A 55,384-nucleotide genomic window follows, 5' to 3' on the forward strand; every position below is an offset into this window, starting at 1 on the left:
GGTAGGTGGCGTTGAGCTGCAGCGCGTCGAACGGCTTCGCCCCGATCGTGCGGGCGTACGCCCGGCCGCGTTCGACCAGCCACGCCGGGTGGTTGGAGACGCCGAACCGGTCGGCGGGCAGCTCGGCCAGCGCACCGACGGTGTCCTCAATGGACACGGAGCGGTCTTCCTGATGCAGCCAAAGGAGGTCGACGCGGTCGATCCCGAGCCGGTCCAGCGAACCCGCGAACGCCGTCTTCACCGCTGCGGGTGACAGTCCTTGGCGGCCTTCGGGCCAGGAACCGGGGGAAAGAGGTTCCGCGCCGAGCTTCGTCGCGATGCGCACCCGATCGCGTACGCCGGGCCGAGCAGCCAGCCATCGTCCCAGTACGCGTTCGCTGTCGCCGCCGTGGCCGGACTCGCTGGCCCAGAACGCGTAGCAGTCGGCCGTGTCGATCCACACGCCACCGCGCTCGACGAACCGGTCGAGCAGCGCGAACGAGGTCTGCTCGTCGACGGTGGTACCGAACATCATCGCCCCGAGCACCAAGTGCCTTGCGTGAGTCATGCGAACGACCTTCGCACCTAGAGCCCGCTCTAGGTCAAGCCGAAGGCGGGACGAAACAATCGGGGGTTGACGCCCACCGGGGGGTCATTCCTATAGTACTAGGCATCTAGTGAAACGAGGCGTCACGATGATGGAGTTCCACCTTGACGGTCGTTCCGGCGTAGCGCCCTATCTGCAGTTGATCCAGCAGGTGCGGCAGGCGTTGCGGCTCGGCCTCCTGGTGGAGGGCGATCGGCTGCCGACGGTCAAGGAGGTGGTCGCCAAGGTGGCGATCAACCCGAACACGGTCTTCAAGGCGTACCGCGAACTCGAGTACCAAGGGCTCGTGGCGGCCCGGCCGGGCGTGGGCACGTTCGTCGTACGCACCCTGGCCGACGAGTCGCTGGCCGCGCACGAGTCGCTGCGCAAGGAGTTGCGGGCCTGGCTGGAGAAGGCGCGCGCGGCCGGGCTGGACGACGAGAGCATCGAGGCGATCATCGCGACCACTGTCCGCACCCCCACGGAGGAGTCCCCATGACCGAACCCGCGCTCAAGGCAGTGGGTCTGACCAAGCGATATGGGCGGCATCTGGCCCTGTCCGACTGCACTCTCGACATCCCGGCCGGGCGGGTCGTCGGGCTCGTCGGCCCGAACGGCGCCGGCAAGACCACGCTGCTCCAGCTGGCGGCGGGCATGCTGCTCCCCACGGCGGGCTCCATCGAGGTCCTCGGCGGAAAGCCGGCGACTGGTTCAGAGCAACTGGCCAAAGTCGGTTTCGTCGCGCAGGACACGCCGACCTACGCGAACCTCTCCGTCGCCGAGCACCTGAGGTTCGGCGCGTCCACGAATCCGCGGTGGGACCAGGCGACCGCACAGGAGCGCGTCGCCCAGATCGGCCTGAACCCCCAGCAGAAAGCCGGCAAGCTGTCGGGTGGTCAGCGGGCTCAGCTGGCCCTCACGCTCGCCATCGCGAAGCAGCCGGAGCTGCTGATCCTCGACGAACCGGTGGCCAGTCTCGATCCGATGGCCCGCCGCGAGTTCCTCAAAGGACTGATGAGCTTCACCGCCGAGCACAAGGCGAGCGTCATCATGTCCTCACATCTGGTGTCCGATCTGGAGCGTGTCTGCGACTACCTGATCGTGCTGGTCGCCTCGCAGATCCGGGTCGCCGGCGACGTGGATGACCTGCTCGCGGGCCACTTCCGGCTCGTCGGGCTGCGTACCGACCTCGCCGACCTGCCGCCCGGCGTACAGGTCATCGAGGAAAGTCACGTCGAACGACAGTCCACCCTCATCGTCCGCGCCGACGTCCCGCTCGACGGGCCGTTCGCCGTCGAGCAGCTCAGCCTGGAAGACCTGGTCCTCGCCTATATGGCCCAGGCCACGTCCCGCGTCGCCGAGGAGGCCGTCCGATGATCTGGTTCACCTGGCGGCAGACCCGCACCCAAACCATGATCACCGCGGTGGCCCTGGCCGCGCTCGGCGTCCTGCTGCTGGCCACCATAAGCACGATCACCAGCCTGTACGCCCCGGTGGCGGTCTGCAAAAGTGACTGTGAAGGCGCGATCTCCACCTTCCTGGTCCAGTTCGAAGCCAGCACGGCGTTCCCCGCGTACTTGGCCGCAGTCGGCGCGATGTATCTGCTGCCCCTGTTGCTCGGCATCTTCGGCGGCGCGCCGATGATCGCCCGGGAACTCGAGAGCGGTACCCACCGTCTGGTGTGGAATCAGTCGGTGACCCGCACCCGTTGGCTCGCGATGAAGCTCGCGGCGGGCGCGGCGCTGTCGGTCGGCTCGACGGGCTTGCTCAGCTGGGCGGTCACGATGTGGTCCCAGCGCATCGACTCGGCGTCGCAGGACCGGATGATTCCGCTGCTCTTCGGATCGCGCGGCGTCGTCCCCGTCGCGTACGCGTTGTTCGCCTTCGTGCTCGGCGTGACCGCCGGCATGCTCCTGCGGAAAGTGGTGCCTGCGATCGCGGTGACCCTCGCGGTCTACATAGGCGCAGTGGTGGCCATGCCACTGTGGATTCGGGCGCACCTGATCTCGCCGGTTCACGAGACGATCGCCTTGAACGCCGACAAGATCCAGGGCCTGTCGCTCAGCCCCGACACCGGCCAGATGACGGTCACCGCGGCCGAGACCGAGAACGCCTGGACAGTCGCGAACAAGACGATCCTGAGCGACGGCAGCACCTTCACCGGTCCGGCCGACCTGTCGGTGTGCGGTCCCGAGGCCCCGCTCTCCAAGTGCCAGGCCTGGCTGGGCTCGCTCAATCTGCGGCAGGATCTGCTATATCACCCCACCAGTCACTTCTGGCCGTTGCAGTGGGCCGAGGCCGGCGTCTTCATCGGGCTGTCGGTTCTGCTGGGCGCGTTCTGCTTCTGGTGGGTTCGCCGCCGCATCGTCTAAATAGGACTGTCCCAGCAGGATGATTCACTCGCCGAGGTTCGCCCGGACCTCGGCGAGTCGCCCGTTCAGGAACTCCCGCTCGACCTCGTTGTCGGTCAGCGCCAGCGCCTCGGCGTACGCCGAAAGCGCCTCCGGCCAGCGCTCAAGGCGGCGGAGGAAGTCGCCCCGGGCGGCGCTGAGGTAGCCGTAGGTGGCCAGCGCCGGTTCGGCGAGCAGCGGGTCGAGCGCAGCGAGACCGGCCGCGGCCCCGTCGCGCATCCCGACGGCGACCGCCCGATTCAACTCCACGACCGGGGATGGCCACAGTCTCCGCAGCACGTCGTAAAGTCCGACGATCTCGGTCCAGTCCGTCGCCGCCCAGGTGGGCGCTTCAGCGTGCACGGCCGCGATCGCCGCTTCGACGGCGTACCGGGTCGGCCGACGGCGCAACGACGTGGCCAGCAGCTCGGTCGCCTCGGCGATCTTCGGCCGATCCCAGCGGGTGCGATCCTGATCGGGCAGGGCCACGAATCGGCCGTCGGCGTCGAACCGAGTGTCCCGGCGGGCGTCGATGAGCAGCATCAACGCCAGCAACCCGGCCACCTCGTCGCGGCCGGGCAGCAGCTGCCCGACGAGCCGGGTCAGCCCGATCGCGCTGTCCACCAGATCCTGCCGGACGAGCTGTGCCCCGATCGGCGTCGTATGCCCGGTGGTGAACAGCAGATGCAGCACTTCGAGCACCGCACCGACCCGGGCCGGCAGCTCCCCCACCCCCGGTACGCGATACGGAATTCGCGCGGTCGCGATCTTCTTCTTCGCCCGGGAGACGCGGGTCGCCATCGTCTGCTCCGAGACGAGGAACGCGCGCGCGACCTCGGCCGTCGACAGCCCGCACAGCAGCCGCAACGTGAGCGCCACCTGGGCGTCCTTGGCCAACGCCGGGTGGCAGCAGGTGAAGATCAGCCGCAGCCGGTCGTCGTCGATGGCGTACCGGTCGGGCAGCTCCTCCGGGCCGGGCACGCTCTCGGGCACCACCAACGACGGGAGGACGCGCCGCAGCGTCGACTCACGGCGAAGCAGGTCGACGGCCCGATTTCGGGCGACCGTCGTCAGCCAGGCGCCCGGCCGGGCCGGAATCCCGTCCGCCTGCCACGACTGGAGCGCCTTGGCGAACGCGTCCTGCGTGCACTCCTCGGCCAGGTCCAGGTCACGGGTGACCCGCACCGTAGCGGCGAGCACGGCGGCCCACTCGCTACGGTGCGCCTCGGCCAGCGCCTCGGCCACGGCCGCACCGACCTGGGTGGTCACGTGCCGCTCAGACGATCGGGCGGATCTCGACGCCGCTGTGCCCGGCGGAGACCTCGGGCAGCAGCCGAGCCAGGTCGATCGCCTCGTCCAGGTCGGCCGCCTCGATCAGGTAGTACCCGCCCAGGACCTCCTTGGTCTCCAGGAACGGACCGTCGGTCGGCGTCACCGTGCCGCTGTCGTCCGTCCGCAACGTGGTCGCCGTCTTCGAGTCGGCCAGCTGCTTGCCGCCGAGCGAACGCGCACCGGCGGCGGCTTGGAACTCGCGGTGCCTGGCATGGTGGGCGGTCGTCTCGTCCGGGGTCATCCCCGCCCACTTCTGCTCGTCGCCGTAGATGAGCAGCAGATAGTTCGCCATGGTCTGATCCTGTCGTGTCCGGCCCCCGGCGGGGGCCTCTCATCAAGACGACGAACGACCGCCGCCCGATTTACCGCTGCGGCCAGTATTTCTCGCCGAGCCGGCCCCATATCGACACCTGTTGACGCAGCTGACCGTACGCCGATATATTCGCCGAAACTTTCCGGAAGCATGCCGGAAGTCTTGGGTCAACTTTTCGGAAAATCCGCATCGGCGTCGCCCTGGTCGAGGGCGGCGAAGTCGAAGGATGAGGTCGAAAGCATGAGAATGCGCAACCTGCTGCTCGCGGGGGCCGCCGTGATGGTCACCGTGCTGACCGCCGGGACCGCGACGGCGTCCGGCAGCGAACTGGACCGCACCAGGCCGGCGGCCGACTCGCTGCGGGCCCTCGCCGCCGGGATCAACCTGCGGATCGGCACCGCGGTGACGCCGTTCGAACTCGACGACCCGGCGTACGCGCAGATCACCGGCGACCAGTTCGACTCCGTGACGCCGGGCAACGAGATGAAGTGGGAGACGGTCGAGCGCACGCGGGGGATCTACGACTGGTCGGCCGCCGACCGCCTCGTCGCCTTCGCCCGTGAGCACAAGCAGCTCGTCCGAGGCCACACCCTCGTCTGGCACAACCAGCTGCCCGGCTGGCTGACCAGCGGAGTCGCCGACGGGAGCATCGACGCCGCGGCGCTGCGCGACCTGCTGCACAAGCACGTCGTCGACGAGGTGGCCCACTTCCGCGGCCAGATCTGGCAGTGGGACGTGGCCAACGAGTTCTTCGCCAACTCCTGGGACGCGAACCCGCTGCCCAGCGGCATCAACGGCGACAACTTCTGGGTGAAGAACCTCGGCGAGGGCATCCTGGCCGACGTGTTCCGCTGGGCGCACGAGGCCGACCCGAAGGCGCTGCTGGTCTACAACGACTACAACATCGGCGGCGAGGACGGCACCAACGCCAAGGCCGACGCCGTCTACAACTGGGCGAAGAGCCAGCTCGCGCAGGGTGTGCCGATCGACGTCATCGGCAACCAGGGCCACCTCGACACGCAGTACGGCTTCTCCGGCGAGCGCCTGACCGCCGACCTCGCCCGGTACGCCTCCCTCGGCGTCAAGGTAGCGATCACCGAGGCCGACGTGCGTACCTTCGTCAACAACGCCACCGAGCAGGTGCCGACGTCCAACCTGGCGCTGTTCGCCCAGCCCTACGAGTACGTCCAGATGCTCCGCTCCTGCCTCGAGGTCAAGGCGTGCATCTCGTTCACCGTGTGGGGCTTCGGCGACGCCAACTCCTGGGTGCCCGGCTGGTTCACCGGCGAGGGCTACGCCTGCATCTACGACGTGAACCTGAACCCGAAGCAGGCCTTCACCGACCTACAGCACGAACTGCTCCTCGCGAGCAAGGGCGCGCCCCGGCGACCTGGGCGGTGATACCCGCGGTGCCCGGCGGACTTGCCGGGGAGCCTCTTGGGCGAGCCGCCAGGAGTGCAGTCAGCCGGGCCGGTCGGCCGGGCACCGCTGGACCAGCACTAGGGTGTGGGCGTGACACGCTGGCTGGTGGTCGTCTCCGGGCTGCTGTGGTTCTCCTTCGAGGTCCGGCAGAGTTTCCGGCATCGCGGTGACGCCACCGCCCACGACCGGGGCAGCCGCGTACTCGTCCAGGCAGCCGCGGTGGCGGGCGCGTTCTGCGCCGTCTTCGTGACTCGGCGTACGCCGGGCGCCGTGCTCGCGACGGTCAGCCCGGTGGTGGCCTGGCTCGGCCTGGTCGTGTTCTGGTGCGGAGCCGCGCTGCGGCTGTGGTGCTTCCGCACGCTCGGCCGCTATTTCACCTTCACGGTGCTGACGACCGACACCCAACCGGTGATCGAATCCGGCCCTTATCGGCTGCTCCGGCACCCGAGTTACACGGCCACTCTGCTCGTCCTGCTCGGCCTGGGCACGTTCTTCGCCAACGGCTGGGGCCTGCTGGCGCTGACCGCGATCACGTGGTGCGGGCTGGCGTACCGGATCCACGTCGAGGAACGGGCGCTGGCGAGCGCGATGGGCGATCGCTATCGCGCCTTCGCGGCGGCCCGGAAGCGGATCATCCCGTTCATCTGGTGAGTGCGTCAGTTCTTGCTGATCCGCAGGGCGAGCGCCGGGCACATCGCGACCGCCTTACGCGCGCCCGGACGCAGCCACGGCGGCACCGCGGTGTCGGGGAACGCCGGGAAACCGTTGGCGTCCAAGCGAATCAGCTCGGGCACGACGTGTGCGCACAAGCCGTGGCCGTCGCAGCGGGTCCAGTCGACCATCAACCGGCCGCCGGTCGCGTCGTCGCCGGGGATCGGCAGCACACCCTTGACCGGCTTGCCGCAGCCGTCGCCGTCGATGTGCGCGGCGAGATCCTCGGTGAAGGTCTCCAACGCCGACACCGCGAATCTCGACGTCCCGTCCGGATGACTGCACGCGCCGCGGCCCCGAACTGCTCCAGCCGCGAGGCGTACGGTATCGCGGGCCGACGCTCCCCCGCCGACGGTCAGCGAACTCAGCGCCCGGGCGACGTCGGGCAGGCCCATCCGGCACGGTCCACATTGTCCGGCCGACTCGCCGGCCAGGTATTGCGTGACGCGCGCGGCCTCGCCGAGCGGACAGGTGTCCCCGCTCAGCGGAAGGATGATGCCCGCCCCGAGCACGCCACCCACGGCGGCCAGGCCTTCGCGCGAGATCAGCGCCGACCGCGCGGCCCGCTCGGTGATCCATTTTCCGTGGAACCCCCCGACGAGTACGCCGGGACCGGGGCGGACGCCGCACAGATCCAGCACCTCCGCGAGCGGAGTCCCCAGCGGCACCTCGACGACGTGCGGAGTGGCGACCGCGCCGCCGACGGTGAGCAGGACGGTTCCGGGTTCGGCCGGCGTGCCGAGCCGGCTGTAGCCGTCGGGTCCCAAGCGCGCTGCGATCGCCAGCTGCGCATAGGTCTCGGCGTTCGACAGCAGGGTCGGCAGCCCGCGTACGCCGGAGTCGCTGGCCCGCGTCTTGCGGCCGGGCGGAATCGGCACTTCGCCGTTGATCCCGCGAACCAGCGCGCCGCCTTCGCCGGAGATGAACCGGTGCGGGACGGTCACGACGCTGGTCGCGGTCGGCATACTGCGTTCGGCGAGCGCACTCATCACCGAGCGGCTGCTGGTCCCGTCGTCGGCGACGCCGATCACGATCTCCGTCGCGCGCAGGGCGTACGCGGCCAGGGCGGCGCCGTCGAGGAACAGATGCGGCGCCCGGCTGAGCAGCATCTTGTCCTTCCAACTGGCCGGTTCACCCTCGGTCGCGTTGACCACCACCACCGTGCCCGCCCCGGTACGCCGAGCGGACGCGACCACGGCTCGCAGCTTGCGCGCGAACGGGAACGCCGCTCCGCCCCGACCTCGCAGCTCGATCAGTTCGGCGAGCTCGGCCAGGCTGTCCAGGTGCAGCGGCTGCAGGCTCCCGTGCACCTCGTTGTGCGTACGCAAATCAAGGCGATGGAGCCGGTCGAGCCCGGCGGTGAGCCGCCGAGGGCCGATGACCGCGACCTCGGGCAGGGTTCTCACCGCAGGTCCTCGCCGCGCAGCACGGCCCAGTACTCGTCGTCCGAGACGGCCTCGAAGGTCTTGCGCCGCCGCTGTGGGACGAGGGGTGGAGCGGTCGGCGCGACCGTCCGGGGACTGGCCGGCCGACGCACTGTCGTGAGTGGAGTGGTAGGCGGAACCCGCGGCGGGGCCTCGGCCGGGATGCGTGGCAGTGAGCCGGTGGTCTGGGCCTTGGGCGTCGTCCGAAGTCGGCGGCCCCACCTGACGCTGAGCCGGACCAGCAGCCCGGCCCCGACGAGCAGGACGCAGACCACGTAGCTGACGGTGACCCAGGTGGCGGCGGCCCGGCCGGAGGTGAGCCCGTGCACGATCGCCATCGGCCAGGCCGCGTACGCACCACTGTGGACGGCCCGCCACACCCACGGATGCGCGAAGTCGGCGAACCGCCCCCGGATGACACCGGTCCACGCGGCGATCGACAGCCCGTAGGCGGACAACGTGCCGAGCCCGATCACAGCGGTGTGCCGGGAAGCCAGGAACGGCACCACGACGTCGAGTACGCCCACGTGCGATTCCATGACCTTGACGACGACATGGCAGCCGAGGAAGACGACGGCCGCCGCCGCGGTCGACCGGTGCGCCGCCTGCAGCAGGACGCGGTGGCGGATCAGCAGCACGAGCCGATCGGTCGCGGCCAGCCCGGCCATCACCGTCACCGACAGCGCGACCAGGCAGAACACCCCGGCGTAGAAGTCGAGGAAGTGGTGGCACATGCCCAGCACGTGCTCGCCCGGCGGAGTGAACGCGGCGGCGAGCACGAGGACGACGGCAGCCGCCAAGGCGCGCCGGCCCGACGGCCGGGCGGTCCGGCCTCGAAGTGCGTTCGCCATTGCACCAGTCCCGTGGTGTGTGACGTGCGATCTGCGATGCCTCGGTCAAATGTCTGCGCGGATCCGTCGTACGGGCCGCGACTGTCTCCAACGGACTATCCGGATAGGTCGTCCGGATGACTTTCTATCCCCGTTGAGAGGAGAACTCAAGAGCGCCCGCGTCGTCGATCCGCTACGCAGCGTCGGGACTCGGATCGACGGGCGGGCGCATCCCATTACGCGGTACGGCGGAGGAACGCCTTCACCCGCTCGAACGCGTCGGCGGCCGCCTCTTCGTGTCCCGCTTCACCGAAGTGATCCTTCTCGAAGAATCCGTGCGGCTGACCGGGATAGACGACGATCTCGTAGTCCTTTCCAGCGTCTTCGAGCGCCTTTTCGAAGGCGGCTGCGACGGTCGGTGGCACCGGCTTGTCGTCACCGCCGAACAGGCCCAGCACCGGGACGCGTACGCCGGAAACGAAGTCGTCGGGCAGCGCCGGGTCCTGCCCCATCTCGCCGTGGTAGGGGCAGAACGCGATCGCTCCGGCCAGCCCGAAGTCCTCGGTCGCGGCGACGAGCGCGGTCGCTCCGCCGAGGCAGAAGCCGAGCGCGTACGCCGGACCGTCGCCGCCCAGGTAGTCGAGGGCAGCCCGGGCGTCGGCGAGCACATTGGCCCGCTGCATGACCTCCACGTGCGGGTCGTTGTCGAAGTCGTCGGAACGTGGCCCGGTTCCGGCCGTACGCCCGAAGTAGTCGACGGCGATGACGGCCGCCCCGGTCTCGGTGAACCGGCGGGCCAGGTCGGCGACGGCCGGGCGCAACCCGCCGACGTCGGGAAGCAGGACTATCCGGGCGCCGCTCGGGTTGGCCGGACGCGCCGCGTACGCCCCGAAAGTGCTGCCGTCCGCGCTGGTCAGGACGATCTCGTCGAGCGGGGGGACGGTGGGAGTCTCTTCATAACACACCGGCTATGTCTAGCGCGGCGTACGCAATCGACCAAGTGGATATCCGGGCGGGTCCCGACCACTCGTGCGCTGCGTCACATACGGAACTTTCCGCGTACCAGTCGCCTCTGGAGCGGTGACATCCGAGAACCGTGACCGGAAGGATCGCCGTGACCGAGACGAAGCCGATCGACAGGACGCGCTGGACCAGGCGGATCGCCGCCTGCGTGCTGGGCGCGGACGCCGTGTTCCATGTGTACTGGCTGACCGGGGCGACCTGGCCGGCCGCCGACGAGCGGGCGTTGTCGCTCGCGGTGCTGGGGTTCGTGGTGCCGTTCAGCGCGCGGACGCTGATCCCGCTCGCCCTCGCGCTGTCCGTGTCGGCCGTGGCGCTCTGGCGCGGCACCGGGCGCGTGGCCCGGCTGATCGCCCTCGCGGTCGCGCTGGGCACCGGCGTGCAGGTACCGCTCCGGCTCGCCTGGGCGCTGGGTCTCGGCCGCCCCGACGCAGGCCCGGTCTTCGCCTGGCTCAACGTGGGAGTCTATCTCCCGCTCTGTGGGTTTCTCGCGGTCGTCGCGTTCCAGGTCGCCCGCAGTGGTACGCACAACTGGCTGCCCCGATTCGCGACTCGCAGATGAGAACCTTGCTCTCGTGACGGACTCGCCGACGCCGCTATCGGACGTGGAGCTGGTCCGGCGGGCTCAGGCCGGGGACACCCTGGCCATGGCGAGCCTGCTGGATCGGCTCGCGCCCTATGTCGGGCGCATCTGCGGGGCGATCGCCCTCGGCAGCGGAGCAGATGCCGCCCAGGAGACGCTCATCGCGGTCTTCCGGGGACTGCGCGGTCTCGCCCAGCCTGAGGCGTACCGGGGTTGGGTGCGCGCGATCGCCGTCCGGGAAGCCGTCCGCATCGCTCGGCGTACGCCCACGGTGCCGGCGGATCTCAGCCGGCTCCCCGCGAAGGGCGATCCGCAGTTGGCCGCCGACGTCCAGGACGTGCTGCATCGGCTGTCGCCCGAACACCGGGCGATCCTCGTGCTCCGGGATCTGGAGGACCTCGACGAGCAGACCGTCGCCGAGCTGCTCGAAGTGCCGAAGGGCACGGTGAAATCCCGGCTCGCGCGGGCGCGGGCGAGCTTCCGAAAGGCGTGGACCGCATGAGTGACACTCCACAGTGGCCGGTGGCCCGGCTGGACGAGGTCGGCCGGCTCCGGGCCCTGGCAGCGGGCGTACGCGGAGCGGCAGTCACCGAGCGGATCGTCGCGGCTCCCGTTGCCGACGTGTGGGCGTTGCTGTCGGACTTCGAGGGCTCCTTCGGCCTCATCGAACCCGACATGCGCCGCGTACGCGTCCTGTCCCGCAGCTCCGGGCCGGACGGGGAACACGTCGAACTCCTCGCTCGCAGCCGCTTCGGCTTCCGGGCCCGGCTCGTCGGCGTACACCGGCCGGGCTGGTTCTGGGCGCAGAGCCGGTTCCTGCTCATCGGCATGGCGGCGGCCGAAGCGGCGGACGGGCGGACGCGGGTCGCGTTGACCGGTGGTATTCGCGTACCCGGGCAGGCCGCGCTGGTGCCTTTCGGCGTACGCCGGGCGGCGCGCGGCGCGCTGGACCGGCTCGACCGCCGAATCGGTGACACCTTGGGCACCAGGTGAAACACTTGGCGACCATGGATGAGACGCCGACCGCCCGGCAGAAGCGGGTCTGGGACAAGTCCGCCCCGAGCTACGACCGGCAGATCGCTTTCTTCGAGCGGATCTGGTTCACCGGCAGCCGCGAATGGCTCGGCGACCGCGCCACCGGCCGGGTGCTCGAAGTGGCCATCGGGACCGGCCGCAACCTGCCGTTCTACCGACCCGAGGTGACGGTCACCGGCATCGAGCTGAGCCCACAGATGCTCGCGTACGCCCGCCGCCGGGCAGCCGACCTCGGGCTGTCCGCCGATCTCCGGGAGGGCGACGCGGAGCACCTGCCCTTCGGCGACGCCTCGTTCGACACCGTGGTCTGCGCGTTCTCGCTGTGCACCATCCCGAATCCAGCCGCGGCGATCGCTGAGATGCGGCGCGTCCTCCGACCGGGTGGCGAACTGCTGTTGGTCGACCACATCGGAAGCAGCTGGCCACCCGTCCGGGCCGGGCAATGGCTGCTGGAGCGGATCACCGTCAGCGCAGCCGGCGAGCACTTCACCCGCCGCCAGCTTCCCCTCGTCCGGGCCGCCGGATTCGAGATCGTCGAGACCGAACGGCTCAAGGCCGGCTCGATCGAGCGCATCCGGGCGCAGCGATGACGCCCAACTCGCTCGGCGGCCCTTCGCTCGGCGGTTCGGTCGGCGGTAAGCCGCTCGGTGAGGGGCGGGAAGCCGTCGTGTTCGCTTACGGCGACAATGCCGTGCTCAAGGTCTACCGACCCGGCTTCGGCGGTCACCGCACCGAGGCGGCCGTTCTGCGTACGCTTGACGGCCACGGAGTCGCGCCGAAGCTGCTCGACATGGTCGACCACGACGGCCTGCCGGGGCTGGTTATCGAGCGGCTCGCCGGTCCTGACATGCTCACGTTGCTGCAACGGCAGCCGTGGCGCGTACTCGCCTTCGGCCGCCGCCTCGCCGAAACCCATTTGTCCGTCCACAGTGTTTCGGCGCCGTCCACTTTGGCGGACTTGCGTCCGGCGCTCGCCACTCGGATCGCGGAGGCGGAACTGCCCCGCCACCTGCTGGACTTCGCCACGCATACGCTCGACGGGCTCCCCGACGGCGACCGGCTCTGTCATGGCGACTACCACCCCGGCAACGTCCTGCTCACCGGCGACCAAGCGGCTGTCATCGACTGGGGCGGAGCAACCCGGGGCGTACCCGAAGCCGATTATGCGCGCACGCTGTTGCTCCTGCGGTGGGCCGACCCCCTACCCAGTACGCCGCCGCTGGCCCGAGCCGCGATCGCCGCCGGAAGATCCCTCCTGGCGCGTGCGTACGCCCGCACGTATCGGCGCAGCGCTCCACCGCTGCGGGAGGTACAACCCTGGCTGGCGGTGCAGGTGGCCGCCCGGCTGAGCGAAGGAATCCCCAGCGAACGGGCGATGCTCCTCGCTCGCCTCCAGCGCCTGGCCCACTGACCCTGCTCGGCCGCGCGGCGCTGAGGGCTGGAGGCGCCGGGGCGTGTTATCCGGGGATGACGTCCCTTTGGACGCTCGCTAAGCCGCGTTGTCCGGGGATACGCACAGAACCCCACGTTATGGTGGGCCCGTGAGGGGGTGAGCGGATGGCGGATCGACGCGTACTGCGGCCGCTGCGCCGGGCGACGCCCGGGCCCGCCGACACCGCTCCGCCCGAGGTGGAGCTCGACCCGAAATCGGCCACGCCGGAGCAGCCGGTCGAGGAGAGCCTGATCGACGCCGCGATCTACCGGGGCGGCAACCGGATCGGCAGCCCGTCGACGGTCGCCGAGGCGTACCAGATGGTGCTTGATCAGCCGGGCGTGATGGCCTGGATCGGGCTGTTGCGCCCGAGCGACGCGCAGCTCTGGGCGATCGCCGAGTCGTTCGGGCTGCACGAACTGTCGGTCGAGGACGCGATCGTCGCCCATCAGCGGCCGAAGCTGGAACGCTACGGCGACACCTTGTTTGTGGTCTTGCGCGCGGCCCGTTACCTGGACGATGTCGAGGAGGTCGAGTTCGGCGAGATCCACCTGTTCGTCTCGGCCGACTTCGTCATCACCGTGCGGCACAGCCACACCCCCGACCTCGGTGCGATCCGGACCCGGATGCAGGACGACCCCGAGCTGCTCGCGCGCGGACCCGAAGCCGTCCTGTACGCGATCATGGACAGCGTCGTCGACGGGTACGCGCCGGTCGTCGCGGGTCTCCAGAATGACATCGACGAGATCGAGACCCAGGTGTTCGGCGGCGACCCCAACGTGTCACGCCGCATCTACGAACTGTCCCGCGAGGTCATCGAGTTCCAGCGCGCGACTCGGCCGTTGCTGGCGATGTTGGAGCAGCTCGACCGCGGCATCACGAAGTACGGGCTGGATCAGGAGCTGCGGCAGTACCTGCGGGACGTGGCCGACCACGCGACCGTCGTGGCCGAGCGCGTCGACGGATTCCGCCAGATGCTCTCCGACATCCTGACCGTCAACTCCACTTTGGTCACTCAGCAGCAGAACGCCGAGATGGCCCGCATGGCGGACGTCAGCAACTCGCAGAACGAGGAGGTCAAGCGGATCTCCGCGTGGGCTGCCATCCTGTTCGCGCCCACCCTCATCGGCACCGTCTACGGCATGAACTTCGATCACATGCCGGAATTGCATTGGCTGTTCGGCTATCCGTTCGCCATCGCGCTGATGGGCGTCGTCTGCGTCACGCTGTGGGCCGTCTTCAAACGCCGCGGCTGGCTGTAGCGCCTCCGTCGTAGAGACGCGCCAGCGAAGCCACCGTCGCGGCGATCCGCTCCCGCAGCGTGATCGGCTCGAGCACCTCGATCACCGGGCCGAGCCGCAGGAACTCGCGGGTCGCGTGGCTCTCGGACTCGATCGGCAGCCGGGCCAGCAGCCAGCCGTCCGGTCGCGGCTCGCCGGCCGCCGCCGCGTCCGCGACGCTTTGGCCGAGGAAGTGGCGCAGGTTGTCGATCGCCGCGGGGTCCAGTCGCACCAGCGCCTCGCCTCGGTGCAGGCGTGCGCGGAAATCCTGCACATGCTCCTGCCAGTACGCCGCCAGGTCGAACCCCGTCGGCCAGTCGAAGCGTTCGGACCGCACGGTCAGCTTCCGGATCTGGCTGACCCGGAAGGTACGCACACCGCGCCGGGCGTGCGCGACGAGGTACCACTTGCCCGCCTTGAGGACCAGGCCATACGGCTGCAACTGGTGCTCGGCGACGTCTTTCCAGTTCTCGTATTCGACGTCGAGCAGGTGCTGCTGCCACACGGCGTCGGCGACGTCGGCCAGATAGGGACAGTTGTCGGCGTCCTGATACCAGCCGGGAGTGTCGAGGTGGAACCGTTCGCGCATCCGGGTCGCCCGGTCGCGAAGCGTCTGCGGGAGCGCGGCGGTGAGTTTGAGCTGCGCCGCCGCGACCGCCTCGGCCAGGCCCAACGCGGCGGCCGCCCCGGGCAGGCCGGTCAGCGGCAGGCCCCGCGCCTCGTCGGCGGTCAACCCGGTCAGCTGCGTCTGATACCCGGCGAGGAGCTGATAACCGGACGGGTCGGCATAGATGGGAATTCCGGCTGTGCTCAGGGCGACGGTGTCGCGGTAGACCGTGCGTACGGAGACGCCCAGTTCGGCCGCGAGCTGAGTGGCGCTCATCCGCCCCCGCGACTGGAGCAGGAGCAGCAGGGCGACAAGACGGTCGGCTCGCACGTCTCAAGTCTGCTCCGCACCACTGACAGAACATGTCAGGGGTACGCCCCTAGCGTCGTCGGCATGAGGAATACCGATTTCGACTTCCTGACCGGCGCGTGGACCAGCCACCAGCGGCGCCTGGTCAAGATCCTGGCCGGCGGCAGCGCCGAAGACGCCGAGTGGTACGAGTTCGACGCGACGCTGGACTGCCAGGTGCTCCTGGACGGCAACGGGGTGTTCGACGTGCTGCGCTCGCCCGAGCGCGACCTCGAAGGTCTCACCCTGCGCCTCTACAACCCGGAGGAGCAGACCTGGCGGATCTGGTGGGCGTCGAAGACCTCGGGCGGGATGCTCGACGAGCCGGTCGTCGGCCGGTTCGTCGAGGGCGTCGGCACCTTCGAGTGCGACGACACGTGGAACGGCCAGGCCATCCGGGTGCGCTATCAGTGGACGGCCGTCGACCCGGAACACCCACGCTGGCAGCAGTCGTTCTCGCCGGACGGCGGCGAAACGTGGGAGGTCAACTGGACCGCCGAGTTCACCCGGCGAATCGGCTGACGGCAGCCGGCCCGGCCCCCGGAAGGAGGCCGGGCCGGCCGGGTTCACCAGACGGGCATGACCACCCGACCGCCGACCAATGACAGGTCGAAGGTTCCCGAGTCGAACCAGCCGGCCGGGCCGGTGTAGGACCACCCGCTCAACCAGACGTGATAGCGGAAATCGGAGCCGTAGTCGTACGCCGTGATGATGTCGTCACGGCCGTCGTCGTTGGCGTCGCCGACCGCGATCCGGTTGCCCACCAGGCTGAGCGTGTACCCGGAGGTCACCTCCCAGTCCGGAGTGGCGAGGGTGAAGTGCGCGTTGGCCGTCGTCCAGCGGAAGAGCCGGGAGTGGCTGCCGCCGTAGGAGTAGAACAACGCCGGTTCGTCGTCGCCGTCACCGTCGAAGTCGCCGACGACCATCCGGTCCGCCACGGCGTTCAGGTCGAACCCGCCGGACTGATACCAGCCCTCCGGTCCACTGTAGTCAGTCCCGCTGGTCCACACGTGGAACCGGAAATAGGTGCCATAGGAGTACGCCGCGATCAGGTCGTCGCGACCGTCCTGATCGACGTCGCCAGAGGCGAACCGCCCAGCGACGTTGGTCAGGTCGTAGCCGCTGGCAACGCTCCAGTCGCCGGCCGTCGTCTTGGTCAGCGAGGTGCCGTCGGACAGCAGCCGGTGAATCTTGGCTCCGGTCGTCCCGGCGACCGCCTCGAACAGGGCGATGTCGGTGCAGCCGTTGCCGTCGAAGTCGCCGGCGGTCATCCGGGCTCCCACCGACGCCGGTGCGACGGCGGCGGTCCCCCAGACCTTCGGCCCCGCGGCGATCGCAGTGCCGTCCCAGACGTCGAACCGTAGCGCTCCGCCGGTGTCATAGCCGACGGCGAGGTCGTCCACGCCGTCACAGGTGAAGTCGCCGCTCACCATGCGGTCGCCGACCTTGGCGAGGTCGTATCCGCTGCTCTGCGACCACCCGGTGCCGATCTGGAACGCCGATTCGGTGGAGTTCCACCGGTACGCCGAAGCGCTGCCTCCGCTGCCGTAGAGCATCGCGGCTCCGGCCGGTCGTCCGTACCACTGGCTCATGATGAGGTGGTTCTCGGTGTGGTCGCCGACGGCGACGGACTGAGTCGCGAACTTGCGGCCACTGTTCGAGGCGGCGAACAGCCCGCCCTTCATCCCGGCCGGGGCGCTGTTGACCAGCGTCGTCGGGTCGAGCTTCAGGAACGTGCCGACCGCCGTGCCGTAGAGCTTGCCGTCCCGCTTGTCGAACATGAGGTTGACCGCGCGCGGGTTGAAGCTCGTGCTCCAGGCGTAGTCGACCAGCGTGGCGCTACTGAGCAGCTGACGCGTACTCACGTTGAACCGGAACGCCTTCCCGGCGGTGAGCCCGATGAGGACGTTCGGATCGGTGCCGAAGGCGAGCCCGTTGACGCCCAGCTCACCGGAGAGCGGGGTGGCCTGCCACAGCTTCGTCCCCGTCTCGACGTCGAGCGCGAAGATCTTGCCCGGGCTCTGGCCCGCGATGGTGCAGCAGTTCAGCGTACCGCCGTAGAGGATTCCATTCTGATAGGTCAGCGCGCTGATCTCGCCCGCGCCCGCGATCCCGTTGAACACGCGGATCGCGCCGGTCGCCGGGTCGTACAGCGTGACCGCGCCGTCGGTCTGCGAGTTCTTCGGGCTCGTGCCGATGGCGACGTACTTCCCGGCCGAGATCACCGTCCACGGCCGCTCCTGACCGTAGGTCTGCAGGTCGAACAGCTTGCGAGGATTCGCCGAGTCGAACGGCAGAGTCGGGTCGTACTCGTAGAGCGCGCCGTTGGGGTAGACCCCGAGATAGAGCTTGCGACCGTGGCTCGCCATCCCCTCGACCTGGTGCGCCCAGCGGTACTCGTGCCAAACCTCGGCGTCGGGGTCGTACCCGGCGAAGCCGCCCGCGAAGTAGCCGCCCAGGTACGCCCAGCCGTTGGGCCCGATGCCCAGCGACCGCAACGAGGTCAGCACCGGCTGGAAGCCGACGTCGACCCAGTTCGTGACCGATCCGGTACCGGTCACGAGGTCGTAGCGGACGATCGAGCCGTCGGCCTGCCCGGTCACCACCGTCTCGTGCCCGGTCGCCGGGTCCACCACGCGCTGGATGCCCTTGGGCGCGCCGAGCGAGAACCCGGTATGCGTGACCGCACCGGTGCCGGCGTTGTAGCCGACGAGCTCACCGGACATCGCGAGATAGGTCAGGCCGTCACTGCCCTCGTCGGACACGGTCGGACCGGCGTACCCGGGGATCTCCCGGACCCACTGCTGGGTCACCAGGTTGTAGAGCCACGCCTTGGGCGACGAGGTCCCGCCGACGAAGTAGACGTAGAGATAGTCGCCCGCGTCGTCGAGCTGGTAGGTGTACATGTCGTTCGGTACGCCGGGCGGCAGCGGAATGTCGGTGCTCGTGTCCGTCGCCGGGTTGTACCGCACGAACTTCGTGAACTGGCCGAGCCCGGCGTACACCTGGCCCTTGGCGTACTCGACCGAGCGCACGTACTTGTACGTGTCGCCATAGCTGTCGCGAGTGGACCAGTTGGCCGTCGGCGACCAGCTCGTGAGCAGCCCGGCCGGGGCCGGCTTGGTGAAGCCCTGGAAGGTGCCGACCCACAGGTTTCCCTGGTCGTCGGTGTCGCCTTCCCAGAGGAAGCTCGTCCCCGCCGAAGGCGCGCCCAGGTCGGCGAGTGTACGCCCGGTGTAGGTCAGCCGGAACGCATGGCCCTGGCCGTATGTCGTGACGTACACGTACTTGCCGTCCGCGGTGACCGAGACGCCCCAGGCGCCCTCGGCTCCGCCCAGCGGATACCGGGCGACCATCTTCCCGGCGAACGGGTCGACCTCGGCCAGGTACGCCGGATCACCTTCGGCCGGAGCGCCGCTGATCGCCAGCCACGTCCGGACCTTGCCGTCGGCCATTCGCGCCGTCTCCCCACCGGCAGCCGTCACTCCCTTGACCGGCGGGCGGCCCAGATCGATCGTCTTCGGATACGGTCCCACCGCCTCGGCCGGGCGGGCCGAGCCGAGTCCACCTACGACAGACGCCGTCAGGACCAGCAGTAGTGCCGGTAGCCCGGCAAGAAACGAAAAGCGTCGATGACGAAGCATGGACGGACACTATTCCGGTCTAGACCGGTAGTCAACCGCGTGACACCTGCGGATCACGGATATGCAGGCTTCAACCGCGCCGGGAAGCATGCGCAACCGTGATCTGCAGGGCTCACGCGGCGGCGAGGCGGTCGGCCGCGCCGGGATCATGCGCCGGCAACACGACCAGATCCGGATGGCGGCGGCGCAGCTCGTTCACCATCGACACGGCGTGCCGCATCGTCTTACGGTCGCCGACGCCCGGAATCTCCCCCGCCGCGAGCAGATTCGCGTCGTAGGTGAGGTCGCCGACCATCAGCAACGGCGCTCGCCCCGGTCGGCGTACCAGCAGAGATTGCGACCCCGCGGTGTGACCAGGCGTCGGCAGCACGATCAGCGTGCCGTCGCCGAACAGATCGTGCCCGGTCGTGAAGGGCGCGAGGTCCGCGTCGCCGAGCGGCTCGTAGGCGACTTGCTCCCAGGTCAAGCCCGGAAGATCTATATGGGTACGCAGAAAGCCCCGCAGCTCGCCGAACGGCTTGCGCATGTCCTCCCATTCGGTGGCGCTCACCAGAATCCGGGATCGGGTGAGATCCCGAAGCCCGCCGATGTGGTCCTGGTGCAGATGGGACAAGATCGCCGTATGCACGTCGGCCGGCTCGTGGCCGAGCTGCCGCAACGAAGCCGCGAGCGTCTGTTCGGGCGTGATGGAGAACTTGGCCAGGCGATCGTAGAGAAGGCCGACCGGCCCGCCCGGGAAGTACGCCGAATCGGTGACCGAGGCGATGTCCTGCCCGGTGTCGAAGAGCACCACGCCTTCGGGGTGCTCGATGACGTACGCATTGATCGGCCGCGGCGGAGTCCAGCTGCGCGCGGTCACCATCAGCCAGAGGTAGGTGGGCTGACGAGTGGGGCCGACGTGCTCGGGTCGGATCTGGACGCTGCCGGTGCTGATGACGGATACCTTCATGCTCGATGCCTTCATGTCAAATACATTACGCATCACTAGATGTCGTGTCATGTATTGGTCCGAGGATGAGATGGTCCTCACAATCATGTGTCGTGTAATCTAATGCCGTGACACCCGTCGAAGAGCTCCGTTATCTCATCCTGGCTGCTCAGCGTGAGGGCAACCGACGGCTCGGCCAGGCTCTCCGCCCGCTCGGCATCACTCCGGCGCAGGCCGAAGTGCTGCGCCTGCTGGAAGATCGGCAGCCGCTGACCCTCTCCGGCCTCGGCGAGCTGCTCGTCTGCGAGAGCGGCACCAACCCCAGCCGCCTCGTCGACCGGCTGGTCAGCTCCGGGTTGGTGGATCGCGTACCGGGTGAGCAGGATCGGCGGCAGGTCGAGCTCTCCCTGACCCCAACCGGCAAACGACTGGCCCGCAAGGTCGCCGGGATCGAGGACGAACTGCACCGCATGCTCCAGTCCGCCGGATCAGCTCGCGAGATCGCCACGGTCGTCGGCTTTCTGCGTACGCTGGTCGACGGACAGCCCGCCGGTGAGGCGCTCGCCCTCCGCCGGGACTAGTCCTCCGCGAGGATCTCGTCCAGCGCGCGCCGGGCTTCGAGCGTCGACTCGTCCGGATCATCGGCCTCGTCCAGGCCGTATGCGCAGGTGGTGAGCATCTTCCACAGCGCCCAACCGCGTCCGCGCTGCCACGTCGCGTCGTCGACAGCCAGCCGGGCGCGGAATGCCGCCCGGCCTTCGGCGGTCAGCAAGGTCCACGCGACCGCGAGATCGCAGGCCGGATCGCCGACGCCGCAGGTCCCGAAGTCGATGACGGCGGCCAGTCGGCCCTGGTCGAGCAGAAGATTGCCGCGAGCGACATCGCCGTGGAACCAGATCGGGACCCCATCCCACGGGATCTCCAGCGTGCTCTGCCAGATCCGGCGCGCCCGGTCGACGTCGAGATATCCGGTCAGCGCCGCCAACGCGTTGTCGGCCAATCCGGCGTACGTGCGTAGCGGGCCGCCCCGATACCAGTTGTGGACCCCGGGACCCGGCCCGTCGGTGGGATCGACATCGCGCAGCGCGCCCAGGAACTCCGCGAGGTCGAGGGCGAACTTGACGGGATCGGCGATGCGGTCGCGGGTGGCCGGCTCCCCCGCCAGCCACGGATAGACCGACCACGCGTACGGGTACTCCGACGTCGGTACACCCTGGGCCAGCGGCACCGGGATGGGCAGCGGCAGCTTCGGGGCGAGTTCGGGCAACCAGCGGTGTTCCTTCGGGACGGCCAAGGCGTACTCCGCGGCGCTGGGCATCCGGACCGACATCTCCGAGCCGAGATGGAAGGTCCAATTGTCCCAGCCGCCGTCGGCCACCGGACGAACCGGCAGGTACGCCCACTGCGGAAACTGGTCGGCCACCAGCCGGTGGACGAGGTCGGTTTCGACCGAGACGCGTACGGGAGGGTCGCCGAGCATGGGGGTGTCGCTCACCCGGCGGATTTTTCCAGAAGTTTCGGCGACGGGATGTAGAGAACGCCGATCGCGCTCCGACCCAGGCTCGGAAGCGAACAATGAAGGCTGGAAGGAGCCGATCATGCGCAAGGTCATCTACTGGGTGCACACCTCCGTCGACGGGTTCGTGGACGGGCCGAACGGCGAGTTCGACTGGCCCGTCTTGGGGCCGGAGCTGTGGGCGTACTCGGACGGGTTGGACGCCCGCGTCGACACCCTGCTGTTCGGGCGGGTGGTCTGGAGCATGATGGCGGGCTTCTGGCCCAACGCCGAGCAGATCTCCGACAACCCCCACGTGACGAGGTTCGCGCCGTTCTGGCGGGCGACCCCGAAGATCGTCCTGTCCCGCTCGTACGCCGGAGACGAATGGACCTCCGCCGTCATGGAAGCGGCCGAAGTCGCCGATCTCAAGGCGCAGGATGGCCGCGACATCCTGCTCACCGGCGGTGTCGGAGCCGCCGAGGCGCTGACTTGGCACGGCCTCATCGACGAGTACCACGTCGCCGTCCACCCCGTCGTCCTCGGTGGCGGCCGTCCGCTCTTCGCCCGTCCGGCCGAGCGGCTGAACCTCCGGCTCGTGAACTCGACCGTGGCCGATGGCCGCATCGTCGTGAACCAATACGAGCGCGCCTGACGGCTCGGAGGGATTAGTTCAAGACAGATCCCGCTGACGGTCGTAGGTAAGGGCGAGCGTGCCCGCTGGATCGCCTGCGAAGTGGTGCTGCAGCGTCCACCTCGACCCGGGCAGGCCCTCCACGAACAGCCGTGAACCATCACCACTGATCACAGGAGCGATGACGAGGTTCAGCCGGTCGATCGCGTCGGCCGCCAGCAGGGCCTTGATGACGCTCGCGCTGTGGTTGACGAAGATGTCGCCCTCGCCCGTGGTTTTCAGCTCCGCGATCACGTCTGGGGCCGGCGCGTCGACGATCCGGACACCCTCCCACGGTGACTCTTTCAGCGAACTCGACAGCACGACCTTCTCTGCGCCGACCAGCCACCTCGCGTACGCCCGGTCGCGCGGGTCGACGGTCTCGTCGTCGATCGTGGTGGGCCAGTAGCTGAGGAACCCTTCCGCGTTGACGCGGCCGAGCACGGCCGTCGTCGCAGTCTGGATCGTGGTGGCGATCTGCTCGTATCCGGCTTCGGCGAAGGGAACGTAGTCACGCATGGCCGCCAAGTCGCCGCGGCCCCCTGGACCCTGGTAGTAGCCGTCCATCGTGATGGCCAGGTTTGCGACAACCCTACGGCGACCCGTACGTTCGGTCATCAGTCATCTCCTCTTCAGCACGAAAAACCACTACCTTTCCATTTCTTGATCGACATTGCCAAGCCGGGTTTCGCCGGTTACCGCTAATATCAGCTTCACCATGGGCTTCTTCGGCGTGAAAGCTGAGCTATCCCGGGGCCTGCCCGATGAGTGACGGGACCGGGGCAGTGCGTCCGGCGTACCAGTCGACTCCGGACGTCGTGGCGATCGTGGCCGTGCGCGGACCCGATGTGCTGTTGATCCGCGAGTATCGGCCCGCGGTCGGCGAGCGGGTGCTGCAGGTGCCGATGGGCAAGATCCCGGCCGGGGTCGAACCGCGCGACCAGGCGCACGCGGAGCTGGCCGAGGAGACCGGCTTCGGCGCGGGGACCTGCGAGTTCGTCGCGTGCCTTTTCTCCGCGCCGGGCTGGATGAGTCAGCGGATGCACGTCTTCCGAGCCACGGACCTGACCGAGCTCGCGGAGCGCCCACCGGGCGATCCCGACGAGGCGGATATCGAGCTCGTGCCGCTGCCGATCGCGGAGCTGGCCGAAGCCATGGCGGGCGGCGTGCTTCGGGACGCCCGGAGCATCGCCGCCCTCACCGTCGCGCTGCCGCTGAGAACGCGGTGACTGCCCTTGATCATGTGCCCGTGATCAGCGTCGAGAGGTCGTTTTCGAAGATCAAGTGCCGGCCATCAGCGCTGAGAGCCCGTTTTTCGCTGACCACGGGCACATGATCTTCGAATCGGACCTCAGATCGCAGATCCAAGGCACATGATCAACGCGGTCGTTGATCAGCGCATGGTAGGTGAGACCAAGGGGGCGGCGTGCTTCGGGACGCCCGGAGCATCGCCGCCCTCACCGTTGCAGGTGTTACAGCGTGACGACCACGCCGTGGAAGGTCACCACGAGGCGGCCGTCCGAGGCGTACGACCAGCCCAGGGCGCCGCTGTAGGTGGTGCAGCGGGAGCCGTTGGTGCCGCTCCAGAACTGGTTCGAGCTGTCCGCGTCGCCGATGATCCGGTCGTTCGTGCCGCTGCTGAACCGGCACGACGTGTTGTTGCGGAACACCGAGGTGCCGGCGTCGAAGTTGAAGTTGCGCTCGCCGTTGTCGACGCTCACGTTGTTCGAGATCGACAGCGAGCCGGGGTTGCTGTTGTAGGTGAAGCCGTGCTTGCCGTTGTGGTACGCGATGCTGCGCCGCACGATGTGGTTCACCGCGATGTCTTCGCCGCCGAGCTTGTAGCCGTTGCGGTCGCCCGCCCCGGCCTGGCTGCCGTCGCTGAGCGTGCCGTTGTTGTAGGACAGCGAGTCCTCGATGGTCACCACGCCGATCGGGCCGGTGTCGGTCTTCGTGTAGAGGTCCCAGCCGTCGTCGATGTTGTTGTGGGAGACGGCGTACCGGAAGACGTTGCCCGAGCCGACCGTGAGCTTGGCGGCGAAGCCGTCGGCGTCCTCACCGTCGGAGTCGGCGTTGTCGTGCGATTCGGCGCTAAGGATCAGGTTGTTCGCCGGCCACTGCGACTGCGGGGTGTCCGAGGCGATCCGGGACAGCTGCAGACCGGTGTCGTGGTTGAAGCGGGTCACCGTACGCTCGACGATGTTGTTGCTGCCGCCGACGAAGATGCCGTTGTCACCGGCGCGCTCGACGACGAGGCCGTAGAGGTGCCAGTAGTTGCCGTTCAGCGCCAGCCCGCGGTTGGCCGGATCTTCCGCCTGTGCCGAGAAGTTGAGCACCGGCGTCTCCCCCGGGTACGCCGAGAGCGTCTTCCGGGCGCTGGAGGTTCCGCTGTTGGCGGGGGCGATCGTCACCGTCGACGAGTAGTTGTAGGTGCCGCCTCGCATGTAGATGGTGCCGCCCGCGGCGATCCGGCCGAGGGCCGAGGTGAGCGTCGTCGGGTTGGACTGCGTACCCGCGGCACTGTCGGTGCCACTCGGCGAGACATAGAGCGCGCCCGTCGTCGGGCTCGTACTCGGGCTGGCGCTCGGACTTGAGCTCGGGCTTGAACTCGGGCTGCTGCTCGGGCTGCTGGTCGGGCTGCTGGTGGACGCACTCGGCGACGGGCCGGCCGAGTCGGTCACTACGACGTCGTCGAACCGGGCGCTGGCGTAGAAGGTCGCGACGCCGATCTGGCCGCTGGCGTACTGGGTGTCGGTGGCCGTCAGCGTGCTGCCGCCGTTGACCGTCCCCTTCAGCGTGCTGCCGGAGACCTGCAGGCTCAGCGTGTACGTCGTGTTCAGCGTGAACGTCACCGACCCGGTGGCCAGCGTCGTCGAAGATCCGCTGACCAGTTTCTTCAGCTCGACCGTGTTGTTGCTGCGCAACGCGAGGTAGTAGTAGCTGGTCGACGACTGGACTCGGGCGAGCACCGCGACGAACCGGTTGCTGCCGTTGATCGCGGTCGGCTTCACCTTCGCGGTCACCGTGTAGTTGGTCCAGCTGCTCGTGCCCGCCCGGGCCCGGGCGTCGGAGCTGGTGCCGCCCTGCTGGTACGCGGGCGTGCCGTCGGTCACGACCGACCAGGTGCCGCCGCTGGTGGTCCAGCCGCTGGCGTTGCCGTCGTTGAAGTCGTCACTGAACAGGGTGGCCGCGACGGCCGGGCTCGACAGTCCGATAACGACGGTTGCGGCTGCGGCGAGGGTCCCCATGACCGCCGCCATGGGGAGCTTCCATCGGAGTAGTGGGCGCATCTCCGTTGCCTTTCCGGTGCTGGCTCGTATGGATGGAAATACATGGCCAGCGTAGGGAAAGCGCTTTCCGAAATTCAAGATTATGCGTTTGCAGGTTTGTTGCAGGCTGGATACTCCCATGATCAACGGAGTTTTCGTGGGGTTGTAACACCGCGAAACTTCCGCTGATCATGAAAATCCTCCTAAAGCGCCCGGGCGGCCGCCCCAGAATGGGGAGCGTGGAGGAAACCCACCGCCACCAGGCGGCCGCGATCTACGGCACGATCATCAGCGGCTCGGTCATGGCGGCCGCGCCGCAGGACTCCGTCGTCACCGTGGTGGTGCTGGTCCTCGTCACGGTGTTCGTCTACTGGCTCGCCGAGCGGTACGCCGATCTGCTGGGCGCGTACACGCTGGGCCATCGGCTGACCAGGGCCGACATCCGCCATTCGCTCAGCGAGGGACTGCCGATGATCCGGGCGTCGTACGCCCCGCTGATCGTCCTCGTCGTGGCGGCCCTGCTCGGCGCGGACACCCCGACGGCGCTGACGATCGCGATGTCGTTCACCGTGTTGTGGCTGTTCCTCATGGGCTTCATCGCCGGGCGGCGGCGACAGATGACCGGCTGGCCACTCGTCGTCGTGACCGCATCGGCCGGGTTGTTCGGAATAGTCCTGATGGTGCTGAAGCTGTCCCTCCACTGACACCGGCTATCGCCGAGTACGCCCGAGGTGGCAGCATGCATCCGTGATTTCGGCCCGGCTGCGCTATTGGTTCGACAACCTGATGTCCCGGGGCACCCCGGCGCTCACCGGCCTCCTCGGCTTGGCGACCGTCGGGTTGGTCGTCGTGCTGAGTGGCATCATGCTGGTCTTCACTCCGTCTGATGTGGACGGACCGGGTGACGCACTCTGGAAGAACTTCCTGCACGCCCTGGACGCGGGCACCATCGGTGGCGACAACGAGGACAGGCATCTCTACGTCGCGCTGATGTTCGTCGCGACCGTGGGCGGCATCTTCATCCTGTCGGCGCTGGTGGGCGTACTGACGACCGGTCTGTCCGACCGGCTCGCCGAGCTGCGCAAGGGCCGGTCGCAGGTGATCGAGCGCGGGCACACCGTGATCCTCGGCTGGTCCGACCAGCTGCCCACGATCATCCGCGAGCTGTCGCTGTCGGAGTCCGGCCGTACGACCGTCGCCATCCTCGCCGACCGGGACAAGGTCGCGATGGAGGACGAGCTGCGCGACAAGGTGGGCGACGCGGGCGACGTCCGGTTCGTCTGCCGTACCGGGAATCCGGCTGATCCCGCCGATCTGCGGATCGTGCGCCCGGAAGAGGCACGCGTCGTGATGATGCCGTCGCCGGCCGGTGACAGCCCCGACATCCAGGTGGTCAAGTCCCTGCTCGCGCTACGCCAGCTCGACTGGCCCAAGGGCCGGCCGCCGTCGGTCGCGGTCATCCGCGACACCGGCAACATGCCCGCCGCCACGCTCGCGGGCGGCGCCGGCGTCACGATCATCGACGCCGAGGACATCACCGCGCGCCTGCTCGTCCAGTCGCGGCGGCATCCCGGCCTGTCCGCCGTCTGCACCGACCTGCTCGGCTTCGAGGGCGTCGAGCTCCACATGCTCGCCGAACCGTCACTGTCCGGGCAGACCTATGCCGCGATTCTCCAGTGGTACGCGAACAGCACGGTCGTCGGCGTACGCCACAACGACGGCCGGGTCGAGGTGAACCCGGAGGCCACGACGGTTCTCCAGGACGGGGACGAGCTGATCCAGCTGGCCGAGAACCGGTCGGCGATCCGGCTCGCGCCGCAGGCGTACTCGGCGAAGACGGAGAGCATCAGCGACAACGGCAAGAGCCGGGCGGCCGCCGACGACACCCTCGTCCTCGGCTGGAACGACCGCGGGCCGACGATCGTGCGGCTGCTCGACCGCTACCTCACCGAAGGCTCGACGTTGCACGTCGCGGCCACCCGGCTCGACGCCGACACCACTGTGGACGGCGTACGCCACTTGGCGGTCAGCACCTCCCGCTGCGATCCGACGAACCGGCGGGCCCTGGAGGCGCTCAACCCGGCGAGCTACGAGCACGTCATCGTGCTGGCCGACGACGAGCTCGACGCGGCGCAGTCCGACGCCCGCAGCCTCGTGACCCTGCTGCACCTGCGGGACATCAAAGAGCGCGGCGGTGCGGCGTACGCGATCGTCGGCGAGCTGAACGACGACGCGAACCGGCGGCTGGCCCAGGTGACCCGGGCGGACGACTTCGTCGTGAGCCAGAAGATGATCAGCCTCTTGTTGACGCAGCTGGCCCGCAACGGTCACCTGAGCGCGGTCTTCGCCGAGCTCTTCGAACCGGGCGGGGCGGACATCTACCTCAAGCCCGTCGACGAGTACGTCCAGCCCGGGGTGGAGACGACGTTCGCCACCGTCATCGAGGCGGCGATCCGCCGGGGCGAGACCGCCTTCGGCTACCGCCGGCACGACCTGACCGATCAGGCCCCGACTTTCGGCGTACGCCTGAATCCCGACAAGGGCGAGGCGATCACCTTGGCCGAGGCGGACCGGATCGTGGTGCTGGCGCGCAGCTGAGCGTAGCGTCGACGTATGCGATGGGTCTGGCTGATTCTGGGCGTCCTGCTGGTGCTGTCCGGCGCGACGTGGACGCTGCAGGGTGTCGGCGTGCTCGGCGGCAGCAGCATGACCGGCGAGTCGATGTGGGCGGTGATCGGCCCGATCGTGGCCGTCGTTGGCCTGGTGCTGATCTGGCTGGGCCTGCGCAAGCCCAGCCAGTAGCCGTGGTCAGACATCCCGACGATGCAGCACGACCGCGGCGAGCACTAGTGAGCCGACCGCCCAGCACCCCAGTACGCCCACCCCCTGCCAAGGTGTCAGCGGCAAGGAGGACAACTTCGTCGTCGCCTGGATCGACAATCCGGCTGTCGGCGTGATCTGTTGCAGATGCCGTTTCCAGCTGGGACTGGAGACCGCCTGGGTCAGCAGTGGAATCAGGTAGAGCAGCGCCAGCAACAGACCGATCGATGCGGCCGTTTCGCGTACCACTGTGGACAAACCCAGCGCGACCAGAGCTATCAGAACGAGGTAGAGCACGGAGCCGGCGGTGGCGCGGAGCACGGCGGCCTCGGACAGCGACAGGCGCTCGAAGCCGTGGGCCTCGGTGAACCCGCTGCCGGGCAGCAGGAGGCGGCCGGCGGCGAACGAGCCTGCCACAGCGACGAGCCCGGCCGCGCCGATGGCACCTGTCACCACGAGCGCCTTGGCCGTCAGCAGCCGCAGCCGGTTCGGCACGGCGGACAGACTCACCCGCAGCATGCCGGTCGCGTGCTCGCCGCTGATGCTCGATACGGCCAGGATCACCACGAGCGCCTGGCCGAGCTGTACGCCGGTGAGACTGATCTTCGCCGGGTCCTCCGGGCAGCCGGCGGCTCCGCAGGTGATGGTGGCGGCGGCCGCCGCACCGACCCCGATCGTCAGCGCGACGATCGCCAGGAGCAGCCACGCCGTGCCGGGTGAAGTCCGCAGCTTCGTCCACTCCGCGCGCAGTGCGACGGTCATACGTCCCTCCTGCGAACCAGTAGCGTCGCGGCGGCCAGCGCGATCGCGGCCCAACCGCACAACACGGCGAACCCGGCCCAGGGCGGCAACGGGAAGTACCCGTTGATCGGTGTGTAGATGTTGTCGACTTGCGCGTACTCCGGTGTGCTCTGCTGCACGGCGAAGGCGGCGGCCGGGGTGAGGCGCAGCAGCCATTGCCCGGCTCCAGCGGGCAGCACCGTCATAGCGAGCAGGTAGGGCAGCACGATCGAGACGATCGCCGTCGTGACGGCGGCCGCGCTATGCCGCACGATCATGCCCAGGGCCATCGCGAGAACCGCGGAAACCGCCAGCACCGCGGCGGTTCCGACGATCACCTGCGTCTCGATCGCCGCGGACACCGCGTGCACGTAGACACCGTTGGCGCGCAACACTTTCTGCCCGATCAGCACGACGGCCGCCACGCCCGGCAAGCTTGTCACGAAGGTGACGGCACCGATCACCACGGCCTTCGCGGCCAAGACGCGGCCACGCCGGGGATTCGCCGCCATAGTGGTACGCACAAGGCCCCGCCGGTATTCGGCGGTGATGAACATGGTGCCGACGACGACCACGACGATCAGCCCGGCGAAGCTGCCGACGAGGGTTTGCGTGATGGTGACGCCCAACCCGGAGGCTCCGGCGACGGCAGGTGCGATGTCGCCGCTTCCGGTGACGGTGAACCGCGCGTTCTCTTGTGACGTTCCGCTGGCGACGTCGTCCGCCCCGCCGACCTTCTCGCCGTGCCAGCTTCCGGTGGCCGTACCGGTGACGGACACGTTCTCGAAGACGCCGGTCGCCTGGGTCGGGCCGCCGAACGCGCCGGAGATCCCGAACGCGCCGCTGGTCGCAGCGGAGTACTGCGGCGAGGTGGCGAACAGTCCGATCTCGACGGTGGCGGGCAACCCGGTCAGCTCGGCGGTGCCGACGGTGTCCCAGGTAGACCCGTCGGCGGAGACCTCCGCCTTGACGGCGTCACCGGTACGCGTGAGCCGCAACCATTGCGGCTGCGTGGCTTTCGGTCCGGCCAAGTCATGCGTGTAGTCGTACTGCAGGCGTACGCCGTGCGCGCCGGTCAGCATGACGGCCGCGTAGGCCGAACCCGGCCGGGTGCCGTCCTTGAGCAGGATGCCCGCCTTGGCCCAGGGAACGAGACCGGGGCGGCCGGAGGCGGTTCCGTTCGCCGCGCTCGGCCCCGTGCCGCGAGACTCCTCGGCGCTCGGATCGGGGTCGGCCGGGAGGATTCCGGTCAGCGAGGTCAGCTGGGCGGTGATGGTCCCGTCGCCGGTCAGCGACTGATGCAGGAAGGTGAAGGCGTCGGTGACTTCTTCGCCACCCGGCCCGGTCGGCAGCCCGCAGTCGTCTCCGCAGGTACCCTGCATCCCCGGCATGATCCCGAGGCCGACGATCGCGGCCGACGCCACGATCATGGCCAGCACCCAGCCGCGTACGGTGCGGAACTTGGTCCATTCGGCGCGGAGGTAGCTCATCGGGCCACCTCCCCGGCGCGGTACTCGACGGCGTCGCGGGTCAGTTCGAGGTACGCCTCCTCCAGGGTGGCCCGATGCGCGGTCACCTCGGAGAACACCACTTGACGGGCGTTCAGCGCGGCGACGATGGCCGGTGCTGGCAGTCCAGTGACGCTGAGCGTGCCCGGCTCGGTCGCCACGACGGCAGCTCCGGCCGCAATGAGCGCTGCCGCCGCGTTCGGGTCGTCGGTGCGTACGCTGACCCGCCCGTCCGATATCGTCGCGCGCAGTTGGGCGACGGTCGTGTCGGCGAGCACCCGACCCCGGCCGGCGACCACGACGTGATCGGCGGTGTCCTGCAGCTCGCTCATCAAGTGACTGGAGACGAGAACGGCCCGGCCCTGCTGAGCCAGCTCGCGCAGGAAACCCCGCATCCAGATGATGCCTTCGGGGTCCATGCCGTTGAACGGCTCGTCGAGCATGAGCGTACGCGGATCGCCGAGCAGCGCGGCGGCGATGCCGAGCCGCTGGCGCATCCCGAGCGAGAAGCCGCCCGCGCGTCGCCGGGCCGCACTGCCGAGCCCGGTCAGCTCGATCACCTCGTCCACTCGGCGTACGCCGAGACCCTGGGAGTGCGCGAGCCACAGCAGGTGATTACGGGCGGTCCGGCTCGGCTGCAAGGCGGACGCGTCCAGCAGCGAGCCAAGCTCGGTCAGCGGGCGCGGCAGCGTCCGGTAAGGGTGGCCGCCGACGAGCGCGGTCCCGCCGTCGGGCCGGTCGAGGCCCAGCACGACTCGCATCGTGGTGGACTTCCCCGCGCCGTTCGGGCCGATGAACCCGGTCACCCGCCCGGCGTCGACGGTGAAGCTCATGCCGTCCAGGGCCTGCTTCGAGCCGAACCGTTTGCGCAGGCCGTCGACGACGATGTTCTGAACTGTCATGAGGGCAGTTCTACGGATCGGCCGGTAACACGATCCGAACCGGCGCTGTTATGCGCTTGTTAGGCCACACCGAGTTCGGGTCTGACGACGGCCACGATCGGGTGAAACCGCACTCCTTAGCGGTCATACGTCGCTCTCGTTTCCGCTCATGCCCGCCAAACAGGGATTAACCCGCTCGTCCGCGCGACGTGAACGCTCGGGGTCGGCGACTCGACCGCCCACCAAGAACCGGCGGAAACACGGCATTCAACCCCGCCCAAGCGACCGACAGTGTCATTGGCATCACTCCTCGTAACGTCCTGGGCGGCGGTCGTGACGCGCCGCCGACACCGACGAGGAGGGACGATGAAACCATCACGGATGACGCCAACCCGGTGGCGACGGCGGGCGACGGCCATCGCCGTCGCGGTCTCCATATCGGGCGCCTGTCTGACATTGAGCGCGGCCACACCGGTCGCCGCGGCGAGCTGCCCCACGATGCAGGTCGTCGGCGTACGCGGATCCGGCGAGACCCAGAACGACTACGACGGCTTCGGACGCACCGTACGCGCGGTCGCCCAGCGGATCCAGGACGTCGTACCGGGCACGACGATCCATCCGATCGACTACCCCGCCGTCGGCGTGCTCTACGGCGGACTGCAATATCCCGCCGAGTACGCCAAGAGCATCAGCGCGGGCAAGATCTCCCTCTCCAATTACATCGCCGACTTCCTGGCCGGGCCGTGCGCCAAGACGACGTACTTGTATCTCATCGGCTACAGCCAGGGCGCACAGGTCATCGCCGACGTCTACGAGACGCTGGGCACGGCACCGAGAGGACGCATCGGCGGCGTCACGCTACTCGGCGATCCGCGCTTCTACGGACATCAAGGCGACCCGGTCGCAGTCGGCACCTACAACCCGAAGAAGAACGGGGTCGCGACCTCGTTCGGTTACAAGAAGAATCAGATCAAGGAGACGCAGAAGGTCCGCAGCTACTGCGTCAAGGACGACCCCATCTGCAACTGGGCTGACGGCGCGATCGGCTGCAAGACGAACCCTGACGGCTGCGCTCACATCCACTACCCTGACCTGACGCTGCCGCAGACCAGTCTGACCTACACCACGCTCGCCGGGAACTTCCTCATCTCCCGATGGCGAACGCTCGGCCCACCGCCCCCCGCGATCGGGCCGAAGAGCAAGGTCTTGATCTACGGCGACAACGACCCCACCGACAACGACTCAAGCGGTATGACCAACCTCGTCAACGCGCTGACCGGCGCGGGCTATCAAGTGAGCACCTCCAGTACGCTGCCGGCCGATCTCAGCCCCTACGGCCAGGTCTGGCATTACGGCGTCCTCGACGTGCCCGACGACGCGCAAGTAGCCCAACTGGTTGCGTTCGCCCGCAACGGCGGAAGCCTCTTCCTCACCGGCGAGTGGAACGGATGCTGCTCGTCACCGTCGGCCAACGATGGCGTCAAGAACATCTTCGATCGTCTCGTGGTCACCGTCGGTGGCTTGACGTTCGGCCCCGAGGGATACGACGTGCTAGCGGTCAACCCCTCCGCCGTTGCCAGCGCCGCGTTCACACCGAACCGCCTGACGACGTTCACCGGCGTGGTGGCCGGCACCATCAACCCCACCAATATCGGCTCGGCCAATCTGCTCACCCGCTCGGACCCGACAACCACCCCCGGTTACGGGACGATCGGGCTATGGGACGAGTTCGACGTCGTGGGCGGCGGCCGCCTTGCCATCGTCATGGACGTGAACTGGGCACAAACGACGTTCGGCGACATGACCACGATGCCATCCGTGGCGAGCAACATCGCGTACTTCCTCAGCGGCAACCCTGCCACACTGGTGCAGCAGACCGACTCGAAGCAACGCCGAACGTTCGTTCCCGCGTCCCCGGGCGCACGGTCCTCCGTGTGGACCGGGCCGAGTTCGAACCGGCACTGATCCCGGCGGACCGGGCGAGCCCTCCCGCCCGACCGCACGGACCCGAACACGTCCGGACCGACCGGGGACGTCGGCCGGTCCGGACGTTCCCCTTAGGACAGGGTGATCGCCGTATCGTCGATGACGAACGACGTCTGCAACGAAGCGTCCTCAGTTCCGGTGAACTTCAGAGTCGCGGTGGTCCCGGCGTACGCGGAGATGTCGATCGTGCGCAGGGTGTAGCCGCTGGCCTTGTTCAGGTTGGAATACGCAGCCACGCTGGTGCCGTTGACCGTGACCGTGAGCTTGTCGTACTGCGTCGACGTGGTCGTCTCCGCCGTGTCGATGTGCAGCCAGTAGGTCAGCGTCGCGTGGCAGCCCGCCGGAATCGAGACGGCCTGCTGCAACGTGTCGGTATGCGTACTGCCGTAACCGTCGAGCCAAGCCTTCCACGAGCCGGTATGCGCAGCCTCGCTGGAGCTGTTGTCCACTACGCCCGACGACGAGGTCCACGGTGAGGCCGATCCCGTCTCGAAGCCGGCGTTGCCGAGGAGCTGGCCGGAGCAGGATCCGCCGGGCGAACCGACCGCGATGCCGAACGTCGCGGAACCGCTGGCGTTCGTCGCGTCCTTGGCGGTGACGGTCACCGACGACGTCTGCACCGTTGTCGGCGTACCAGTGATGAGACCCGTGGAGCCGTTGATGGTCAGACCCGCCGGCAGACCGGTGGCGCTGTAGGTCAGGGTCTGGCTGCTGTCGGAGTCGGTGGCCTGGATCTGCAGGCTGAACGGCGTGCCGGTGGTGGCGCTCTTGTTCCCCGGGTTCGTGACGGTCACCGTGTTGCCGGTGGGCGGGGTGCCGCCCGGCAGCAGACAGCCGGCCTTGTTCAGGTCGATGGCGTTCGTCGAGGTCAGGCAGGTGGTGAACCAGTACGTCTCCTGGCCGTAGCTCTGTCCCTGGTACGCATGCGTCGTGCCGTCGGGATCGACCTCACACGGGTTGTTGAGCGTGCACATCTGGCCGTCGTCGTTGCCGGTGTTGTTGATGCCGACGATCTGGTTGGAGTTCAGGTCTACGATCGGCGACCCCGAGGTGCCGTGCGTGGTGTTGCAGCCCGTGCTGTAGCGGATCGAGTCGTGGAACGTCCACGCGTCTTCGCGGAGAGTGCCGACGAAGCCGTTGATCGAGCAGTTCCAGATCTGCTTCCAGTAGCTCGACGGGATGAACATGCTGCTGCCGTTGACTGGGTGCGACGCCGAGATGGTCAGCGCGGTGACCCCATAACTCGTCTTGATCGACGCGTACGTGGTGTTCAGCCGGTAGAGCGTGACGTCGGTGTTGGTCATCGTCGCGTACAGCATCATGTCGGCGCGAACGGTGCCCAGGCTGCTGCCGGTCGAGCTGAGCAGCGTCCCGGAACGCGTGCTGCTGCGGTTCGTCAGAACCACGCCCGCGCCGGGCATACCACCCTCGTAGCAGTGGCCGTTGGTGAGCATCAGCGCCCGGTCGGTGTCCACCGAGGTGGGATACCGGACGAGGGACGCCGAGCAGTTGCTGAGTGCGATGGTCGCGGTCAGGCTGGCCGCCTGCAGGGTGTCGGCGGCGGCGGGGGTCGGTCCGGCCAGGGTGGCGGCACCGAGGACGGTCGCGCCAATTGTGATGGCGAGTCGTCTGAGCATGAGAACTCCATCCGGATGAGGGGATGTATCGCCGAGAGTCTATGGACTCCGCCTCATTCAGTGAAGACCGTGAATCAAGATTGGCTCCCACGCCGGCTCCGTGGCCGGGGAACACGAGCTTCCGGGCCGGGTGGTCCTGCTGGCAAATGCCCCGGGGCGAGCGCCGAGATCAAGAGATGGCGATAGACCTGTCAGCGCTGCGCGTACGCGCTGACGGCGGCGCGGCCGATCTCGAGTGACCGCCACTCCGTCCAGTTCGAAGCATCGGAGTACGACCTCTGCCAGAGCTCGCCAGCTCGGCTGATCGCAACGACTTCCAGATGTCCGTCGCTGGTGATTCCGGCCGTGACATCCGCCATTTCAACTGGAGCGTCGAGGTCACGCCAGGGCTTAGGGTCAGCACCCTGCCAATGGTCGCGATGGCTGATACCGCCGTCTGAGCGGACGACGAATATCTCGTGATGGTTCGGCCAGCCGTTGAGGACGTCGATTGCGACGCAGGAGTGCGGCAGCCCGTGACCGTATCCTTCGCCCCAGGTTCGCCACCATTCCGGGTCGTTCCGGTACCAGCGGTTCAGGATCCGCTCACCTGCCGCGACCACGAAGATCTCCATCAGGCCATTGACAGGCACAGACGCAGCGATGTCCCGCCCAGGCCCAGGCGGCTTCATCTTTCCCCACTCGGCCGCCCACATCCCGCCTCGGCCGTGCCAGATGTGCGCGACGCCGCCGTATTCGCCGACGATGAAGATCTCGCCGTGTCCAAGGCCGTTGCTCAACGCGGACAGTTTGATCGCGCGTCCGACCGTCGTCGCGGTGGGAAGCCTGGTCCATTTGGGCGTCTCATCAGTGGGCGTCAGGTTCGTCGTCCACACTTGGCCGATGTCGTCGACGTATGACACCTCCAACCGGTCGATCTGCGGGACGGAGGCGGCGACATCTCGCGGCCGGGTCGGCGGCCTCAGATCCTGCCAGGTCGACCACCTGCCCGGTTCCTGATAGGTAGACATGAGCAGGCCGCCCGTTTGGGAAACGGCCATCAGGTACATCACACCGTTGCCGGGGTTCCCGGTCGCAGCCGTCGTGAACCGAAGCGAGTCGGCGCCCGTCGCCGCGCGATGGCCGTCGCGTATGCCAGCGAACACGAGGAACGCCACGGCGAGCGCACCGCCGACGATCAGGGGGACCAGGAATCGCCCAACCCACTCGGCCTTCGCAAGTCCCGTGAGGAGATTCGTGACAGCACCCACGAGCACGGTCGCGACCACGGCTCCTGTTCCTATCGCCGCACGCACGCCACGGTTCACGGCTTACCTCCGGTGTTCGACGTGCCGCATCGTAGGCCGACGGGCGAGTATTCCGGCTCGCGCCGAGCGGTCCAACTATGACGTCGCCAACTCGACAGCTCTCAGCGGGGCATCGACCGCGAGTTCTCGGCCGCCAGTTCCCGGAGCCGAGCCACGTCGCCGAGCGGGCTCACTCCGTCCGCGCCGACGGACAGGTCACGAGGATCGAGGCCGATCGGCTCCGACAGCGCCGCGACTTGACCGCCCGCCCGGTCGACGAGGACCAGCGCGGTGACGAGGTAGCCCTCCTGCAGCGAGCGCAGGATCGCATGGCTGGAGCCGAGGTACTGCCGAGTGAGGTTGTCGATGAACGCCGCGAAGACCGGAAGGTCGATCATGTACTCGTCCGCGCCAGTGTCCTGCAGCCCCGCCGGAAGTCCGCCGACCGCTGAGAAGGTCTCGGTGAGCTGGGCGAACAGCCGTCCGACTCGGTTCGACGGGTTCCAGAGGTAGCGGTCACCGGTCCGGAAGTACTGACTCATCCCGTGATGATGACACCGGTGCAGGCGTCTGGCGGAGTACTCCGAAGTAGACCCCGGCCAAGATGAGCAGCCCGCCCGCCGCGAGCGGCCAGCCGACGCGTTCCTGGTCGAGCCAGGCCGACAGGGCCACCGTGACGAACGGCGTGATCACGAAGATGTACGCGGCGCGGGACGCGGGCCACGCCCGCAGCACGATCAGATAGAGCCCGAAGACTCCGATCGAACCCACGATCACCAAGAACGCCAGGGCCAGCCAAGTCTCCGTGCGCTGCGGCAGCGTACGCGGTTCGCCGGCGACGAGCGACGCGGCGAACAGGGCGAGCGCTCCGACCGCCATGGCGACGGCGTTCGTCGTCACGGGATGAGCCGATGGCAGCCGATGCCCCAAGACCGCCGCCTGAGCGAAGCACGCGGTACAGCCCAGTGCCGCCAACAGCGCGACCAGGGGAATCGCTCCGGTGATCTGCGCACGCGACAGAATCGCCACACCTGTTGCGGCGAGTAGTGTGCCGAAAACCGCGATCGGGCGCAGCCGCTCTTGTCCCTCCACAACCGACAGAAGCAGCGTCACGAGCGGCACGAGGGCGAGCAATGTCTGGCCGAAGCCCGCGTGCAGATACTGCAACGCGTAGTAGCCGAGCCCGAATGCGGCGGCGAAGTTCAGCAGGCCGTAAACGACCGTCCCGCTCCACTCCCGGCCGCGCGGCATCGGCAGTCGCAGGACCAGCATCGCGATCGCGAGCAACACCGCCGCCGTCCCAAAGCGGACGGTCGCGCCCCACAGCGGAGCCAGCTCGCGGTTGCTGAACCGGATGCCGACTCCGTTTCCGCCCGCCAGCACCGCGCACGCGACGAAGCTGGTCAGGGCGGCCCGGCCGGCGGCCATAAGATCACTCTACGTGGAAACGATGGTGCGTACTTCGGCGATCTTACCGGCGCGCACTTCGTCGGTGATCCGGCGGACGCGGTCGAGGTCGCGATAGATCCAGTCGACCCGCCACCCGTCGACGGTCAGCCAACCGCCGCCGTTCACCCAGGGACCCCATCCTCCGGGCTCGGTCACTTCTGTCGGCGTACCAGTCAAATCCGAAGCAACGGCACGCAACTGATCGACGGCGAGCGACCCGCGGTAATAGAGCCCGAGATCGATGTCGGAGTCGGGACGGTGGGTACCGCGGGCCCGGCTGCCGCCCAGCGCCACCGCGACCACCCCGGGAATTTCGGCGAGCCGGTCGGCGATCGGGGACAGGTCTTCCATGATCATTCACGGTACCGGTAGTAGGTGAGGAACATGTCGACGCCCGAGTCGACGAGTCGTTCGGCCGTCGGGGCATCGATGGACGCGCCGTACGCGCTGTGCACGAGGTGCGGATAGAGCACCAGCGCGTAGAGCTGGAGGATCGCCACGTCGATGTCGGTGACCGCCAGCCGCCCGGCGCCGGTCAAGCGCTGGAACGCGGCGGCGAGCGCGGGGCGGGCGCGATCGGGACCGTGCTCACGCCAGGCCGTGCCCAGCTGGGGGAACCGGCGGACCTCGCTGACGACGAGGTGACGCAGCGCGACCATGTCCGGCCTGGTCATGCTCGCGACCCAGGCCTGCGCCGTCCACTTCAACGCGGTACGCAGATCGTCGGAGGCGGCCAGCCGCTCGGCGGTGCCCGCGATCGCCTCCGCGAGCGCCTCCTCAAGCGCGTCGCCGACTACCGCCATGAACAGCGTTTCCTTGCTGCCGTAGTGGTTGTAGACGGTGACCTTGGAGACGCCCGCTTCGGCGGCGATCGCGTCCATCCCGGCGTCGAACCCATCGCGGACGAACGCGGTCCGGGCCGCCGCCACGATCGCCCGCCGCTTGCGGGCCGCGCGGTCGCCGGTGAGGTCTCGGGGAGTCTCGGTCGCCACGCCGGTCAGCGTAGCAGGAAACTGAACTGTACTGTTGAGTTCATATGAACTGTGCTGTACAGTTCGCGACATGGCTGATTACATCGCTGCCGGTTACGTCGCCCCCGGCCTCGGGTCGGTGCGTACGGAGTTCTTCAAAGTCGTCGCGGCAGAACCGGGGCTGGGCGCCCAACTGGTCGCGTACCACGGCGACCGGATGGTGGTCGACCTCGCCGCCGGGATGGACCACGACGACCTCACCGGGCTCTACTCCTCCGCCAAGGGGGCGGCTCACCTTGTGGTCGCTCTGCTCGTCCAGGACGGCGCGCTCGACCTGGATCGGCCCGTCACGGCGTACTGGCCGGAGTTTCCGGTCGAGTCGCTGACCCTCCGGCAACTGGTGAGCCACCAGTCCGGGCTGATAGGGGTCGACGGCGGATTCACCAGTGCCGAACTCGCCGACGACACGGTGATCGCCGCTCGGCTGGCCGAGCAGAAGCCGTTCTGGGAACCCGGGAGTGCGTACGGGTATCACGCGTTCGTTATCGGCGCGCTGGTCGGCGAAGTCGTCCGGCGCACTACCGGACGGCGTCTTCAGGAGATCTACGACGACCGCGTACGCCTCCCTTATGGGCTGGACTTCTATCTCGGGCTCCCCGAGAGTGAAGAGCCGCGCTACCGCCCGGTGCAACCGGCACTCACTCGATCGGAGGTCGATCCGCAGAGCCTGATGGGCATCGCGTTCAATCTGCACGCCCCCAACCCGACCGACCTCGTGGAGTTCGCGAACACCCGACGCGTACGCGAATTGGGCCCGGCCTCATCGGGCGGAGTCGGCAACGCACGCGGACTGGCGAAGATGTACGCCGCCGCCATCGGCGAGATCGACGGACGTCCACCGCTGTTGACCGAGGCGACGCTGGCCGAGGTGACCCGGCTGCATACTCCGGGGACCGACCTGGTGACCGGCGAACCGGACCATTTCCTGCTCGGCTTCGAGGCGGCCGGCGTACGGTACCCGTCCCTGGGACGGCGCGCGTTCGGCCACAGTGGAGCGATCGGAGCTCAGTCCTTCGCCGATCCGGACAGCGGTCTCGCCTACAGCTACACCCGGCGGCGCTTCTCCATCGGCGGGGCGGCACCAGAGAACGACCAGCTCATCGCGACGCTCGTCCGGGCGCTTGGGTAAGCGCTCCGAGCGTTTTTGTTCAGACGGCGCGCTTTGTTCAGACGGCGCGCAAGCCCCGGCGACGACCGCCGTCGTCGGTGAGCGCGGCGGCGAGATCGTCGCGGGCGCGGGCGACCCGGGAGCGGATCGTGCCGACCGGGCAGCCGAGCACGTCGGCCGCCTGCTCGTAGGAGAGGCCGAGGATCTGGGTGGCGACGAAAGCCTCCCGGCGGTCGTCGTCCAAGCCAGCGATCAGATGTCGCAGCATGACCTGCTCGTCGAACCGGGCGCCGGCTCCGGCCTGGGTGAGGTCGGCCACCACCGTCCAGTCCTCGACGGCGGCGGCGCGCGGGCGGCGGGACTGGGCCCGCAGATGGTCGAAGACGGTGTGCCGGGCGATGGCCAGCAGCCACGTCCGGGCCGGGGACCTCGCCTCGAACGACGGAAGGGCCTTCATCGCCCGGATGAACGTCTCCTGGGCGAGGTCTTCGGCCTCTGCCGAATTGGTCAGATACGAGACGAACCGGAGGACGTCGCGCTGCGTACGTGCGACGAACTGAGCGACGGCGTGCTGGTCACCGGCTCGGGCGGCGAGCGCCAGCTCGGTCAGGTGAGCGTCGTCGTCAGGCACGCCCGCCAGGGTAACCGGTGAACCTGAGCACGCCGGGAACCAACCACGTGAGCACGGCGACAATGTATGCCATGGGAGTGGCACCGGCCTGTGAGCGTACTCGAGATCATCTGTCGGCATCGATGGATGGCGCTTCTGCGCCCGACGTCGAGGCCGACCGGCACCTGGCCGGGTGCGACGCCTGCGCCGACTGGTGGGAGCGGGTCAGCCGGCTCGGCCGGTTGACGCGTACGGCGAACGCACTGCCGACCCGGGACCTCGGAGCCGAGGCGATGGCCGCCATTCTCGCCGCCGCACCTCGGCGCTCGCGGCTGCCCGGGGTCCTCCGGCTGGCGCTACTGTGCGTGGGTCTCGCCCAGTTCCTGCTCGGCGTCGCCCAGATCAGCACCCTCGCCGCGGGTGGCCAGCACTCCCACGACCCCGTGGTGGCCGCCGTCTCCTCCGGCCACTTGTGGCACGAGTCGGCCGCCTGGAACGTCGCCATCGGGGCGGCGCTGGCTTGGCTGGCCTGGCGGCGTACGCGTCCCGGCGGGCTCCTGCCGGTGATGACCGCCTTCGTCGCGGTCTTGACGCTGCTCACCGTCAACGACGCCATCATCGGCCGGGTCGAGGTCAGCCGGATCTTGTCGCACGGCTTCGTCCTCGTCGGGTACGCCCTGCTCCTGGTGCTGAACCGGCGTGGGTTCGGCGAACCGCCCGGCGACCGCAAGCCGACGCCGTGGCGGCTCCCGTCGGACGGGACGACCGAGGACGGGCACGCGGACGGGCCGCTGGCGACAGTGCACCCGCTGCCGGTGCGGATGGCGTACCGACAGCAGGTGACCGCGCAGCAGCGGCGAGCCGCCTAACGGGGTGGATCACTGCGACGCGAGCCACTCGGCGAAGGTGATCTTTCCCGTGCGGTGCGGCTCGTCCCCCGGCACCAGGGTGTCGTCGGCGATCACGTCGCCGAAGTAGGGCGCGCTGTCGTCGTCGACGACCTTGCGCGGGTCACCAAGCGCCTCGAGCCGGCGGCGCACGGCCTCCGACAGCGGAATGCGCTCAGGCCCGGCGATCTCGACCACGTCGTCGACGGGCTCGTTGATCGCGACCTCGGCCACGAAGGCCGCGACTTCGGCCGCCGCGAGCGGCTGGAGCGTCTTCGAGGTGACCCGGACCTCGTCGCCGACGGTCGCGGAGTCGGCGATGCCCTTCAAGAACTCGAAGAACTGCGTGGCGCGGACGATCGTGAACGGCACTCCGGAGTCGCGGATCTGCTTCTCCTGCGCGACTTTGGCCTTCAAGTAGAAGGCGTCGGCACCGGCCCGGTCGAGGCCGACGATCGACAGCGCGACGTGGTGGCCGACCCCGGCGGCCAGCTCGGCCTCGGCCAAGTTGCGGCCGGAGCTCGTGAAGAACGCCATCACCCCGTCCGGCGTGAACACGGGCGGATTGGTGACGTCCACGACGACCTGCGCCCCGGCCAGGGCGTCAGCCAGGCCTTCACCGGTCGTGCTGTCGACGCCGGACGACGGCGAGGCCGCGACGGCCTCGTGGCCTTGGTCTCGCAGCAGGCCGACGACCTGCGATCCGATGAGTCCGGTGCCCCCGATGACGACGACCTTCATGACGAACCTCCACGAGTCTTACTCGGACAACTTCTATCCGAGATACTACTCGGACACAATTGATCCGAGTCAAGTAGCATGGGCGCATGAAACTGAGCGGCGGCGTCGAATGGGCCCTGCACTGCTGTGTGGTGCTCACCACCGCGCGGTCTCCGGTCCCCGTGACCCAGCTGGCCGAGCTTCACGACGTCTCCAGCAGTTACCTCGCCAAACAGCTCCAAGCCCTCTCCCGGGCCGGAATCGTCCAGTCCGTCCAGGGCCACGCGGGCGGCTACCGGCTGACCAGGCCCGCGGCCGAGATCACTCTCCTCGACGTCGTCGAGGCGGTCGACGGACCGGGGTCGACCTTCCACTGCACCGAGATCCGGCAGCGTGGCCCGCTTGCCACCCCGGCCGAGCAGTGCACGAGACTCTGCCCGGTGCACCGGGCCATGCTCCGGGCCGACCACGCGTGGCGGGCGGCCCTGCGGGCGACGACGATCGCCGATCTCGTGGCGGACGTCGACCAGGACAGCGGCCCCCAGGCACTCCCCCGCGTCGGTGCCTGGCTGACCGCCCAAGCGAGTCAGGCCTGACGCGTCGGCAGGATCACCAGCTGCCGGAGGTTGACGTGCCGGGGACGGCTCACGGCGTACGCGACCAGGTCGGCGATCTCCCCGGCCGACAGCCCACCCAGAACCTCGAACATACCGCCGAGCTGCTCGGACAGGGCCGGATTGTCGATATGGCGGCCCAGTTCGGTGTCGGTCAGCCCGGGCTCGATGTTGGTGACCCGGACGTCCTTCGGCCCCAACTCCGTACGCAGTCCGGCCGACAGATGCGTCAGCGCTGCCTTGGTCGCGCCGTAGACGGCGTAATCCGGGAAGGTCACGTGCGCGCCGATCGAGGAGATGTTGACCAGGTCGGCCGTCGTGCCGTCAGCCGCCGCCGCGATCAGGTCGCCGGAGAACGCCCGGATCACGCGCAGCACGCCCGTCACGTTGGTGTCGATCATGCGCTGCCACTCGTCCTCGCGCCCGGCGGTGATCGGGTTCGGCAGCATCACCCCGGCCGAGTTGACCACCAGATCCACTCGCCCGTACGCCCGGCGTACCGCGTCGGCGGCAGCGGTCACGGCTTCGGTGTCGGTGACGTCGGTGGCGACCGCGATCGCCTGTCCCCCATCGGCCACGATCTTCTCGGCCAGTTCGGCGATCCGGTCGGCCCGGCGGGCGAGCAGCGCAACGCGTACGCCGGACGCGGCCAGCAGTTCGGCGATGGCCGCCCCCATGCCGCTGGCGGCTCCGGTGACGACGGCGGTGCGGTTGTTCAGCGTGTCGAAGTAAGTCATGCCGAAAGCTTGCGACCGTTCGCGGAGCCTACCCAGGGCTGCGCCTTACCTAGGTCTGGCAGTACCAGGATCAGCTTCCGGGGATCAGGCAGACTGGGCGGCGTGCAAGAGATCGGTGAGTTCCTGCGAAGCCGCCGCGCCCGGATCAGCCCAGCCGAGGCGGGGTTGCCCGACTTCGGGCGGCGACGCGTACCGGGGCTGCGGCGGGAGGAGATCGCGCAGCTGGCCGGGGTGAGCGTCGACTACTACACCCGGCTGGAACAGGGCCGGGGCACCGGCGTCTCGGACGCGGTCCTCGACGCGATCGCCCGGGTGCTCCAGCTGGACGCCACGGAACGGGACCACCTGCGCAACCTGGTACGCCCCGCGAAACCGGCGGCCCCCGCCAAGCCGGCGAAACTGCGCCCGGAACTGCGGCGGATGCTGGAGCTGATGGAGTCCGTCCCGGCCTTCGTGCTCGGCCGGCGGATGGATCTCGTCGCCTGGAACCCGCTCGCTGACGCGGTGGCGGGATTCAGCGACATGACCGGACCGCGGAATGTGGCGTACCAGACCTTCTTGGAACCGAGAGCGCGCGACTTCTATCGCGACTGGCCCGCGGTGGCCGAGGAGACGGTGGCCTATCTGCGCCGGGACGCGGGCCTGCACCCCGGTGACCCGCAGCTCGCCGCACTGGTCGGCAAGCTGTCGATGCGCGACCCGGTGTTCCGCGAGCTGTGGGCGGCGCACGCGGTGCGGGAGAAGACACACGGCCGCAAACTGCTGCGGCACGCAGTCGTGGGCGACCTCGACCTGGCCTACGAGACCTTCGCACTGCCCGGCGACCCCGACCATCTCCTGGTCACGTACATCGCCGAGGCCGGCTCGCCGACCGACGAGCGGTTGCGGCTGCTCGGCAGTTGGGCGGCCACCATCCGCTAGCCGCCTTTCCACGCCGCCTTTCCACGCCGCCTTCGCGCTGGGTCTTCCGCGCTGGATCAGGGATCCCGGCCGAATCTTGGGCCAAGATTCGGCCCGGATCCGTGATCTGGCGCCTGGCGATCCGCCGGGCTGGCGCCTGGCGATCCGCCGGGCTGGCGCCTGGCGATCTGCCGGGTTTGCGTGCGGCGGCGAGCTGGACCGGCTACCGTTGCGGCCCATGAGTTCCTCCGCCGGACGCGGCCTGACCGTCGCGCTCACCGCCGTCGCCCTGGCGATCCCCTGGAACGCCCCGTCGGCGGCCCTCGCGGAGCCGAGCGCGACGGCGAGCGCAAGCGCGCCGATTCCGTGCCCGAAGGCGGCGGCGCCCAAGACCTCCCGCCCGCCGCGGCCCAGCCCGCCGGCCGCGAACCCGACGCAGCAGGCGCTCGGCGGTGAGCAGCTCGCCTCGGCCGGACTCGTGGTGCCGTCCGGGATGGCGAGCCCGCCCGCGAACACCGCGATCTCCTGGCTCGTGGCCGACCTCGACACCGGCGAGGTGCTCGGCGCTTGCGGCGCGCACGAGTACGGCACTCCGGCGAGCGTGCAGAAACTGCTGCTGACCGCCACCTATCTGGACAAACTCGACCCTAAGCAGGTCGCCACCGTCACGCACGACGACCTGGCGCAGGTGCCCTCGGACAGTTCTCTCGTCGGGCTCGTCGAGAACGGCAAGTACAGCGTCGAGACGCTCTGGCTGGGGCTGCTGCTGCAGTCCGGCAACGACGCCGCGACCGTCCTCGCCCGGCTCGGCGGCGGCACTGTGGCGGCGGGCGTACAGGGGATGAACGAGGAAGCCGAGAAGCTCGGCGCGTTCCAGACGCACGCCGTGACCCCGTCCGGCTACGACGGCGTCGGCCAGTTCACCAGTGCGTACGACCTGGCGTTGATCGCCCGGGTGTGCTTCGACAACGAGACCTTCCGCAAGTACGCGCTCACGCAGCGTACGCAGATCCCCGCGCAGCCGCCGAAGTACAAGGGCTTCCAGATCCAGAACGAGAACCAGCTGATCTTCGACTACCCCGGGGCTCTCGGTGGCAAGACGGGCTTCACCAGCCTGGCCCGGCACACCTACGTCGGCGCAGCCGAACGCAACGGCCGCCGCCTCGTCGTCACGCTGATGGGCGCCGAGCCCCGTCCGCAGCGCGGCTGGCAGCAGGGCGCCGCCCTCCTCGACTGGGGATTCAGCCTGCCGACCGGGGCGTCCGTCGGCCACCTCGTGACCCCCGAGGAAGCGCATCCAGCGCCGTCGCCCAGCGTCTCGCCGTCCGGTGCGCTGCTCGCCGAGGCCGCGTCCGGCAGCCTGTGGGCACCCGTCCCGGTCGCGGCCGGGGTCGCGGTGGCCGCCGGTTTGTCCGTCCTGATCGGACTGTTCCGGGTGCGCCGCCGCCGGCGGTCGGCCTAGCCGCGCCGGCTACCGGCCGCGGAAGACCGCCGGGTTCACCTCGAACGGCGTACACCGGACGGGATGGGCCTGCTCCGCGGCGTACGCGATCTGCAGCAGACGCGCGTCGTTCCACGGGCGCGTCACCAGCATCAGCCCGCGGGGACGACGGTTCTCCTCGGCGTACCCGCTGGGAATGACGATGCTGGGCCACCCGGCGCGAGCGGCCCACGAACAGCCGGACGCGCCGGTGAAGGCGAGGAATTCGCTGTCGCCGAGCGCCGCGAGCAGGCTCTCGGTCGCGGCCGCGAGATCACGCGATCGGGTCTGCTCGTACGCGGACCGCTGGGCGACGTGATCGATGGCGAGCGCCGTGTCGACGTGGACCTGGCGGTACTTCAAAGCCTGAGCCGCATTGGCCACGTTGAAGGCCTGAAGGTCGGCGAGCGACCGCATCGGGGCGTCCGCGCCCAGGCCGGCGAGGTAGCGATCGACGGCCGGCGCGAACTCGTAGTGCAGCACGGCCAGCTCGTCGTCGTGGCCGCTCTCCGGCATCGTGACGTCCACAAGGGACGCTCCGGCCCGGCGGAGCGCAGCGAGCACTCCCGGCGCGAACTCCGCCTCCTCGGACTGGACGACCGCGATCCGCGCGCCGCGCAAGTGACGCGGGTCGAGGGCGAGGTTCTGCAACGCCTCCGCGACACCGCCGGACGGCGCGGTGACCGGGTCGGCCACGTCGGCTCCCGCGAGGACCGCGAGCAATGCGGCCGCATCCGCGACGGTACGCGTCATCGGGCCGGCGGTGTCCTGGCTGGGTGCGATCGGCACGATCCCGGTCCGGCTGACCAGCCCGAGTGTGGGTTTCAGGCCGACCAGGCTCTGGTAGTCGGCCGGGCTGGTGATCGAGCCGTCGGTCTCGGTGCCGACGGTCAACGGCGCGAACCCCAGTGCCGCCGCCGCGCCGGAGCCACTGCTGGAACCGCTCGGGGTGAGCGCCAGGTCGTACGGGTTCAGCACCTGCCCGCCGAGGGAGGAGTAGCCGGACGGCATCTCCTCGGTGAGGAAGTTCGCCAGCTCGGACAGGTTCGTCTTGCCGATCACGATCGCGCCGGCCGCCCGCAGCCTGGCCACGATCGGTGCGTCCAACCGGGGAACGCTGTGCTCCAAGGCGAGCGCGCCGGCCGTCGTCGGCAGCCCGGCGACGTCGATGTTGTCCTTGACGAGCACCGGGATGCCTTCGACCGGGCTGCGCGCGCCCTGCTCCCGGCGTACGCGGTCGCTGGCGTCCGCCTGGTCCAAGGCGTCCGGGGCGAGACACCGGATCGCGCCGAACACGCCGTCATACCGGCTGATCCGGTCGAGATGGGCGGCGACGAGATCACGGCTGGTGACCTCGCCCGAGTCGAGAAGCGTACGCAGAGCGGCGACGGTGGCGGTGGCGAGGTCGGGGAGGCTCACGGCGGCAACGTATCAACTTCCCGGGGGCCGCGTCGATCATGCCGGAGGTGCCGTGGTTTCGAGTCCCGGCCCGGCCGGGTACGCCGCCGATCATGACTTCCGTCCGAGAGTTCCGCATCGAGACGCCGGAGCGGGATCTCACCGACCTCGCCGGCCGCTTACGGCGTACGCGGTGGCCGGAGCGCGAGACGGATCGGTCGCAAGGCGTACCGCTGGAGTATCTCCGTGAGCTGTGCGCGTACTGGGCCGACGGCTATGACTGGCGATCCCGGGAGGCGTGGCTCAACACCGTCCCCCAGTTCGTCACCGAGATCGACGGGCTGGACATCCACTTCGTCCGCGTACGCTCGCCGCACCCGGGCGCTCTGCCGCTGGTGCTGACGCACGGCTGGCCGGGGTCGTTCGTCGAGTTCCTGGCCGTCATCCCCGCGTTGACCGATCCGCCGGATGCCGCCGACGCCTTCGACGTCATCTGCCCCTCCCTGCCCGGGTACGCCTTCAGCGGCAAACCGGCCACGACCGGATGGGGAGTCGAACGGATCGCAGCCGCCTGGGCGACCCTGATGACCCGGCTCGGCTACGACCGGTACGCCGCCGCCGGAAGCGACTGGGGTACGAGCGTCACCGCTCAACTGGGCCGGATCGACGCCGGACGACTGGCCGGCATCCACCTGGTGCCGCCGCTGGCCCCACCCGATCCATCCACTCTGGACGATTTGACTTGGGCCGAGGAGGCGGCCCTGGCCGATCTGCGCCGGGCCGGTCGGGACGAAGACGGATACTCGCTGGAACAGTCCACCCGCCCGCAGACGATCGGGTACGCCCTCACCGACTCGCCCGCCGCGCTCTGCGCCTGGATCGTGGAGAAGTTCTGGGCGTGGTCGGACCACCCGGGCGACCTGCACGCCGTCATCGACCGCGACCGACTGCTCGACAACGTCATGCTCTACTGGCTCACCGGTACGGGAGCCTCGGCGGCCCGGCTCTACTGGGAAAGCTTCCGTCACGTGCAGCGGATCTTCACCGAATCCGCCGGCGATCTGATCACGGTGCCGGCCGGATGCTCGGTGTTCCCGAAGGAGAACCCCCGTCCGTCCCGGCGCTGGGCCGCACGCCGGTTCACCGACATCCGCTACTGGGGCGAACCCGAACGAGGCGGGCACTTCGCGGCGTTGGAGCAGCCCGAGCTGTTCGTCCGCGAACTGCGTTCGTTCTTCCGGCTCGTCTGCTGAAGGCTCGTCCACTGAGAAGCTGGTCGCTTCACGCGACGGCCTGGAGACCGAGGAGCCCGGCCCACGCATGCTCCGGTGGGCCGGGCTCTTCGAAGGGTCAGTTCGTACCTAGGTCCCGAGCCTGCTTGCGGCGCGCCTTGAGAGCGATCCGCTTCGCATGCCGGGGTTCGCCGGCCAGTGGGCTGATGCTTCGGGCCTTCGCCCTCGGTTCGTCCTGCAGGAACAGTTCGGTGAGGGCACGCGGGTAGGTCACAAGACTCCTTCTCTGCCCGCCAGGCGTTCCGACGGGCAGTGCAGACCTTACGACCGGGCCCGTGAGCTGCGCACTCGGCAATTGACCCGATACCCCTCCGCCACGTTCTCTGCTAACTTATTAAATGTCGCGGAAGGTCTCGATGCTCGCCCCCAGCTCGGTGAGGCGCTCGGCCAGCTGCTCGTAGCCGCGGTTGATCACGTACACGTGCCGGAGTACCGACGTGCCCTTCGCCGCGAGCATCGCGAGCAGAACGACGACCGCCGGGCGCAGCGCCGGTGGGCAGACGACTTCCGCGCCGGACCAATGCGTCGGGCCGGTGATGTGCAGGCGATGCGGGTCCATGAGAGTCACCCGGGCGCCGAGCTTGGTCAGCTCGGTCAGGTGCAGGGCCCGGTTTTCGTACACCCAGTCGTGGACCAGCGTCGAACCGTCTGCCACCGCCGCGATCAGGGCGAAGAACGGCAGGTTGTCGATGTTCAAGCCCGGGAACGGCATCGGGTGGATCTTGTCGATCGGCGCGCGCAGGTGTGAGGGGCGGACGGTCACGTCGACCAGACGCGTACGCCCGTTGGCGGCGGCGTATTCGTCGGTGCGGTCGTAGTCGAGGCCCATCTCCTCCAGCAGCGCCAGTTCGATCTCCATGAACTCGATCGGGACTCGGCGTACGGTGATCTCGGAGTCGGTGACCACGGCCGCGGTGATGAGGCTCATCGCCTCGATCGGGTCCTCCGAGGGTGCGTAGTCCACATCGGAGTCGATGACCGCCTTGCCGTGCACGGTGAGCGTCGTCGTGCCGATGCCGTCGATGCGTACGCCGAGATCGGTGAGGAAGAAGCAGAGGTCCTGCACCATGTAATTCGGGCTGGCGTTGCGGATGACGGTTACCGCGTCCCGACGGGCTGCCGCCATGAGGGCGTTCTCCGTCACAGTGTCGCCGCGCTCGGTCAGCACCACCGGCCGGACCGGGTGCACGCTGGTGTCGACGTCGGCGTGGTAGAAACCGCCGGTCGCCTTCACTTCCAACCCGAACGGGCGCAACGCGATCAGGTGCGGCTCGACCGTCCGTGTGCCCAGGTCGCAGCCTCCGGCGTACGGCAGGGAAAACGTGGTGTGGTCGTGCATGAGCGGGGCGAGGAACATGATGATGCTGCGCGTGCGCCGCGCCGCTTCGACGTCGAGCGAGTCGAGGTCGAACCGGGCCGGCGGGGTGATCTCGAGGTCGTTGTCGGCGTTCAGCCAGCGGTGCTTGACGCCGATGCTCCCGAGGACCTCGAGGATGCGGTTGACCTCCTCGATGCGCGCGACCTTGCGCAGCGTCGTACGCCCCCGATTGAGCAGCGAGGCGCACAGCAACGCGACCCCGGCGTTCTTGCTGGTCTTGACGTTGATGCTGCCGGAGAGCCGGCGGCCGCCCTCGATGCGCAGGTGCATCGGGCCGGAGTGGCCGAGCGAGACGATCTCGGAGTCGAGCACCTCGGAGATGCGGCTGAGCGTGTCGAGACTCAGGTTCTGATTGCCCTGTTCGATCCGGTTGATGGCGCTCTGGCTCGTGCCGAGCGCCTCGGCCAGGCGGGCTTGGGACCAGCCGCGGTGGCGGCGGGCGTCGCGAATGAGGGTGCCGATGCGGCGTAGCGTGTCACCGGAGCGCGTCAAGCTTTCGGGCATGGCGAGGACTATCTCATATATGAGATCGCGCGTCGCGGAGGGGGCCCATGGGCGTGGCGGAGGTCTACGCGGAGTTCGCGGCGTCCGAGGCTCGTGGAGTGTCGCCCGTCTATGAGCGCCTCGGCTCGTTCGTCGCCACCGACCCGGACCTGCTAGCCCTGATTCCCGACGGCACGCAGCCACAACTCCTCTTCGGCGTGGTGCGCCTCCTCGGCGGGCCGGTCGACGATCCGGTCGCGTTCGGCGCATTCGCGATCGAACATTGGCCCGCGATCGAGACGCAGATGCGGCAGCGCGCGACACAGACCAACGAACCCGGCCGGTGCGCCGTGCTCCTACCGATCCTCGCGTCACTCCCGCAGCCGCTGGCGCTGTTGGAGGTCGGCGCATCCGCCGGCCTCTGCCTCTATCCCGATCGCTACAGCTATCGCTACGACGATCACGTGCTCGGCCAGGGCAGCCCCGTGCTGGAGTGCACGCTGACCGGGATCGAACCACCGGCGGCCCGGCCGGTGGTGGTGTGGCGCGCGGGGATCGATCTGAATCCGCTGGATGTGACCGACCCCGGCGACGTCGCGTGGCTCGACGCGCTCATCTGGCCCGACCAGCTCCATCGACGGGACCGCCTACGTCAGGCGGTCGAGATCGCGGCGGCCGACCCACCACTGCTGGTCCAGGGAGACCTCGTCACGGACCTGCCGGCGCTCGCCGCTCAGGCTCCAGCGGGCGCGACGCTCGTCGTCTTCCACACCTCGGTGCTCTACCAGGTTCCGCCGTCACGATGGCCGTCGTTCCGGGCGGCCGTCGCGGATCTGCCCGGACATTGGCTGGCCAACGACATCCCCGATCTGATCCCGGGCGCGCCGACGCCACCGGATGCGAACACGTACAACTTGCTGGCCCTGGACGGCGCGCCGATCGCCTGGACGAGGTCGCACGGCCAGGCGATGACTGGCGCCTAGGAACCGACGCCTTCCCAGCTGCGTCTCTTCGGCATGACACGACTCGTACGCATCGGGGCGCTGGTCCTGGTACTGCTCGCGCCGGCCGCCTGCGCAGGACGGGATCACCCGACGAGCGTCGTCGACTCGGTCGGCGGCTCGGGGGAGGACGATTGGGGTCTCAACGCCGAAGGGCTCGACCGCTGGCAGAAGTTCCCGGTGACCGCCAAGCCGCGGCCGCTCGTCCTCATCGGCGGGCGAATCCACGAAGCCGGCTACACCACCGTCGAAGCCAAGATGGCCGTCAGCGCGGGGCTGGTCGAAGTGCCGGGTACGCCACCGGCCGGGCCGCCGAAGGTGCGTACCGAGCTGCCCGTAGGGCGCGCCGAACTGCGTACGATCGGCTCGGCTGAGGCGCTGAATCTGATCGTCAAGCAGGGTACGCCCAGCTCGGAGAGGGTAGCTCCGGTCAAGATCACTTCGGTGGCCTTCGGCAGCGGCGAGTTCTTGACCGACCGCGGCCCGCTGAAGCTGCCTGCCTGGCTGTTCTCCTCGCCCGAGATGCTCGGCCCGATCGCCGTGCTGGCACTTGATCCGGCGGCGCTGTGGGTCACCGAACCGGCGGTCTATCCGCTGGCCAGCTCGGGCAACACCATCGCCGCCGACGATCGCACCCTTGTCGTTCAGCTCCCTGAGGCCGCCGAGGGCACCTGCCCCGGCCAGCCGGTCTATGCGTACGAGGCGGTGTCCGAGGAGTCGGCGACCGCCGTCCAGATCGGACTCACCCGGCGGCAGACCGGGGTCACCGAAGGAGATCCGAAGCAGAACTGCACGCAGCCCACGATGCTGCGGCTGACGGCGTACACGGTGACGTTGGTGGAGCCGCTGGGTAATCGCGTTGTCATCCAGCGGAACGGCGCGCCGATTCCCATCACCCGCAAGGCCTGACGCAGCGCTTCGTCCACCTGGTACATCTAGACGCACGCCTATGTGAGCGTTCACACTACTGCCCTTGGCCCCCGCCGTTCCCGGCGGCGGGGACCAAGCTCTTCCCGTGTCGTCCGCGCCGTTCCCGGCCGGAATCAAGCTCCCCGTATCGTCAGGCGATGAGCCACACGATTGCGGAGAGGACCCGATGAGCTGGTACGGGCCGGACGGGCAGCAGATCTACTACGAGGACGCCGGTCAGGGCGACACCGTCCTGCTGATGCCCGGCTGGGGCAGCAGCGTCGTCGACCTCAACCGCCTTCGCGACGATCTCGCCTACGGGTTCCGCGTGATCGCCGTCGACCTGCCGGGATCAGGACGGTCGCAGCCTCAGCCGCGCCATTACCCGCCGACCTACTACTTGGACGACGCCCACCTGCTGCTCGGTCTGCTCGACGAGCTGCAGGTCGACGTCGCGCACTTCGTCGGGTTCAGCGACGGTGGCGAGGAGGCGCTGCTCATGGCGGCGCTACAACCGGCTCGGGCCCTGTCCGTGCTCACGTGGGGCGCCGCCGGGCACATCGAATCCTCGCCCGAGGCACTGCACGGGCTCGCGAACTTGCTGACCGATCCGCCGGACGGGCTCAAACCACTCGCGGCGTACCTGGCCGAGCAGTACGGCGTCGACCAGGCTCGGATCATGGCGCGCAGTTGGGCGGAGGCGATGTCCGCCGTCATCGACGCAGGTGGCGACGTCAGCCGGTCACGCGCCGCCGACATCACCTGTCCCGCACTCCTGATCGCCGGAACCTACGATCCCTTCTGCCCGCCGGCCCTGGTCCGCGCGATGGCCGACGACCTGCCGCGCGGTGCCTATCGGGAGGCGGGCGGCGGGCACGACATCCATCTCTCGCACGGCCGCTGGCTCGCGGCCACGATCACCGACTGGCTGAGCGAACACTAGACCCGCTCAGGGTCGAGGCTCGGGGGCATCTCCGGGTTTCCATAAGGGGTACGCCTGGAGGCGCGGTCGTCATCCGGCCAGCAAGATCAAGCGCATGAGTTTCGTCAAGCCGTCCTTTCTCGCCGCGCCGCTCTTCCTCGCCCTCTACGGCATCCTGCGCCTCGCCGGAAAGGCCGACGGCGTCTACGGTCCCGGCTGGGACTGGCAACTGGCGCACTTCGCCGGCCTCATCGGCCTGCTGCTGTTCGCCCCGGTGGTCCTCGCCTTGGGCCGGATGCTGCGGCCGTCGTGGTGGCGTACCACGATCGTCGGGGTGACGCTGGCCGGGCTGGTCGCCTCGATCGTCCAATTCGGAGCGGACATCGTCGAGGGCTTCATGGCTTCCGACAAGGCGGAGATGTCCTCGCTCAGCGACTCGTTCAACTCCGTACCGGGCGTCACGGCCGCCTTCTACAGCGTCGGCCCGCAGCTGTTCTTCCTCGGCCTGATCGTGCTGGCCGTCGCCGCCGCGATCGCCCGGAAGCTGCCCTGGTGGAGCGCCGTCCTCGTGATCGTCGGCATCCTGCTGCCGCCGGTCACGCTGGACCTCATGCCGGTCGCCGGGCTGTGCCTGATGGCGGCGTTCGCCCCGGTGGTCTTCCGGCGTACGCCGGTCGCCGCCTGACGCACGGTAACGGGGGCCGCGGACGAATCCGCAGCCCCCGTTTCGGCGTACCAGCGCGTTATTCGAAGCGGCGTCGGCGCAGCGTGATGATCAGCAGCAGCGACCCGACGAGGACCGCGGCGACTCCGGTGAACACGCTCGGCCACAGCCAACCCGGCGTCCCGGTATGCGCGAGGTCGTCGCTCGCAGTGCCGGACGTCGAGCTCGCATCGGTTTCGTCGGTGGTGGTACCGGTGCCGTCGGTCGCGTTCGTCGAGCCGTCGGTGGCCCCCGTCGTCACCGGTGCCTCCAGCGTTCCGACGCTGGGATCGTCGGTTCCGCCGCTCGATCCAGGCGTCGTGCCGGTCGGGTTGCTCCCGGCGGACGCGGTCGACCCCGGCGATGTGCTGCCGGTGCTGCTTCCGGAGGTCGGGGCGGCCACGGCGGTCGAGGTCGCGCCGACCGGGTCCACCGTGCTTCCGACGCCCGGGGAGGACGATCCCGTCGCGCCGGTCGGTGCCGTGGTCGGCACCGGCGCACCGCCGCTCGCCGTCGGGGTCGGCGTCCCCGGAGCCGACTCGGTGATCAGGCCCGCGTCGACGGCGGGAACGTCGCTGACGTCGTTGAGGACCTGCTGACCGGTCGGCGCGGCGAGGAAGAGACGGCGTACGGCGAGCGGCGGGGACGTGCCGTCGGGGTTCACATTGGAGTCCCGCTGCGGATCGGCGGTCGTGCTCTCCGTCGTGAACTTCGTACCGGCCGGTGGGTCGAGGTCGACCTGGTAACTGCCGGGGCACAACGCGGTGAACCGGTAGCGACCCTGCGGGTCGGTGCTCATCTGCCGCTCGGCCGCCGGGCAGTTCTCCGGGGAGCCGGTCAGCGTGACGGGAACACCGGCCACCCCGGGCTCGCCGTCGTCGCGTACGCCGTCGCGGTCCAGGTCGCGCCAGACTCGGCCGCTGACCGAACCGGCCAGCAGGCGTACCGTCGAGTCGTTGGACCGCACCGGGAGCGCGAGGCCGTCCGCCTTGGCCCCGAAGACCGCGCCGAGCTCTTCGGCGTCTTTCGACTGTGGAGCGTCGAGGACCACCGTGGTCACGCGAGTGCCGTTGGCCGCCAGCGGAGTGCTGGAACTGACCCGGATGCCGGTGACCGCGGACATCTTCTCCGGGCACTGCTCACGCCCGAAGTCGCCCTCGAGGCACCAGGTCGTCGTGCCGTCCGGCTGGTTGGACTTGTCGTTGACGTCGAGATCGATGCGGTCGCCGGGCACCTCGGTGTACCGGACGGTCGCCCCGGCCGGAGCCGAGACCTTCTCCAGCACGACCGGGCCGGTGACGGCGGTGTTGGCGATGTCCCCAGCGGCCGGGACCTTCATGATGAGGTCGCTGGACCGCACCGGGCTGGTCCACGCGTTGGTCTCCTTGAGTAGGAACGAGACGTCGTCACCGACGGCGACGGCCGGTGCGGCGGCCTCGATGACCACCCGGTACGCACCCTGCCCGGTCACGGTCAGCGAGCGCGACGCCGTACGGTCCTCCAGCGGGGACGCGTCGCAGGCCGTCGCGATCGTCGCGACCGCAGTCAGGTCACGACCGGCCG

At 69.0% G+C, this 55,384-nt stretch carries 57 protein-coding genes (2 of these 57 only partly in view); 29 read left to right on the forward strand and 28 right to left on the reverse strand.

Annotated features, from left to right (window positions below):
- Positions 1-547: the 5' portion of an aldo/keto reductase gene (locus HOV77_RS12510; RefSeq protein ID WP_290861605.1), read on the reverse strand. It extends 434 nt beyond the left edge of the window; only the first 547 of its 981 coding nucleotides appear in the window; its start codon is at positions 545-547; its stop codon lies off the left edge, out of view.
- A gap of 127 nt (positions 548-674) precedes the next feature.
- Here HOV77_RS12510 and HOV77_RS12515 point away from each other — a divergent pair, with 127 nt between their 5' ends.
- From HOV77_RS12515 to HOV77_RS12525, 3 genes are read left to right on the forward strand one after another with little or no spacing between them, the layout of a single operon-like run.
- On the forward strand, positions 675-1,064 hold the full coding sequence (locus HOV77_RS12515; protein WP_290861608.1) for a GntR family transcriptional regulator: 390 nt from the start codon (positions 675-677) through the stop codon (positions 1,062-1,064).
- Complete coding sequence (locus HOV77_RS12520) at positions 1,061-1,942, forward strand: ABC transporter ATP-binding protein (protein WP_290861610.1); 882 nt, start codon at positions 1,061-1,063, stop codon at positions 1,940-1,942. Before HOV77_RS12515 ends, HOV77_RS12520 begins: the two co-directional genes overlap by 4 nt.
- Positions 1,939-2,937 carry an ABC transporter permease gene (locus tag HOV77_RS12525; protein ID WP_290861611.1) on the forward strand — a complete coding sequence of 333 codons (999 nt, stop codon included), beginning with the start codon at positions 1,939-1,941 and terminating at the stop codon, positions 2,935-2,937. The genes HOV77_RS12520 and HOV77_RS12525 overlap by 4 nt, the downstream gene beginning before the upstream one ends.
- A 24-nt stretch (positions 2,938-2,961) precedes the next feature.
- Here the strand turns inward: HOV77_RS12525 and HOV77_RS12530 are convergent, their stop codons facing one another.
- Together HOV77_RS12530 and HOV77_RS12535 are read right to left on the reverse strand one after the other, a co-directional pair.
- The gene (locus HOV77_RS12530; RefSeq protein WP_290861730.1) at positions 2,962-4,155 is read right to left on the reverse strand and encodes a sigma-70 family RNA polymerase sigma factor; all 1,194 of its coding nucleotides are present in this window, start codon (positions 4,153-4,155) and stop codon (positions 2,962-2,964) included.
- Positions 4,156-4,231: 76 nt separating this feature from the next.
- Positions 4,232-4,579 (reverse strand): YciI family protein, encoded by a 348-nt coding sequence (locus tag HOV77_RS12535; RefSeq protein WP_290861613.1) that lies wholly within the window; start codon positions 4,577-4,579, stop codon positions 4,232-4,234.
- 261 nt (positions 4,580-4,840) lie between these two features.
- Here HOV77_RS12535 and HOV77_RS12540 point away from each other — a divergent pair, with 261 nt between their 5' ends.
- Together HOV77_RS12540 and HOV77_RS12545 are read left to right on the forward strand one after the other, a co-directional pair.
- Positions 4,841-6,001: an endo-1,4-beta-xylanase gene (locus HOV77_RS12540; protein WP_290861614.1), complete on the forward strand. Its 1,161-nt coding sequence runs from the start codon at positions 4,841-4,843 to the stop codon at positions 5,999-6,001.
- Between the two features lie 111 nt (positions 6,002-6,112).
- Entirely contained in the window at positions 6,113-6,673 is a 561-nt protein-coding gene (locus HOV77_RS12545) for an isoprenylcysteine carboxylmethyltransferase family protein (RefSeq protein WP_290861616.1), read from the forward strand.
- Positions 6,674-6,678: 5 nt separating this feature from the next.
- Here the strand turns inward: HOV77_RS12545 and HOV77_RS12550 are convergent, their stop codons facing one another.
- From HOV77_RS12550 to HOV77_RS12560, 3 genes are all read right to left on the reverse strand, one after another.
- Complete coding sequence (locus HOV77_RS12550; RefSeq protein WP_290861619.1) at positions 6,679-8,139, reverse strand: NADH-quinone oxidoreductase subunit NuoF family protein; 1,461 nt, start codon at positions 8,137-8,139, stop codon at positions 6,679-6,681.
- Positions 8,136-9,008, reverse strand: coding sequence for a hypothetical protein (locus HOV77_RS12555; protein WP_290861621.1), 873 nt, complete (start codon positions 9,006-9,008; stop codon positions 8,136-8,138). The genes HOV77_RS12550 and HOV77_RS12555 overlap by 4 nt, the downstream gene beginning before the upstream one ends.
- Positions 9,009-9,223: 215 nt before the next feature.
- Positions 9,224-9,952, reverse strand: coding sequence for a dienelactone hydrolase family protein (locus HOV77_RS12560; RefSeq protein WP_290861623.1), 729 nt, complete (start codon positions 9,950-9,952; stop codon positions 9,224-9,226).
- A 149-nt stretch (positions 9,953-10,101) separates the two neighbouring features.
- On the opposite strand from HOV77_RS12560, the gene HOV77_RS12565 reads away from it, so the two are divergent.
- The 6 genes from HOV77_RS12565 (at position 10,102) to HOV77_RS12590 (ending at position 14,319) form a co-directional block, all read left to right on the forward strand.
- Positions 10,102-10,569 carry a hypothetical protein gene (locus HOV77_RS12565; protein WP_290861625.1) on the forward strand — a complete coding sequence of 156 codons (468 nt, stop codon included), beginning with the start codon at positions 10,102-10,104 and terminating at the stop codon, positions 10,567-10,569.
- Between the two features lie 13 nt (positions 10,570-10,582).
- Complete coding sequence (locus tag HOV77_RS12570; protein WP_290861627.1) at positions 10,583-11,092, forward strand: sigma factor-like helix-turn-helix DNA-binding protein; 510 nt, start codon at positions 10,583-10,585, stop codon at positions 11,090-11,092.
- Entirely contained in the window at positions 11,089-11,583 is a 495-nt protein-coding gene (locus tag HOV77_RS12575; RefSeq protein ID WP_290861629.1) for an SRPBCC family protein, read from the forward strand. Before HOV77_RS12570 ends, HOV77_RS12575 begins: the two co-directional genes overlap by 4 nt.
- A 14-nt stretch (positions 11,584-11,597) precedes the next feature.
- Positions 11,598-12,215 (forward strand): methyltransferase domain-containing protein, encoded by a 618-nt coding sequence (locus HOV77_RS12580; protein WP_290861630.1) that lies wholly within the window; start codon positions 11,598-11,600, stop codon positions 12,213-12,215.
- A complete protein-coding gene (locus HOV77_RS12585) occupies positions 12,212-13,036 on the forward strand; it encodes a phosphotransferase (protein ID WP_290861632.1) in 825 nt (274 codons plus the stop codon). The genes HOV77_RS12580 and HOV77_RS12585 overlap by 4 nt, the downstream gene beginning before the upstream one ends.
- Positions 13,037-13,182: 146 nt before the next feature.
- Positions 13,183-14,319 carry a magnesium and cobalt transport protein CorA gene (locus HOV77_RS12590; RefSeq protein ID WP_290861634.1) on the forward strand — a complete coding sequence of 379 codons (1,137 nt, stop codon included), beginning with the start codon at positions 13,183-13,185 and terminating at the stop codon, positions 14,317-14,319.
- On the opposite strand, the gene HOV77_RS12595 is transcribed toward HOV77_RS12590, so the two are convergent.
- A complete protein-coding gene (locus HOV77_RS12595; protein ID WP_290861636.1) occupies positions 14,297-15,274 on the reverse strand; it encodes a WYL domain-containing protein in 978 nt (325 codons plus the stop codon). The genes HOV77_RS12590 and HOV77_RS12595 overlap by 23 nt on opposite strands.
- A gap of 63 nt (positions 15,275-15,337) precedes the next feature.
- On the opposite strand from HOV77_RS12595, the gene HOV77_RS12600 reads away from it, so the two are divergent.
- Positions 15,338-15,814 (forward strand): hypothetical protein, encoded by a 477-nt coding sequence (locus HOV77_RS12600; protein WP_290861637.1) that lies wholly within the window; start codon positions 15,338-15,340, stop codon positions 15,812-15,814.
- A 44-nt stretch (positions 15,815-15,858) separates the two neighbouring features.
- On the opposite strand, the gene HOV77_RS12605 is transcribed toward HOV77_RS12600, so the two are convergent.
- Complete coding sequence (locus HOV77_RS12605; protein ID WP_290861638.1) at positions 15,859-18,936, reverse strand: hypothetical protein; 3,078 nt, start codon at positions 18,934-18,936, stop codon at positions 15,859-15,861.
- A gap of 112 nt (positions 18,937-19,048) precedes the next feature.
- On the reverse strand, positions 19,049-19,885 hold the full coding sequence (locus tag HOV77_RS12610; RefSeq protein ID WP_290861639.1) for an N-acyl homoserine lactonase family protein: 837 nt from the start codon (positions 19,883-19,885) through the stop codon (positions 19,049-19,051).
- 107 nt (positions 19,886-19,992) lie between these two features.
- On the opposite strand from HOV77_RS12610, the gene HOV77_RS12615 reads away from it, so the two are divergent.
- Positions 19,993-20,445 (forward strand): MarR family transcriptional regulator, encoded by a 453-nt coding sequence (locus HOV77_RS12615; RefSeq protein ID WP_290861641.1) that lies wholly within the window; start codon positions 19,993-19,995, stop codon positions 20,443-20,445.
- On the opposite strand, the gene HOV77_RS12620 is transcribed toward HOV77_RS12615, so the two are convergent.
- Positions 20,442-21,359: an aminoglycoside phosphotransferase family protein gene (locus tag HOV77_RS12620; RefSeq protein WP_290861643.1), complete on the reverse strand. Its 918-nt coding sequence runs from the start codon at positions 21,357-21,359 to the stop codon at positions 20,442-20,444. The genes HOV77_RS12615 and HOV77_RS12620 overlap by 4 nt on opposite strands.
- 103 nt (positions 21,360-21,462) lie before the next feature.
- Here HOV77_RS12620 and HOV77_RS12625 point away from each other — a divergent pair, with 103 nt between their 5' ends.
- Positions 21,463-22,014: a dihydrofolate reductase family protein gene (locus tag HOV77_RS12625; protein ID WP_290861645.1), complete on the forward strand. Its 552-nt coding sequence runs from the start codon at positions 21,463-21,465 to the stop codon at positions 22,012-22,014.
- A gap of 18 nt (positions 22,015-22,032) precedes the next feature.
- Here HOV77_RS12625 and HOV77_RS12630 read toward each other — a convergent pair whose 3' ends face one another.
- A complete protein-coding gene (locus tag HOV77_RS12630) occupies positions 22,033-22,650 on the reverse strand; it encodes a dihydrofolate reductase family protein (protein WP_290861647.1) in 618 nt (205 codons plus the stop codon).
- A gap of 146 nt (positions 22,651-22,796) precedes the next feature.
- Between HOV77_RS12630 and HOV77_RS12635 the strand changes: the two genes are divergently transcribed.
- Positions 22,797-23,261, forward strand: a complete 465-nt coding sequence (locus tag HOV77_RS12635; RefSeq protein WP_290861648.1) for an NUDIX hydrolase — start codon at positions 22,797-22,799, stop codon at positions 23,259-23,261.
- Between the two features lie 243 nt (positions 23,262-23,504).
- Here HOV77_RS12635 and HOV77_RS12640 read toward each other — a convergent pair whose 3' ends face one another.
- Complete coding sequence (locus HOV77_RS12640) at positions 23,505-25,292, reverse strand: cellulose-binding protein (protein WP_290861649.1); 1,788 nt, start codon at positions 25,290-25,292, stop codon at positions 23,505-23,507.
- A gap of 248 nt (positions 25,293-25,540) precedes the next feature.
- Here HOV77_RS12640 and HOV77_RS12645 point away from each other — a divergent pair, with 248 nt between their 5' ends.
- Genes HOV77_RS12645 through HOV77_RS12655 form a run of 3 tightly spaced genes read left to right on the forward strand, consistent with a single transcriptional unit; the run spans position 25,541 to position 28,103 of the window.
- Positions 25,541-26,005, forward strand: a complete 465-nt coding sequence (locus HOV77_RS12645; protein WP_290861651.1) for a hypothetical protein — start codon at positions 25,541-25,543, stop codon at positions 26,003-26,005.
- 43 nt (positions 26,006-26,048) lie between these two features.
- A complete protein-coding gene (locus HOV77_RS12650; RefSeq protein ID WP_290861653.1) occupies positions 26,049-27,899 on the forward strand; it encodes a hypothetical protein in 1,851 nt (616 codons plus the stop codon).
- Between the two features lie 15 nt (positions 27,900-27,914).
- On the forward strand, positions 27,915-28,103 hold the full coding sequence (locus tag HOV77_RS12655; RefSeq protein WP_290861655.1) for a hypothetical protein: 189 nt from the start codon (positions 27,915-27,917) through the stop codon (positions 28,101-28,103).
- 6 nt (positions 28,104-28,109) lie between these two features.
- Here HOV77_RS12655 and HOV77_RS12660 read toward each other — a convergent pair whose 3' ends face one another.
- The 3 genes from HOV77_RS12660 to HOV77_RS12670 are packed head-to-tail and all read right to left on the reverse strand — an operon-like array spanning position 28,110 to position 31,311.
- Positions 28,110-28,883: an ABC transporter permease gene (locus tag HOV77_RS12660; RefSeq protein ID WP_290861657.1), complete on the reverse strand. Its 774-nt coding sequence runs from the start codon at positions 28,881-28,883 to the stop codon at positions 28,110-28,112.
- Positions 28,880-30,391 (reverse strand): ABC transporter permease subunit, encoded by a 1,512-nt coding sequence (locus tag HOV77_RS12665; RefSeq protein WP_290861659.1) that lies wholly within the window; start codon positions 30,389-30,391, stop codon positions 28,880-28,882. Before HOV77_RS12665 ends, HOV77_RS12660 begins: the two co-directional genes overlap by 4 nt.
- On the reverse strand, positions 30,388-31,311 hold the full coding sequence (locus tag HOV77_RS12670) for an ATP-binding cassette domain-containing protein (RefSeq protein ID WP_290861661.1): 924 nt from the start codon (positions 31,309-31,311) through the stop codon (positions 30,388-30,390). Before HOV77_RS12670 ends, HOV77_RS12665 begins: the two co-directional genes overlap by 4 nt.
- Positions 31,312-31,671: 360 nt before the next feature.
- Here HOV77_RS12670 and HOV77_RS12675 point away from each other — a divergent pair, with 360 nt between their 5' ends.
- Complete coding sequence (locus tag HOV77_RS12675; RefSeq protein ID WP_290861662.1) at positions 31,672-33,255, forward strand: cutinase family protein; 1,584 nt, start codon at positions 31,672-31,674, stop codon at positions 33,253-33,255.
- Positions 33,256-33,347: 92 nt separating this feature from the next.
- Here the strand turns inward: HOV77_RS12675 and HOV77_RS12680 are convergent, their stop codons facing one another.
- The 6 genes from HOV77_RS12680 to HOV77_RS12705 form a co-directional block, all read right to left on the reverse strand.
- Positions 33,348-34,913: a putative Ig domain-containing protein gene (locus HOV77_RS12680; RefSeq protein ID WP_290861664.1), complete on the reverse strand. Its 1,566-nt coding sequence runs from the start codon at positions 34,911-34,913 to the stop codon at positions 33,348-33,350.
- 191 nt (positions 34,914-35,104) lie between these two features.
- Positions 35,105-36,181, reverse strand: coding sequence for a hypothetical protein (locus tag HOV77_RS12685; RefSeq protein ID WP_290861666.1), 1,077 nt, complete (start codon positions 36,179-36,181; stop codon positions 35,105-35,107).
- A 140-nt stretch (positions 36,182-36,321) separates the two neighbouring features.
- Positions 36,322-36,741, reverse strand: coding sequence for a DUF6086 family protein (locus HOV77_RS12690; RefSeq protein WP_290861669.1), 420 nt, complete (start codon positions 36,739-36,741; stop codon positions 36,322-36,324).
- Positions 36,716-37,627: an EamA family transporter gene (locus HOV77_RS12695; protein WP_290861671.1), complete on the reverse strand. Its 912-nt coding sequence runs from the start codon at positions 37,625-37,627 to the stop codon at positions 36,716-36,718. Before HOV77_RS12695 ends, HOV77_RS12690 begins: the two co-directional genes overlap by 26 nt.
- Before the next feature lie 9 nt (positions 37,628-37,636).
- Positions 37,637-37,999: a nucleotidyltransferase domain-containing protein gene (locus HOV77_RS12700; RefSeq protein WP_290861674.1), complete on the reverse strand. Its 363-nt coding sequence runs from the start codon at positions 37,997-37,999 to the stop codon at positions 37,637-37,639.
- A 2-nt stretch (positions 38,000-38,001) separates the two neighbouring features.
- Positions 38,002-38,640, reverse strand: a complete 639-nt coding sequence (locus HOV77_RS12705) for a TetR/AcrR family transcriptional regulator (protein WP_290861676.1) — start codon at positions 38,638-38,640, stop codon at positions 38,002-38,004.
- A 70-nt stretch (positions 38,641-38,710) separates the two neighbouring features.
- Between HOV77_RS12705 and HOV77_RS12710 the strand changes: the two genes are divergently transcribed.
- Positions 38,711-39,808 (forward strand): serine hydrolase domain-containing protein, encoded by a 1,098-nt coding sequence (locus tag HOV77_RS12710; protein ID WP_290861678.1) that lies wholly within the window; start codon positions 38,711-38,713, stop codon positions 39,806-39,808.
- Between the two features lie 37 nt (positions 39,809-39,845).
- Here HOV77_RS12710 and HOV77_RS12715 read toward each other — a convergent pair whose 3' ends face one another.
- Positions 39,846-40,418 carry a sigma-70 family RNA polymerase sigma factor gene (locus HOV77_RS12715; protein ID WP_290861680.1) on the reverse strand — a complete coding sequence of 191 codons (573 nt, stop codon included), beginning with the start codon at positions 40,416-40,418 and terminating at the stop codon, positions 39,846-39,848.
- 71 nt (positions 40,419-40,489) lie between these two features.
- On the opposite strand from HOV77_RS12715, the gene HOV77_RS12720 reads away from it, so the two are divergent.
- Positions 40,490-41,266, forward strand: coding sequence for a hypothetical protein (locus HOV77_RS12720; protein WP_290861682.1), 777 nt, complete (start codon positions 40,490-40,492; stop codon positions 41,264-41,266).
- A 9-nt stretch (positions 41,267-41,275) separates the two neighbouring features.
- Here the strand turns inward: HOV77_RS12720 and HOV77_RS12725 are convergent, their stop codons facing one another.
- Positions 41,276-42,025 (reverse strand): SDR family oxidoreductase, encoded by a 750-nt coding sequence (locus tag HOV77_RS12725; protein WP_290861684.1) that lies wholly within the window; start codon positions 42,023-42,025, stop codon positions 41,276-41,278.
- An 86-nt stretch (positions 42,026-42,111) separates the two neighbouring features.
- Between HOV77_RS12725 and HOV77_RS12730 the strand changes: the two genes are divergently transcribed.
- Positions 42,112-42,600, forward strand: coding sequence for an Rrf2 family transcriptional regulator (locus HOV77_RS12730; protein WP_290861686.1), 489 nt, complete (start codon positions 42,112-42,114; stop codon positions 42,598-42,600).
- Here the strand turns inward: HOV77_RS12730 and HOV77_RS12735 are convergent.
- Positions 42,591-43,355, reverse strand: coding sequence for an SDR family oxidoreductase (locus HOV77_RS12735; protein ID WP_290861688.1), 765 nt, complete (start codon positions 43,353-43,355; stop codon positions 42,591-42,593). The two genes, HOV77_RS12730 and HOV77_RS12735, sit on opposite strands and share 10 nt — an antisense overlap.
- A 102-nt stretch (positions 43,356-43,457) precedes the next feature.
- Here HOV77_RS12735 and HOV77_RS12740 point away from each other — a divergent pair, with 102 nt between their 5' ends.
- Together HOV77_RS12740 and HOV77_RS12745 are read left to right on the forward strand one after the other, a co-directional pair.
- Positions 43,458-44,276 carry a helix-turn-helix transcriptional regulator gene (locus HOV77_RS12740; protein ID WP_290861690.1) on the forward strand — a complete coding sequence of 273 codons (819 nt, stop codon included), beginning with the start codon at positions 43,458-43,460 and terminating at the stop codon, positions 44,274-44,276.
- A 217-nt stretch (positions 44,277-44,493) separates the two neighbouring features.
- Positions 44,494-45,717 (forward strand): serine hydrolase, encoded by a 1,224-nt coding sequence (locus tag HOV77_RS12745; RefSeq protein WP_290861692.1) that lies wholly within the window; start codon positions 44,494-44,496, stop codon positions 45,715-45,717.
- A 9-nt stretch (positions 45,718-45,726) separates the two neighbouring features.
- Here the strand turns inward: HOV77_RS12745 and HOV77_RS12750 are convergent, their stop codons facing one another.
- Positions 45,727-47,154, reverse strand: a complete 1,428-nt coding sequence (locus tag HOV77_RS12750) for an amidase family protein (RefSeq protein WP_290861694.1) — start codon at positions 47,152-47,154, stop codon at positions 45,727-45,729.
- 92 nt (positions 47,155-47,246) lie between these two features.
- Here HOV77_RS12750 and HOV77_RS12755 point away from each other — a divergent pair, with 92 nt between their 5' ends.
- Positions 47,247-48,386, forward strand: coding sequence for an epoxide hydrolase family protein (locus tag HOV77_RS12755; protein WP_290861696.1), 1,140 nt, complete (start codon positions 47,247-47,249; stop codon positions 48,384-48,386).
- A 97-nt stretch (positions 48,387-48,483) separates the two neighbouring features.
- Here the strand turns inward: HOV77_RS12755 and HOV77_RS12760 are convergent, their stop codons facing one another.
- Entirely contained in the window at positions 48,484-48,639 is a 156-nt protein-coding gene (locus HOV77_RS12760; RefSeq protein ID WP_290861697.1) for a hypothetical protein, read from the reverse strand.
- Between the two features lie 120 nt (positions 48,640-48,759).
- Entirely contained in the window at positions 48,760-50,307 is a 1,548-nt protein-coding gene (locus HOV77_RS12765) for a UDP-N-acetylglucosamine 1-carboxyvinyltransferase (RefSeq protein ID WP_290861699.1), read from the reverse strand.
- A gap of 47 nt (positions 50,308-50,354) precedes the next feature.
- On the opposite strand from HOV77_RS12765, the gene HOV77_RS12770 reads away from it, so the two are divergent.
- The 4 genes from HOV77_RS12770 to HOV77_RS12785 all read left to right on the forward strand — a co-directional run bounded on the left by HOV77_RS12770 (position 50,355) and on the right by HOV77_RS12785 (position 53,803).
- On the forward strand, positions 50,355-51,269 hold the full coding sequence (locus HOV77_RS12770; RefSeq protein ID WP_290861701.1) for a DUF2332 domain-containing protein: 915 nt from the start codon (positions 50,355-50,357) through the stop codon (positions 51,267-51,269).
- Between the two features lie 33 nt (positions 51,270-51,302).
- Positions 51,303-52,196 carry a hypothetical protein gene (locus HOV77_RS12775; protein WP_290861702.1) on the forward strand — a complete coding sequence of 298 codons (894 nt, stop codon included), beginning with the start codon at positions 51,303-51,305 and terminating at the stop codon, positions 52,194-52,196.
- Positions 52,197-52,383: 187 nt separating this feature from the next.
- Positions 52,384-53,139: an alpha/beta hydrolase gene (locus HOV77_RS12780; RefSeq protein WP_290861704.1), complete on the forward strand. Its 756-nt coding sequence runs from the start codon at positions 52,384-52,386 to the stop codon at positions 53,137-53,139.
- 94 nt (positions 53,140-53,233) lie between these two features.
- Complete coding sequence (locus tag HOV77_RS12785; RefSeq protein ID WP_290861706.1) at positions 53,234-53,803, forward strand: hypothetical protein; 570 nt, start codon at positions 53,234-53,236, stop codon at positions 53,801-53,803.
- Between the two features lie 58 nt (positions 53,804-53,861).
- Here HOV77_RS12785 and HOV77_RS12790 read toward each other — a convergent pair whose 3' ends face one another.
- A protein-coding gene (locus tag HOV77_RS12790; protein ID WP_290861708.1) for an SdrD B-like domain-containing protein crosses the window boundary here: on the reverse strand, positions 53,862-55,384 show its final stretch. Its footprint extends 2,119 nt past the window's final position; only the last 1,523 of its 3,642 coding nucleotides appear in the window; the start codon falls outside the window, past its right edge; its stop codon occupies positions 53,862-53,864.

Source organism: Hamadaea sp., from assembly GCF_013362815.1.
In the GTDB taxonomy this organism is placed as follows: Bacteria; Actinomycetota; Actinomycetes; order Mycobacteriales; family Micromonosporaceae; genus Hamadaea.

Bases quoted from the DNA above. Each gene is read 5' to 3' on its own strand.
- HOV77_RS12515 (WP_290861608.1), top strand. From the start codon at position 675: ATGATGGAGTTCCACCTTGACGGTCGTTCCGGCGTAGCGCCCTATCTG.
- HOV77_RS12575 (WP_290861629.1), top strand. From the start codon at position 11,089: ATGAGTGACACTCCACAGTGGCCGGTGGCCCGGCTGGACGAGGTCGGC.
- HOV77_RS12730 (WP_290861686.1), top strand. From the start codon at position 42,112: ATGAAACTGAGCGGCGGCGTCGAATGGGCCCTGCACTGCTGTGTGGTG.
- HOV77_RS12785 (WP_290861706.1), top strand. From the start codon at position 53,234: ATGAGTTTCGTCAAGCCGTCCTTTCTCGCCGCGCCGCTCTTCCTCGCC.
- HOV77_RS12725 (WP_290861684.1), bottom strand. From the start codon at position 42,025: ATGAAGGTCGTCGTCATCGGGGGCACCGGACTCATCGGATCGCAGGTC.
- HOV77_RS12780 (WP_290861704.1), top strand. From the start codon at position 52,384: ATGAGCTGGTACGGGCCGGACGGGCAGCAGATCTACTACGAGGACGCC.
- HOV77_RS12695 (WP_290861671.1), bottom strand. From the start codon at position 37,627: ATGGCCGCCGGCCGGGCCGCCCTGACCAGCTTCGTCGCGTGCGCGGTG.
- HOV77_RS12735 (WP_290861688.1), bottom strand. From the start codon at position 43,355: ATGACTTACTTCGACACGCTGAACAACCGCACCGCCGTCGTCACCGGA.
- HOV77_RS12590 (WP_290861634.1), top strand. From the start codon at position 13,183: ATGGCGGATCGACGCGTACTGCGGCCGCTGCGCCGGGCGACGCCCGGG.
- HOV77_RS12710 (WP_290861678.1), top strand. From the start codon at position 38,711: ATGGCTGATTACATCGCTGCCGGTTACGTCGCCCCCGGCCTCGGGTCG.
- HOV77_RS12525 (WP_290861611.1), top strand. From the start codon at position 1,939: ATGATCTGGTTCACCTGGCGGCAGACCCGCACCCAAACCATGATCACC.
- HOV77_RS12520 (WP_290861610.1), top strand. From the start codon at position 1,061: ATGACCGAACCCGCGCTCAAGGCAGTGGGTCTGACCAAGCGATATGGG.
- HOV77_RS12625 (WP_290861645.1), top strand. From the start codon at position 21,463: ATGCGCAAGGTCATCTACTGGGTGCACACCTCCGTCGACGGGTTCGTG.
- HOV77_RS12755 (WP_290861696.1), top strand. From the start codon at position 47,247: ATGACTTCCGTCCGAGAGTTCCGCATCGAGACGCCGGAGCGGGATCTC.
- HOV77_RS12720 (WP_290861682.1), top strand. From the start codon at position 40,490: ATGGGAGTGGCACCGGCCTGTGAGCGTACTCGAGATCATCTGTCGGCA.
- HOV77_RS12630 (WP_290861647.1), bottom strand. From the start codon at position 22,650: ATGACCGAACGTACGGGTCGCCGTAGGGTTGTCGCAAACCTGGCCATC.
- HOV77_RS12665 (WP_290861659.1), bottom strand. From the start codon at position 30,391: ATGAGCTACCTCCGCGCCGAATGGACCAAGTTCCGCACCGTACGCGGC.
- HOV77_RS12605 (WP_290861638.1), bottom strand. From the start codon at position 18,936: ATGCTTCGTCATCGACGCTTTTCGTTTCTTGCCGGGCTACCGGCACTA.
- HOV77_RS12600 (WP_290861637.1), top strand. From the start codon at position 15,338: ATGAGGAATACCGATTTCGACTTCCTGACCGGCGCGTGGACCAGCCAC.
- HOV77_RS12765 (WP_290861699.1), bottom strand. From the start codon at position 50,307: ATGCCCGAAAGCTTGACGCGCTCCGGTGACACGCTACGCCGCATCGGC.
- HOV77_RS12775 (WP_290861702.1), top strand. From the start codon at position 51,303: ATGACACGACTCGTACGCATCGGGGCGCTGGTCCTGGTACTGCTCGCG.
- HOV77_RS12555 (WP_290861621.1), bottom strand. From the start codon at position 9,008: ATGGCGAACGCACTTCGAGGCCGGACCGCCCGGCCGTCGGGCCGGCGC.
- HOV77_RS12770 (WP_290861701.1), top strand. From the start codon at position 50,355: ATGGGCGTGGCGGAGGTCTACGCGGAGTTCGCGGCGTCCGAGGCTCGT.
- HOV77_RS12660 (WP_290861657.1), bottom strand. From the start codon at position 28,883: ATGACCGTCGCACTGCGCGCGGAGTGGACGAAGCTGCGGACTTCACCC.
- HOV77_RS12745 (WP_290861692.1), top strand. From the start codon at position 44,494: ATGAGTTCCTCCGCCGGACGCGGCCTGACCGTCGCGCTCACCGCCGTC.
- HOV77_RS12640 (WP_290861649.1), bottom strand. From the start codon at position 25,292: ATGGCGGCGGTCATGGGGACCCTCGCCGCAGCCGCAACCGTCGTTATC.
- HOV77_RS12680 (WP_290861664.1), bottom strand. From the start codon at position 34,913: ATGCTCAGACGACTCGCCATCACAATTGGCGCGACCGTCCTCGGTGCC.
- HOV77_RS12610 (WP_290861639.1), bottom strand. From the start codon at position 19,885: ATGAAGGTATCCGTCATCAGCACCGGCAGCGTCCAGATCCGACCCGAG.
- HOV77_RS12540 (WP_290861614.1), top strand. From the start codon at position 4,841: ATGAGAATGCGCAACCTGCTGCTCGCGGGGGCCGCCGTGATGGTCACC.
- HOV77_RS12585 (WP_290861632.1), top strand. From the start codon at position 12,212: ATGACGCCCAACTCGCTCGGCGGCCCTTCGCTCGGCGGTTCGGTCGGC.
- HOV77_RS12675 (WP_290861662.1), top strand. From the start codon at position 31,672: ATGACGCCAACCCGGTGGCGACGGCGGGCGACGGCCATCGCCGTCGCG.
- HOV77_RS12690 (WP_290861669.1), bottom strand. From the start codon at position 36,741: ATGAGTCAGTACTTCCGGACCGGTGACCGCTACCTCTGGAACCCGTCG.
- HOV77_RS12535 (WP_290861613.1), bottom strand. From the start codon at position 4,579: ATGGCGAACTATCTGCTGCTCATCTACGGCGACGAGCAGAAGTGGGCG.
- HOV77_RS12670 (WP_290861661.1), bottom strand. From the start codon at position 31,311: ATGACAGTTCAGAACATCGTCGTCGACGGCCTGCGCAAACGGTTCGGC.
- HOV77_RS12655 (WP_290861655.1), top strand. From the start codon at position 27,915: ATGCGATGGGTCTGGCTGATTCTGGGCGTCCTGCTGGTGCTGTCCGGC.
- HOV77_RS12700 (WP_290861674.1), bottom strand. From the start codon at position 37,999: ATGGAAGACCTGTCCCCGATCGCCGACCGGCTCGCCGAAATTCCCGGG.
- HOV77_RS12580 (WP_290861630.1), top strand. From the start codon at position 11,598: ATGGATGAGACGCCGACCGCCCGGCAGAAGCGGGTCTGGGACAAGTCC.
- HOV77_RS12635 (WP_290861648.1), top strand. From the start codon at position 22,797: ATGAGTGACGGGACCGGGGCAGTGCGTCCGGCGTACCAGTCGACTCCG.